Below are 56,625 nucleotides of genomic sequence, written 5' to 3'. Positions count from 1 at the left end.
GTCCTCTGGGCGGTCGCGCAGCGGCGGGAGGTCGATGGGGATGACCGCCAGGCGGTAGTAGAGGTCCTCGCGGAAGCCGCCGGTGAGGATTTTCTCGTGCAGCGATTCGTTGGAGGCGGCCAGTACGCGGACGCTGATGGGGATGTTCTTGGTATCGCCCACGCGGCGGATGGTCCGTTCCTGCAAAACGCGCAGAAGCTTGGTCTGGAGGGTCTGCGCCATGGAGTTGATCTCGTCCAGGAAGATCGTCCCGTGGTGGGCTTCCTCGAAGAGGCCCATTTTGTCCTGCACGGCTCCGGTGAAGGCTCCTTTTTTGTGCCCGAAGAGCTCGCTTTCGAGCAGGTTCTCGGGCAGGGCGGAGCAGTTGATGGCCACAAAGGGGTGGTGCTGGCGGCGGCTGTTGAAGTGGAGCGCCCGGGCGACAAGCTCTTTACCGGTGCCGCTCTCGCCCTGGATCAGGATGGTGCTGTCGGTGTCGGCGACCTTGGCGATGAGGTTGTAGACCTGCTGCATCTTGGAGCTGGTGCCGACGATGTTCTCGAACTTGTAGCGGTCCTTGAGCTCCCGTTTGAGGATCGTGTTCTCCCGGACGGCGCATTGGAAGTCGAGCGCGCGCTGGAGGGTGAGCTGAAATTGGTCAATTTTGAAGGGCTTGGTGACGTAGTCGAACGCGCCGAGCTTCATGGCTTCCACGGCGGTTTCCACCGAGGCGTAGCCGGTGACCATGATGACGGCGGGGCGCTGGGAGAGGTCGTTGCAGGCGCGCAGGACGTCGAAGCCGGTGAGGTGCTGCATCTTGATGTCAGCGACGACCAGTTGGGGCATCGTGCCGGGGAGCGCCTCGATCGCGCGCGCGGCGGAGTTGAAGGGGAACGCTTGGTGCCCCATGTCACGACAGATGGTGGAGATGACTTCTACCATTGCCGGTTCGTCGTCGATAATCAGGATCCGAGCCATTCTTTGGTCACAAGATAAGGTACTCTACAGCGGAATGAAAAGCGGTTTTCTCAAATTTGAGGACTCTACGCGCTTTTCTCGAAAATGCCGCCCCTCCGTCAGAGACAGCTTCGCGAGATTTCGCGCCGCGTCAACGGGTCCGGGGGGAGGAGCGCCGCTTTCTCTGAAATTTCCCTAGTGTCAGTCCGGCCTTCTGTGTTCTAATTTCCGACCCCTTCCATGCTGCTCAAAGAAATCATCGAAGCTCTGGTCTTCGCCTCCAACAAACCGCTCACCGTTAAGGAGATCCTCGCGGCGTTGCGCGGCGCGCTCCAGGATGCCGACGACGAGCCGGTGCGCGAGGCAGCCAAGCTCCGCTCGGGCGAGGTGAAGGGGCTCATCCAGGAGCTGCGGCAGGATTACGACGCGCAGGGCCGCTCGTTTCAGCTCGTGGAGCAGTCCGAAGGCTGGACGTTCGTAACGCGCAAGGAGTACGCGGTGTGGATTCGCCAGCTTTACCCCGAGAGCAAGCCGACGCGCTTGAGTGGTCCCGCGCTGGAGACGCTCGCCATCATCGCCTACCGGCAGCCGCTTACCCGGGCGGATATCGAGGCCGTGCGTGGCGTGGCGGTCGACGGCGTGATGCAGAGCCTCCTTGATCGCGGCCTGGTGCGCATTTCCGGTCGGGCCGAGGTGCCGGGCCGTCCGCTGCTTTACGAAACGACCCAGGTGTTCATGCAGCACTTTGGGTTGAAGTCGCTCGACGAACTGCCGAATGTCGAGGAACTCCGGCGCGTCAAGCTCCCCACTGCCACCCCGCCCGCCACGGGTGAACTCTTCCCGGCTGGAGCTGGCTCCGAAGCGGCGCAAACCGCCCCGGAGGCCCCCTCCGAACCGGCTGAGCCGACCCCGGCCGCTCCGGCGAAGGAGCCAGACCCCGAGCCTGAGCCCAAGCCGGAACCCTTGACGCTCCCCGAGCCTTCGGCGGCCCCCCGGACCATCGTGCTTCCCGAGTTCCCCGGGGCGCCCGAACTCCCTTTCCAAGACCATGCTGACACCGATCCGCAAGAAAATTGACGCCCTCGACGAGCGCCTGCTCGAGTTGCTCAACCAGCGTGCCGACCTTGTCCACGAAGTGGGCGAGGTGAAGCGCCGCAACGGGGGTGCGATCTTTGCCCCGGACCGGGAGGAGACCCTCCTGCGTTCGCTGGAAAAGCGCAATGCGAAGCTCGGCGGACGGCTCCCGGGCTCGGCGGTGCGGGCCATCTACCGCGAGATCATGTCGGCCTCCTACCAGCTCGAAAAAGGGCTCGTTATCGCCTATTTCGGCCCGGCGGGGACGTACACCCACGAGGCGGCGCGCAATAAATTCGGCGCGAGCGTGGAGTACTCCGCGCAAGCGAACATCACGGAAGTCTTCGCGGCGGTGGCGCGCGGCACGGCCGACTACGGCGTGGTGCCGATCGAAAACTCCACCGAGGGGGCCGTGACCCACACGCTGGATGAATTCATGTCGAGCGACCTGAAAATCTGCTCCGAGATCCTGCTCAAAGTGGAGCAGAACCTCCTGGCTCGCTGTCCGCGTTCGGAAATTTGCAAAATCTACTCCCACCCGCAGTCGCTCGGGCAGTGCCGCCGCTGGCTTCAGACGAATTTCCCCACGGCGGAGGTCCTCGTGGCCTCCAGCAACACCCGCGCGGCGCAGCACGCTGCCGAGGAGCCGAATACGGCGGCCATCGCCGGGAAGCTTGCGGCGGAGCTCTACAAGCTGGATATCCTGGAGGCCTCCATCCAGGACAGCGCGTTTAACACCACGCGCTTTCTGGTCATCGGCCCGCAGCTGTGCCCGGCTTCGGGACACGATAAGACGTCGCTGCTCTTTTCCGTACCTGCCGAGAAGAGTGGGACACTATTCTCCGCGCTGGAGCCGTTGCAGCAGTTGGGCATTTCGATGAGCAAGATCGAAAGCCGCCCCTCCAAGCGCAAGGCCTGGGAATATTTCTTCTTCGTCGACATCGAAGGCCATGCGCAAGACACCCGGGTGGCCGAGGCGCTCGCCGAAATGGAGAAGCGCTGCACGTGGCTCAAAATCCTGGGCAGCTACCCCAAAACGACGGCGTAGGGAAGGCCCACGGTCATCCCCAGGCAAAGGGGCTGTTTCGGCGAACCACAGTTGTAGTTGACAGGGTGACTACGCTTGTAGTTTAATAACGCTGTGAGCATTAATATTGCCCCGGCCGAATGGAAGGTCATGGAAGTCATTTGGAAGCAGCACCCCATTAGCGCCGCGGAGGTGCTTGAGGTGCTCTCGGACAAGGAATCCTGGGCCCCCAACACCGTGCGCACGATGCTTGCGCGGCTCGTTCAAAAGGGGGCGCTCCTATACACCCAGGAATCCAACCGCTACCTCTACCGCCCCGCGCTTCCGCGTGAAGAGTGCGTGAGGGAAGAGGTCGATTCGCTGCTGGATCGTCTCTTTGGCGGTGCGGCGGAGGCGCTGCTGGTTCATTTCGTTCAAAACCGCAAACTCACCCGCGAAGAGCTCGATCAACTGCGCAAGGTGCTCGATCAAGAGGAGGGTAAACCATGAACCTGCTTGGTAATATAGAGTATTTTACCCAATGGCTGGCGCACACCTCATGGGAAGCCGCCTGGATTGTTTTGGCGGTCCTGCTGGCGCGTTTTTGTTTTCGCAAATCGCTCCCGGCATCCTGGCGTTATGCGCTTTGGCTGCTGGTCGTCGCGCGATTGCTGCTCCCAGGGTTGCCGCAAATGCCTCTGCGAACTAAAGGGTTTGCCATGGATCGCGGGGTGACGCCGGTTTGGGCAGAACGCTGGGTGGCGTCTGCCTTGGAAACCGACGCGATCACGCCGCCCGCCGCTCTACCTGTGACACCAACGCAGCCTGCGCAACCCGCGCAAGCAAAGCCCTTTTCTCTCTCCAAACAGCAGGGCTTGGCGTTGCTTTGGCTGCTGGGGGCAACGGGGTTTGGCGCGGTCGCATTGCTTCAGGTGCGGCGTTTTGGCCAGGCCGTTCGGCGCGCGCCCGTGTGCGAGGATGCGACGGTGCTGGCTTGTGCGCAAGCGGCGGCGGAGCAGATGGGCATACCGCAAAAAGTGCGCCAACGGATCCGAATCCTCGAAACGCCCCACGTGAGCGCTCCGGCCATGATGGGGTTGTTGCGCCCGGTGGTGCTGTTGCCGGAGGGGCTCCCCCAACGCTTCTCGCCCGAAGAGCTGCGCATGGTGTTTCTGCACGAATTTGCCCACCTGCGGCGAAAGGACCTCTGGCTCAATCCGCTGCTGCTCGGGCTGCAAATCGCGCACTGGTTCAACCCCGTGTTGTGGTTCGCGTTTCGGCAAATGCGCCGGGACCGCGAACTGGCATGCGACGCGCTGGTGCTGGAACAAGATCGAATCGGATTGAAGCGCCTTTACGGCGAGACGCTTCTGCGGTTGCTGGAGGATTTTTCCCCGCGACAAAGCGCAATCCTGCCCTCCGTCAGCATGATGGAAAGCAACCGCCACCTTAAAGAGCGACTCACGCGCATCATGCAAGCCACGACGGGCGCTTCGCATGCGTGGAGACTGGGGTTGGCGCTGTTTTTGGCGCTCGGGATTACAACGCTGACACGCAATGCCATCACTTCAAAAAACACCGGCGAAGAACCCCAACCGGCGCCGCCCGACAATCCCCTTTTCGACCCGCTCCCGAACGTCCAGCTCACCATCAATTCCCAGCAACCCCGGCGTTCGCCAAGATCCACAAGCTTCCTCAACGCCGAGAATCGGCCCATTCCGCCCGCCCAAAAGAATCAAGAGCGGGTCAGGGAACGCTTTGCCAAGGATCGGAAAACCTATACCCCGGAGCAATTCAAAGAACTTGAGTCCCTCTACCAGATGGCCAACAAGGAACTGGGCAGCCCGGGAGCAAAGGATGTCCTCAAACTGGTCATTGAGAAATATCCCCAATCCAATCGTGCCGGTTGCGCGCTGATGTATCTTGCCCAGCGGTCACAGGGGCAGGAACGGGAGAATTATTTAAAAGAGGCTATCGAGAAATACAGCGACAGCTTTTACGGCGACGGGGTTCAAGTGGGGGCCTACGCACGGTTTTATTTGGCGGGCTATTACCTCGAATCCGACAAAACGGACGAGGCGAAGACGCTCCAGGAGCAGATTCGCAGAGACTATCCCGATGCGATCAATCACGGCGGGAAGCCGCTCATGCAGGAAAGCAAATAGCCGACGCGGTGCCGCTATGGCGTATTGGTCGGGCCTTTGGGCGTGGAGCGCTTGAGGAGGTTGAAGAGGTCGGTGTCGGTGGAGAGGACCATGGTGGAGTCTTTGGTAAAGATCTTCCGGTAGGTCTCCATGGTTTTCAGGAAGGTGTAGAATTCCGAGGCCTGCGGGTTCTGGGTGTAGGCGCGGGCGTAGATTTCCATGGCTTTGGCGTCGGCTTCACCCCGGATTTTCTGCACCTGCCAGTAGGCTTTGGACTGGATTTCGTTCAGGTCGCGCTCCCGCTGGCCTGCGATGCGCGCGGATTCCCCCTCGCCTTCGGACCGGAAGCGCTGGGCGATCTGCATGCGCTCGCTGATCATGCGCTGGTAGATTCGGTCGAGCACTTCGGGGTTGTAGTTGACGCGCTTGATGCGGAAGTCGAGCAGCGAGATGCCAAACTCGGCGAGCTTGCCGACGGCCTCGGTCCGGATCTCTTCCTCGACTTTGAGCCGCCCGAACTGGATCGCCGGGAGCATGCCGATGGTGCCGAGGCCTTCCTTGAGGGTCTCGTCGCGCTGGGGCTTGCGGTTTTTGTCGGTGCGGATGATCTCGATGAGGTCGTGCTTGGCGATGGCGTTGCGGGTCTCGCTGCCGAGGATGTCCTCCAGGCGGGATTGCGCGCTGCGTTCGTCGTGCAGGCGCACGAAGTAGGTCTTGGGGTCCTCGATGCGCCAGCGCGCGAAGGTGGCTACCTGGATGTAGGTCTTGTCCCGGGTGGGGATCGCGGCGGAGGCGCCGTCCCATTCCAGGAAGCGTTTGTCGATGCGGTTGACGTCCTGGATGAACGGTTTTTTAAAGTGCAGGCCCGGCTCGGTGATCGGTTCGCCGACGGGTTTGCCGAACTGGGTGACGATGACCTGTTCGGTCTGTTCGACGGTGTAGTAGGCTCCGGAGAGGACGAGGAGCGCGATGAGCGCGGCGGCGCCCACCAGGATGGCGGCGATGGATTTCATGTTACTTGACCTCCCCGGTTTTGGCTCCCATCGGCAGGACCGGCAGGAGTTGTTTGAGCGACTCGTCGAAGATGATTTTCTGCCGAACCTGGGGCATCAGCTCGCCCATGGTTTCGAGGTAAAGCCGGGTGCGGGTGACGGCGGGGGCTTTGGTGTATTCGGCCAGCATGGAGGTGAAGGAGGCGACGTCGCCGTTAGCCTCGTTTTCGCGTTTGAAGCGGTAGCCTTCCGCGGTGCTGATGTCCCGGTCGGCGTCGCCCCGGGCTTTGGGGATGGCTTTGTTGTAGTCGCCGTTGGCCACGTTGATGGCGTTTTCGCGATCCTGCTGGGCTTTGTTGACTTCGTTGAAGGAGCCCTGGACCTGCCGGGGTGGGTTGACGTTTTTCAGCTGCACTTGGTCGACGCGGATGCCCAGGCGGTAGCGCTTGGCCAGGTCCTGCATGCGGGCCAGGGCGGAGACTTCGATCTCCTGGCGGCCGATGGTGATGACTTCGTCCACGGTGCGGTCGCCGATGACCTCGCGCATGGAGGCTTCGGAGAGGTCGCGCAGGGTCTGGCCGGGGTTGCGAACGTCGAAGAGGTAGGCCTTCGGGTCCTCGATGCGGTATTGCACGACCCACTCGACGAGGGCGGCGTTTAGGTCGCCGGTGACGATGTTTTTCTCGGTATCCTGATCCGCGCCGACCTGGTCGGGGTTGGAGGTGGCACCGGGCGAGTAGAAGCCGAACTCTTGTTTGAGCTGCCGCCGGGTGGGGACGACGGTGACGGAGTCGATGCCGAAGGGGATCTTGAAATGCAGGCCCGGCTCGGTGGTGCCGAGGTATTTGCCGAACCGGAGCACGACGCCCTCGGATTCGGCGTTGACGGTGTAGTACGACGTTACTGCCCCGACGAGGATCAGAAGGACCACGGCACCGGCTGCGATCAGGCCCGCCATGGGGGGCCGGGGATTGGCGTCAATGGGTTCCATAGGAGTTCTCATAAAGAGGGGGATAAATAGGAAATCATCAGGAACTCATGAAAAGGATTCCTGCCTTTTTCCCGAGTTCCTCGAGTTCCTGAAAAAAATTTAGGGCATTTTGCCGCCGAAGATGCGCAGGGTGGTCACGAGGTCCACGGCGCGCTGGAGCACGACGTCGCAGGGCGGGACGTCCTCTTCGTCGCTCTTGCCCCGGCGCTGTTCTTCTTCGTCGGCGTCGAGCTCGGGGTTGGTCCCGGCGACGAGCGCCGCTTCGTTGATCCGCGCCCGCTCGGTCTCGTAGACGAGCCCCGCCACGCCTTTATCCAGGCCGGTTTGCAGGGCCTCGCGCTCGTCGCGGGCGGCGACTTGCACGGAGAGGTCGGGCTTGAGCCCGTCGGGGAAAACGGTGACTTGCGCGGGCAGCTTGACCTCGGCCACGGCGACGCGCAGGGTTTTGCCGCCTTTCAACGGCAGTTCGGAGTATTCTGCAGCCTGGCCCGCTGTATGGTGGCCTACCACGAGCGCATTGCCCACGCCCCGCAGGACGGCGGCGATGACTTCCGGGGCTCCGGCGGTGTCGCGCCCGACGAGGGTGACGACGTTGCCTTTAAAGGCCGGGTCGAGGTCGGAGGTGAACATCCGCTCTTGCTTGGCGCTGGGGCGGTGGATGGCGAAGAGCATTTTCCCCTTCGGCGTGAGGCGCTTGATGACGTCGGCGGCGAGGTCGAAGTCGTTGGAGGGCGGCGTGGCCCTCAGGTCGAGGATGAGGGAGCCGACTTTCTTGGCGTTAAAGTTCCCCAGCGCGGCGTCGAACTCGGCCAGGTGCCCTTTGGAGAGGGAGCCGAGGCGGACGTAGCCGATCTGTTCATCGAGGATCTCGGAGCGGAAGGGGCTTTCGGCGGCTGCTTCGCCGCCCGTGGCTCGGATGGCCGCGCCGCCGCCGATGCGTTCCAGGAGGCCCTGGAGTGTGGCGCGGTTGAGGGCGGCTTCGTTGAGCGTGCCGGAGCGGACGTAGGTGGAGCGCAGGAGGTCGAGGGCTTGCTGGGCCTCGGCGTCGGAAAGGGAGTCGACGGCCCGAGCGGGGCTGAGTGCCGCCGGGGTGGGCGTGGGTTCGGGCGTTTTGGCCGGGCTGGGCGTGGCGGTGGCAGATGGGCTCGGGGTGGGCGAGACCGAGGCGGCCGGTTTGGCGGCTTCGGTCTGGCCAAAGACCCGGGGGGCGACCTCAAAGTTGACTCCAAGGAGGAGGCTGGCGGCCGCCGCGATGCGAAAGCTGGGGTTCATAGGCAAGGGTAACAAGCGCGACCCTACAGCCCTTTTGCGCCGATGTCGCGCCGGAATGTGGCTCCCTCGAAATGAATCCGGGAAACTGCTTCGTAGGCTCGGGCCTGGGCTTCGGCCAGGGTGCCCCCCATGGCGGTGACGCCCAGGACGCGGCCGCCCGCGGTGACGAGGGCGCCCTCTTCTTGATGCGTGCCCGCGTGGAAGACGGTGACGTCGCCAAGCGCCTCGGCCTCTTCAATGCCGGTGATGACTTTGCCCTTGGTGTAGGAGCCCGGGTAGCCGCCGGAGGCCATAACGACGCAACAGGCGGGGCGGGGGTCCCAGTCGGCTTCCACCAAGTCGAGGCGGCCCGCGACGGCGGCTTCGATCCAATCGACCAGGTCGCCCTTGAGGCGCGGCAGCAGCACCTGGGTCTCGGGATCGCCGAAGCGGCAGTTGAATTCCAGGACTTTCGGGCCCTCTTCGGTGATCATCAGGCCGGGGAAGAGGAGGCCTTTGTAGTGCAGGCCGTCCTTTTTGATCCCTTCCATGAAGGGGACCATGATTTCCTTGTGAATGCGCTCGATGATCTCTGGGGTGACGAGCTTGTCGGGGGGGGAGAAGGTGCCCATGCCGCCGGTGTTGGGGCCTTTGTCGCCTTCGAAAATCTGTTTATGATCCTGCGCGGCGGGGAAGAGGACGTAGTTTTCGCCATCCACCAAAGCATGCACGGAGCATTCCTGGCCCGAGAGGAATTCCTCAATGACGACCTGGTCGCCCGCGGCCCCGAAGGCGCGTTTTTCCATGATCTCGTTGATGGCCTGGGCGGCTTCCCACGGGGTCTGGGCGATGATGACGCCTTTACCGAGGGCGAGGCCGTCGGCTTTGATGACGAGGGGAAATTTGCTCTTCTGGCAGAAGCGGTGCGCTTCGGCGGGATCGGAGAAATGGCCGCTGGCGGCGGTCGGGATGCCGTGGCGCTGCATGAATTCCTTGGCGAAGACTTTGCTCGATTCCAGCCGAGCGGCGCTCTGCGTAGGGCCAAAGACTCGCAGGCCTGCGTGGCCGAGGTGATCGACGATCCCGGCGGCCAGGGCGTCATCGGGGCCGACGACGATGAGGCCGATGCGCTCGGCGCGGGCAAATTCGATCAAGCCATGGTGATCGCTGATCGGCAAGGGGACGTTGGTGGCGATTTCTGCCGTTCCTGCGTTGCCGGGGGCGCAATAGACCGCCGATACCCGCGGCGATTGCCGGAGTTTCCATACCAGCGCGTGTTCGCGCCCGCCACTGCCGATAACGAGAATTTTCATGCGGGAGACAAGAAAAGCAGGATTGCTCAAAATGCGCCAGCATTACTGCGGCTGGAGCTGGCTTTGGCTGACGCGGGCCGTTTTCGCCGCCCGCTTGCGCTCGATGAGCAGGTGCAGTAACAGAAGCCCGCAGCCGGTGGCCAGGAGCGTGTAGCTGAGCTGGATTTGCACGTATCGCCGGACCTCCAGCGTGTGGCCGACGGCCAGGGTCAGGGTGTTAAAAAAGCCGTATCCCATCAGGTAGAGGAACCACCAGAGGGGGCGGCGGTGTTCCGGGGTCCCGCGTTTCCAGAACAGGGCGACCGCTGCCGCCAGGGCCCCGATGGAGCAGAGCCGGTAGACGAGCGCCAGGAGGCGGTTGAGGCCGAGTAACCAGAGCGGTTGCCGCCAGGTCTGCTTGGAGTGTGTGAGCTGGTGCTCTTTCTCGATGTATTGATCGAAGAGCGGCAGCGGTTGGGCCAGCGAGGGCATGCGTTCGGTGCCGTGGACGGCTTCGTAGCCGATGGCGAGCGGGTCTTTCCGGATGTCGTAGGGGCTCTTCATCCAGTAGAAGGTGTAGAGCTGGTGGGTAACCTTGTGGAGCATTTGCAGCGGGTAGTACCGCCAGGCGGCCCAGTAATAGTGCATGTAGAAGCGGCTCAGATCCCGCCCATCCGGGAAGCGTTCGGTGAGGTAGCGCGCTGCGGAATCGGGGGCGTAAAGGATGGCGTCGGCGTCGAAGCCGAGTTGGCCATAGTGCGGGCTCTTGGTGTTGAGCACGTCGTCCATGCGCCGGGCGACGTTTTGCAGCAGGTCTCGCTCATAAGCGGCGGGCTGGCGGCCTTGGATCTCGTCTTCGATGGCCTTCCGGATGACCCGGCCCTGGAAGGCGAAAAGATGCTGCTGGGCGAATGCGTTGCCGAGCGTGTCATACCGCCTCACAAGTTGGCGCTCGGGGTACCAGAGGCAGCTTAAAACGAGCGCGAGCGGCACGGCCAGGACGGCGACCCGGAAGCGCCACGGGGTCCCGCGCCGGAAACAGGCGGCGAGCACGGGCGCGATGGCTGCGAGCGCGCCGACGCCGAAGGCTCCCTTGATGAACAGGAGCGAAAAGGCCGCCGCTACCAGCCCCGCGCCCCAGAAAAACGCGGGGCGAAGCTTTTGCTCCAGGAAAAAGGTGATGCCAAAGCGGGTGCCGCAAAGGAGCGCCAGAGCGGCTACCAGGGGGAAGACGGCTTCGGGCCGGATGGTGTGCTCCATTTTCAGCGGCCCGAGGGATAGCAGGTAGGAGGCCGAGAGGGCCAGGCCGATCCAGCGATGTGAGTGGCGCAGGGCCGGGGTCGCGGGGAAGAAGCGGAGCGCGCCCTGCCAGGCTTCCCAAAGGAGGAAGGCGGTGAGCACGCCGAGCAGATGCTGCAAGACCGAGAGCGCGTTGAGCGTCCCGAAGAGGGCCAGCACGCGGTCGATAAAGAGCGGGTAGGGGAATTCGCGCCCCTGTACGTGGCAAAAGACGCCGGTGGTTAGGTGGTTGAGGCTTGGGAAGAGGAAGCCCCAGGTGTCCCGGTCGCTAAAAGGGGCGATGGGGAGCTGGGCGCGGATATAGATGCCGTAGGCGGTGATTGCTGCCAGCAGGGCGTAAACCCAGCGAGGCTGTTGGGGAAGTGGGCTAGACATGGTGGGTTCGGTTGATTTTGAAAAGGGAATGGCGCTTTCCGTAACTTGTGAAAACCGGGCGAAGATGTTCTACTATGCGCCCATGAATCGCCTGCAAACCATCCTTGACCAGAAACGCCTTGAGATTGCCCGGATTCTGCCCCGCCTGGAGCATCTGCGTACGGCGGCGCTGCTGCGCAATGATTACCGGGGCTTTGAGGCGGCTCTGGACCGCGGCCCGGAGGCGCTGGGGCTCATCGCGGAGGTGAAAAAGGCGTCGCCTTCCGCTGGGGTCATCGCCGAGTCGTTTGACCCGGTGGCGCAGGCCAGGGCGTATGAGGCGGCCGGGGCGCATGCGATTTCGGTGCTTACGGATGAGAAATTTTTCCAGGGCAGTCTCGGCTACCTGGCTCAGATCCGGGGGGCGGTGGCGCTGCCGCTGCTGCGCAAGGACTTCATTTTGCACGAGGTGCAGATTTACGAGGCGGCGGTGGCGGGGGCCGATGCGGTTCTCCTGATTGTGGCGGCTCTGGAGCAGCCGGAGCTGGAGCGGCTCTACCGGACGGCGGTGGACCTGGGCCTGGATGTGCTCGTGGAGGTGCACACGGTGGAGGAAATGGACCGGGCGGCCGACTGCGGGGCGACGTTGATCGGGGTGAATAATCGGAACTTGACGACGTTCCAGGTCGATCTGCACGCGACGGAACTTTTGAGTGAGCAGGCTCCCGAGGGGGCGCTGCTGGTGAGCGAGAGCGGGATCAAGACCAACGCGGATGTCCGGCGCGTTTTTGCGTGCGGGGTCAATGCGCTGCTCGTGGGCGAGTCGCTGATGCGTTCGGGCGACGTGGCGGCCCAGGTGGCTTCGCTCTTGGATCTGGCGTAAGCCCTGGTCTCCGCGTCTCCGCGTCTCCCGGTTTGTAAGCGTTTTTTTTAAAGCGCGCCCTGGTTTACCCACTGGACGGCAAAGCGTACCATTTCGGGCGCCGTCTTGAGGTTGAGTTTTTCTTTGATGTGGGCGCGGTGGCTTTCGATCGTCTTGACGCTGAGGTTCAAGTCCTCGGCGATCTGGCGTGTGCCGTGGCCCTGGCCGATCAGTTGCAGGACTTCCAGCTCGCGGTCGGAGAGGATGGCCACGGGGGAGGTGTCCTGGAGGGCTTTGCCGTCGATGGCTTTGCGCATCATTTTGTCGGCCAGCTTTTCGGAGACGTAGATCTGCCCGTTGAGGATGCGGCGAAGCGCGCCGGTCAGTTTTTCCGGGGCTTCTTGTTTCATGACGTACCCTTTGGCCCCGGCTCGCAGGGCGCGTTCGGCGTAGAGCGATTCGTCGTGCATGGAGAGCACGAGGACGGGGAAGTCGGGCCACTGCGCCACGATGTTTTTGATGAGCTCAATGCCGTTGGTCCCCTGGAGGGTGATATCAACGATGCCGAGGTCGGGTTTGGTCTCACCGATGGCCGCCATGGCTTTGCGGGCATTCCCGGCTTCCGCGCACACCATGAAATCCGGTTCGCAGTTCAGGAGTTGCACCAGCCCCTGGCGTACGATGGGATGATCGTCAACAATAAGGACCTTTGCTTTCGTTTCTAGTGGTTTCATTTTTGGGGCTGTAGGGGTCTTTGGTTGCGAGGATCGGCTTTCCCAGGCCATCCGGATGGCATTTCGTTGAAAAAAAATCCCTCCGCAAAAAGCGGGGGGATTAGTGCCTGCCCTGGCCCGGTATGGCACGGTAGCCATTCTACCGTCATTTGATTACACAATGCCAGAGAAGTCCTTGGCTCCCCCACTCTTTCGGGAACTCTTATGAAATGAACCTCATTTCGTAGGAATACCCAAAACTCGCTCGATCAAGAGATTATGCTTATGAACTCCAAGGCGCAATCGGCCTGACCCCTAGTCTGATGATCAGGGAATCCCTGAGGTTATTTTGACGTAGGCCTAGGGGTTTACCCCTTGCGGGAAACCAGTGTCGGCCTGATTGCGCGCCGCTTTCAATCGCGTCATGGTGGGAGTCGGTCCGGCAGGGAAACGCCGGAATAGCAAAGGATATTGCGTGTAGCGAGCAAAGGACATTGCGTGTATGAAACAACGACGTAGTAAGGTGGTGGTGAAGGCGGCTCAGCGGGCCGCGGGGGCGGCGGAGGCCGATCTGGCATTAAAATGGCGACTTTTGCGGGCGGCACCCGGTTTTCGCCCCTGGACTTCGATGGACGAATGCCGCCACTGTGTCATATGCGAGCAGACTTTTAGCGGACGCGATGTGCGGCTTGAACGCGACGGGCTGGGGCTTTTCCAGGTCCGTTGTGCGACGCCTGGATGCACCTCGACGCCCGCGCAGTGGGTTCACCCGGGCAATCCGCTTGTCTCGGATGAGGCGTGGAAGGATTGGGTGAAGCTGCTGGATTCGCTTTGCGATGCGGAGTCGCCCCGGACCTGCAATGGCGAGGCCGCAACGGCGTTGTCGAGCGCCGCCGGGTTCTCTCGGCCCCGGTCGCTGTAATACTGCGTCTGGTGCTATGAGCCGCTAGAGGGAGAGGCTCGGCAATTTTCAGGCAGGGTTGGCAGGATTAAAGAGGATTACCCTGACATCCTCTGTGCATTGGATGGGCATTTGGAAAACCCAATCCGAAAAAGCATGCCCCCCCCAAAAAAACTCCTGTTAAGCCCTCCTAACGACCTTGCCGGCCAACCCCGGCTAGTTGAACGTCAGGTTCTTTACCCCGGCGGCTCCGGCGGCGTTGAGGACGTCCATGACGCGCTCGTGCTTGGCTTCGAGCGCGGGGCGGATGATGACGGGGTCTTTGTTGTCGAACTGGACGATGGTGTCTTTAAAGCGGTCGCGCAGTTTATCGAGGTCTTTGTCCGTGGCGGTGCCCATGATGGTGTCGTTGACGAGCACGCGGCCGTCGGCGGTGATGTCGACCATCATCGGGGTGGGCGGCAGTTCGGTGGTCATGCCGCTGGGGGATTTGCTCCCGGGGAGGTTGATGTTGAGCTCGCGCTCGGCCACTTGCGACCCCGCGCTGGCCATGAAAAAGAGCATAAGGACGAAGACCACGTCCACCATGGGTGCGATCTGGAAGCCCGCGTCGCCGTCTTCGTTGCCGATGGATGCCATATGTCTTGCGGTGTGGGGGTGGGGGTTAAAGTTGGGAACCGGCGGCCTGTTGGTCGGCCCCTTTTTTGTCCACGACGGAAAAGGTGACGTTGCTGATGCCCGCGGCGCCGACGGCGCGCAGGATTTCGCGCTCGTAACCCCAGCTCGCGGTGCGGTCCACGCGGACGAGGACGCGGGTCATGGGGTTTTTGCTCAGTTCGTCGACTAGCCGGGGGATGAGTGCTTCGGCGCTTTCGTAGGGCTGGCTGTCGATCTCGATGCGCCCGGAGTTGTTGATGGGGACCCAGAGGACGTTGATGATGACTTGGCCGGGGCTTTTCTTGGGCTGCTTGGCGTCTTTGGCCACGGCCAGCGGGATCTCGCGGTTGCTTTGGAGGACTTCCGTGGAGCTGATCGACATGAAGAAGACGAGCAGGACGAGCAGAATGTCGATCATCGGGGCGATCTGAAATTCTGGGTCCTCTTCCGCGGGGTTGCGGGTGGCCGCCCGCGCGGCTTTCGCTTTGTTATGGCGAGGCATGGGGGACTTTAGGGGGGGGCTAAGGTTGGATGGGGGCCCCCGGGGTTACTGCTGCCATTGCAGCGTGGCACCGCAGTGCGGGCACGGGTTCTGTCCGGCGGTGATGGCGCCGTTGCAGATGGGGCAGTTGGTGGAGAGGTCTACGGAGACTTTGCGCGATTCGTTGGCGTTCGGGGCTTTTTCGTCGCCGGTGCCCGCGCTGAAGGCTTCGCCGATCTGGACGCCGGAGAGGTCCTCGTAGGGAATGTCGCGCACGAGGCTGTTGACGGTGTCGTCGGCGTAGACGATGGCCATCTGGGCTTTGTTGCGGAAGATGTAGTAGAAGACGAAGGCCGGGATGGCGATGAAGAGGCCGCTGGCGGTGGCCAGTAGCACTTCGCCGATCTTCCCGGAGAGGGCGCGCGGATCGGAGATGCCCGAGCCGGCGAGGACGGAGAAGGCCCCGATCATGCCGACGACGGTGCCGAGCAGACCGATCATCGGCGAGACGACTCCGATGACGGAGAGGTAGCTGTTGCGGGTGCGGATGATGGTGGCTTCGCGCAGGCCGTGCTCTGAGATGGCGTCTTCGACGGCTTCTTTGCCGCGGCCGAGGCGGCTCAGGCCTGCCTTGAGGACGTTGGCGATGTAGTTCTGGTTGGCGTTGCAGGTTTCCCAGGCTTCCTGGTAGTTGCCTGCATTAATAATAGAGCGCAGGGTCTCGACCAGGGTGGGGGGGGTGAGCTTGGCCTGGCGGATGGTGGCAAAGTTCTGGATGACCAGCGTGACCATCGTGGCGGAGGTGGCCATGATGACGCACCAGATGATCATGATCAGCGGGCCGCCGTTCTTGATGGTTTCAAAAATGGTTTCCTTATGCGGGCCAGCTTCCTGGGCGAAGCAGCTGGTGGATGCCAGGAGGAGCAGGCTGAGGCCAAGGCCGAAACGGAGACAATGACGGGTTTTCATCTGGGAAGGAATGGGGGAATAGGGGGATGGATGGAGGATATGGGTTCGTCGAGCGGTAAGCTCGCTGAATTTAGCGAAATGGCAAGGCTAGGGAATCGTAAGGGATGGATCTTGTTTGCGCAAAGAGTCGGCTCGTTCCTGTGCCTGCCGCGCGGCGTTGGCGTCGCGGTGAAAGAGGGTCACTGTTTTCAGGTAGTATTCCAGGGCGGGGGCGTTCTGTTGGCGTGCTTCGGCGATTTGTCCCAGCAGGAAAAACGCCTGGCTGTAGGCGATCGCGTCGGGGCCCGTCTCAAAGGGGTTTTTTTGCGCGGCCTCGGCGATGGGCTCCAGCTTGGCGAGGGCTTCGTCGAAGTTTTTGCGCGAAAAGGCGATGCGGGCCATGCCGACATCCACCTGGATGCTGCCGCCCCGGGGATAGGCACGCTGGAAGTCTTTGTAGGCGGCCTCGGCTTCGGTCAGTTTGCCTTGGGCTACGTAGATGTCGCCCACGAGGCTGGCGGTTTCGCGAGCCCAGTCCACCGGCAGGCCCAGGAACTTGCCGTTGACGGCCTTGGCGAAGGTGAGCGCCTTGGCGTAGTCCTTTGCTTCAAAGGCTTTATTGGCCTCGGCGACCTCCGCCGGAGCCTCCTTGGTCACTGAGGTGATGATGGCCAGGGGGACGCCAATGGTGCCCGTACCGACCTGGATTTGCACATTGGCGCCGCTGACGCCAAGAATTTTGACGTCCTGAGTCTGTCCTTTGGAGACAATTTTGTCTTGCGCCAGGGCGGGAAAACCAAGGAAACAAAGGGTGGCGAGACTAAAACTGAATGCAAAAAGACGTTGCCGGAGGGATAAGCTGCATCTTAGCTTCATTTTTTCGAGATAGATGTTATGTAATCTCCTCCCCGAAATCAACAGCAACCCGTACCCATTTTATTTTCATGCTTCACGTATTCCGAAAATACCAGCAACCGCTGATGATCGTTCTCACCATTGTGATCATCATCGCCTTCGGAGTGTTCTTTACCCCTGGCAGCGGAAAGGGGCGGCAAGCCGCTGGACGTGATTTCCGCATCTACAACCGCAGCTACAGCCAGGACGACCTGGAGCGCCGGGCTCGCGGCATGCGCGTGGCGATGTATGGCGGCCTGGGCGACCTCGTGATCGGCCTGACCCTCGGCAACCCTTACTCTGAGCGGGCGGCGGATAACTACGTGATCGACTCGATCGTGCTGGAGCATGAGGCCGCCGTTCTCGGCATTACGGCCACCGACAACGAGGTGGTTGCGGCGGTGGAGAAGCTGCCGGGCTTCCAGACGGCCGGGACCTTTGACCCCGCGAAGTACAATGCCTTTATTGATAACGTGCTCAAGCCGAACGGGTTCACCGCGGACCGGTTCGACGCCCTCGTGCGTAACCAACTGCGCTTAAAGAAGCTCGTCGAGCTGCTCGGCGGCACGGTGGAGGTGACTCCGGCTGAGTACCGGGCCCAGTACATCCAGAGCTACCAGAAGATCCACGCCTCCGTGGCCCGGCTGAGCCTGGAGGACTTCAAGGCGGCGGTGACGCCGACCGACGAGGAGATCAAGAAAGTCTACGAAGGCCATGAAAAGAGCTACACCGCACCGGAAAAGCGCGTTGTGAGCTTCGTTCGCCTCGACCTGACGGACGCCGAGAAGGCCCTCAAGGGTAAGGAACTCCTGGACGCCCGCCAGAACCTGGCCAACCGCGCAAACGACTTCGGCCAGGATCTTCTTAAGGAAGGGGCTGTTTTTGCCGACGTGGCCAAGAAATACGGCCTGAGCGTCCAGACGACGCCGGAATTTTCCGAGAAAGCCGCTCCCGAAGCGCTGCAAACGGTGCCGCAGGCCGCGACTGCCGCCTTTAAACTGACGGAGGCCGAGCCGCTTAGCGACGCCCTCCCGGCGGGCAACGGCTATGCGATCCTGCACCTCGACAAGGTGGTGCCGAGCCGCCAGCTGACCTTTGAGGAAGCCAAGCCGCAGGTGATCGAGCAGATCAAGACCGAGCGGGCCAACTCTGCCCTGGTGGCCAAGGGAGCCGAAGGCCGCGCCAAGCTGGAAGCCTCGCTGAAGGCGGGCAAACCGTTTGATGTCGCCGCCAAGGAAGCCGGGTTCAAGGTGGAGACGCCGGATGCCTTCTCGCCTGCCGAGCCGCCGGAAAAATTGACCAACGCGGAGGAAATTCTGACCAAGGCTGTGGAGCTTTCAGACGGGGCGCTGAGCGAATTCACGCCAGTGGCCGGTGGCGGGCTGATCGTGCATGTTGAAAAGCGCGACCCGGTGGACGAAGCCGAGCTGAAAAAGAACGAGGCCGAGCGCCTTGCCTCCGCCAACGAGCGCAAGGGCATGATCGTCTTTATGCAATGGCTGGAGACCCGCCGCAAGCAGGCCAACATCGCGGCCGGGGCGTAACCGCTCCAGGGGAGCACCTCTTTTTTCCGTTGCAAGAACCGCAAACCATCCAGCGCCTCTTTGGGAGCATCGCCCGGCGTTACGACCTGGCCAATCACCTCCTCAGCGGCGGCTGCGACTTTCTCTGGCGACGCCGCGCGGCGCGGATCGTGCGCGGCTGGGCTCCCGGGCGCGTGCTCGACCTGGCCACGGGCAGCGGCGACGTGGCGTTGACGCTCCGGCGGTATTTGCCGGAGGAGGTGCTCATCGTGGGCGCGGATTTCTGCGTGCCGATGCTGCGCGAGGGGCTCAAAAAAGGGGCCGGGCCCGTGGCGGCCGCCGATGGGCTGGCGCTGCCGTTCGGCGACGGGGCCTTTGACGCGCTGACGGTCGCCTTCGGCCTGCGCAACATGGCCTCCTACCTTGGGGCGCTCAAGGAAATGCACCGGGTGCTGCGGCCCGGCGGGCATGTGCTCATTCTTGATTTTTCGGTGCCGCCGCCTCCGCTTCGCTGGGTTTACCGGCCTTACCTACACCATGTGCTCCCCTCTATCGCCGGGTGGCTTACCGGGGAGCGTTCGGCCTACGAGTATTTGGGCGAGTCGATCGAGGCTTTCCCTTCCGGCGCGGCCATGAGCGCGCTGCTGGAGGAGGCCGGGTTCGCAGAGCCCACGGCCGAGCCGCTCACGGGCGGGATCGTCTCGCTCTATACCGCCAGAGCGTAGCGGCCTGTTAGCAGGCTTGCCTTCCGGTGCGCTTGGGCTCATTCTGAGCGTTCTCCTTATGGCAAAGACGTTTTTCATTACCACCGCCATCGATTATACCAACGCGGCGCCGCACATCGGCCACGCGTATGAGAAGATCCTTTCTGACGTGATCGCGCGCTATCACCGAATGAAGGGTGAGGAGGTCTTTTTCCTCACGGGCGTGGATCAGCACGGGCAGAAGGTGCAGCAGAGCGCGGAAAAACAAGGGCTCGCCCCGGCGGAATTCGCGGCCGGAGTCACCGAGAAATTTATCGCCCTTTGGACTAAGCTCGGCCTGAGCCACGACGCCTGGGCCGCCACCACCGAGCCGCTTCATAAGGATGTCGTGCGGAAAATCCTCCAAAGCCTTTACGACGCGGGCGAAATCTACAAGGCCAGCTACTCCGGCTTCTACAGCGTGCGGCAGGAGCAGTTCCTGACCGACAAGGAGCGCGGTGAGGACGGCGAATTCGGCCCCGAGTGGGGCGAGGTCGTCGAAATCACCGAGGAGAACTACTATTTCCGCCTCGCCAAGCATCGCGACTGGCTGCTCTCCTACATCGACGCCCACCCGGGGTACGTCACGCCCGCCTTCCGCCAGGCCGAGCTGCGCAATGCTGTCGAACGCCTCTCGGGCGATCTCTGCATCTCCCGGCCCAAGGCCCGCCTGGAATGGGGCATCGAGCTGCCGTTCGACCCCGGCTACGTCACCTACGTTTGGTTCGACGCGCTGGTCAACTACATCAGCTTCGGCGGTTACTGGAACGGCGCGGAGCCGCACAACGCCGAGTTTGACAGCCGCTGGCCCGCCCTTCACGTCATCGGCAAGGACATCCTCGTCCCCGCCCACGGCGTCTACTGGCCCATCATTTTGCACGCCGCCGGGTTCACCGACGCGGAAATCCCGCCGCTCCTGGTCCACGGCTATATCAACATCGGCGGTGCCAAGATGAGCAAGAGCCTCGGCAATATTGTCGACCCTGCGATCCTCTCCGAGAAGTACGGACCGGGTGCGCTTCGATACTACCTGATGCGCGAGGCTGCCACGGGGCAGGACATGGAATTTTCCGAGGATCGCTTGGTGATCCGTTACAATACGGACCTCGCCAACGACCTGGGCAATCTGCTCAACCGGACCTTGAACATGGCCAAGCGCTACCGTGCGAGCGTGGTGAAGAAGCCCGCCGATAACGCCGAGTGGCTTGCGGAAATCAAGGCCGTCGTGGAGCTCTACACGGCCAAGATGGACGGGTACCTCACGCACGCCGCGCTCGAAGCCGCCTTTGGCCTTGCCGCGAAGTGCAACGCCTACATCGAGACCCAGGCCCCGTGGAAGCTGGCGAAGGACCCGGCCCAGGCCGATCAGCTCGACGCCGTGCTCTACAACCTGGCCGAAGCGTTGCGGGTTCTCTCGATCCTGATTTCCCCGGTGCTGCCGGAAGCCGCCGCGGGTATGGCGGCTCAGCTCAATATTCCCGCCGGTTTGACGCTTGCTGATGTGGCGACGCCGCTGGCCGACGGACACGTTCTGGGCGCTCCCACGCCGCTCTTTCCCCGCATCGAAATCCCTGCGGCGGAGTAGAGGAGGGAGCCGCGGAGATTTTTTCCCCGTGCCTCTTCAGGACACTACGCAGGACACTTCGAGCGCAAAGGCCGGGAAGCGAGGAGGTCGGAAACCCCGTCTTTGCGCCCCCGGGTGGGCGGGTCAGGCCGCCCAGGCCGGTTTGAAGTAAGCGAGCAGCTCGTTGCCGGGGATTTTGGTCAGGTCCGAGTGCACCCGCAGCAGCGCCCGGTAGCGGAGGTCTTTGGGTAATTCCTTCAGGATCGCTTGGTGGATCTCCGAGGAGGCGGCAAAGCTCCAGGCTTCCGGTTTCTCCTGCTGGAGGACGGTTTCGATTCGGTCGGCCACCAGTTTGATCAAGCGCTTTTGTTGCTCATGCTCGGCGTGCAGGGCCTCGCTTCGCGCCATCGCGGTGACGGGCCCCATGGCGCCCATCCCGGCGTTGGCCTTGAAGCGCCCGGCCGAGTCGGTAAATTTATCATGGACCCGGGTGTGCGCCTCCGGGAACTCCACATCGTCGATTAGTTCCAGCTTGCGCCCTCGGGTGGGTGTTTCCGCCACTCGAAACGCTTTCAAGCAGCCCAGATTCGCGGCAACGACAACGGTATTCATCCTATATGGGAATCGTTTGCCGACCCGGCAAAGATTGCCGGGTTTTTCTCTATGACCCTCTTTTTTTAGGGTGCCCCGTTGCTGGCGTTGGCGCTGCGCCGCCAGGTCAGCACGACGAGCCAGAAGGCGAAGAGCTGCGTGCGCTCGGGGATGGAGGGCAGGCAGTTGATGGAGGCGCGTCGGGCGAGCAGTCCCGAGGGCTGGATGGTCCCCACCTCGCGCTCGCCGTGGTAGATCGAAAAGGCGCGGGTGAAGAGGTTCTGGGCCCGCAGCGTGTAATCCCCCTCCGGCGTCGTCAGCACAAAACGGCGCACGAGCGGGTTGGGCTTGTTGGCCTCGCTGCATGGCTCGCGCTCGGCCTCCAGCGTCCAGCGGCCGCTTAGCCAACCTTGTTTACGGATGTCGAAATGCTCTGGCCCGAGGCCGATGCCGCCCGCTTCGGTGAAGAAATTGATGGATAGCTCCGCGGGCCCCGAACGCGCCCCCTCGATACGATAATCCCAATTGAATACGGACTTGGGGACACAGCTCAGCATCATGCGAACGGGGGGGTGGGGGGTTCTTGGAGATTTGTCGCTCTTCCGGGGAAAAGGCTCAATGCAAAATCCGGGTTGCCGCGCACTTTTTTGTTATTCCGCAGGGGCCCTCGCGCGTAAAGTGGAGCCCGGATATGAACGCGGATTCCACCCTGGGGCCGGAGGGGCCCTCCGGAGATGTGGACGTGACTCGCGAGGCGCGAAGGCGCGCAGTGACCGTCGCGTACAACCCCGAGGTGGTCTCCGGCGAGGCGGCCCGACAGGTGGCCAGCCGCATCGAGCCCGAGGGCGGCGATCATTTTGAAAAATACCTCCTTCGCCTCCATGGCCGCGCCAGCGAGGCCACGGCCATGCGCTTCGAGCGGAAGGCGGAGGCGATCCCCGGTGTGCGGCGCGCGACGGCGACCTTCATCGGCGGGGTGATGAACGTCACCTACAACGAGGCCGTCCTCTCGCCCGAGGAGGTGGTGCGGAAAATCCACGGCATCGGTGCGCCCGTGACGCCGTGGAAGGCCGGTGAGGAGGCGCGCTTTACCCGTGCGGAGCTGGTGGCCGTCGCGTTGACGGCGCTTTGCCTCGGCCTCGCCGTGGGGGGCTGGATGGCGGGGCGCGGGTCGGTGTTATCCAATGTGCTATTCGCCGGGGCGTATGGCTGCGGCGGGTACCCGGGCGTTCGGGCCAGCATCCAGTCGTTGCGGCAGTGGACGATCGATGTGGACCTGCTCATGGTGCTCGCGGCCCTTGGCGCGGCCTACGTCGGCGCGCCGCTGGAGGGGGCCGTGCTGCTCTTTTTGTTTTCGCTCTCCAACGTGCTGCAATCCTTTGCCATCGACCGGACGCGCAAGGCGATCCGCTCGCTCATGAAGCTGCGGCCGGAAAAAGCGCTCGCCCGGCGCGGGGAAAAAAACGTGCTCCTGCCGGTCGGGGAACTCTCCGTGGGGGACATCGTGCTGGTGCGCCCGGGGGAGGCCATCCCGCTCGATAGCGAGATCGTTGAGGGCTCCAGCGCCATCAACGAGGCTTCCGTGACAGGCGAATCGATTCCGGTGCTCAAGCAGGCAGGCGATCCGGTTTTCGCCGGGACGCTCAACCAGAGCGGCGGCTTGGAGATCCGTGTCACCCGGCAGGCGAAGGACTCGACCATCGAGAAGCTGGTGCGCATGGTGGAGGAGGCCCAGAGCGAAAAGGCGCAGACGCAGCGCTTCCTCGACCGGGCTGAGCAATGGTACGCCTGCGGGGTCATCGGCTTTACGCTGCTCTTGATTTTCGGGCCGTCGGTTTTGCCCCACGTTTTTCCGCAATGGCTGGAGGACCGGCCGTTTGCTGATGTTTTTTACCGCGCCATGACCGTCATGGTGGTCGCCTCGCCTTGCGCGCTGATCCTCAGCACCCCCGCCTCCATTCTCTCGGCAATTGGCGGCGCGGCCCGGCGTGGCGTCCTCTTTAAAGGCGGCGCGCATCTGGAACGGACCGCCGGGGTAAAGGTGGTGGCCTTTGACAAGACCGGGACGCTCACCGAAGGCCGTCCGCGCGTGACGGACGCTCTCATTTTCGGAGAACGCCAGGCGCTCGGCGGGGCCCGGCCCGAGGCGCTGGAACTGCTCCGGCTGGCCTCGGCCATCGAGGCAAAAAGCGAGCATCCGCTAGCCCGGGCGCTGGTGGAGGAGGCGCAAGCGCGCGGGCTGGAGCCGCCGCCGTGCGCGGGGTTCCAGTCGGTCTCGGGGCAGGGAGCGAGCGGGCGCGTGGGGGAGCGGTGCATCGGCGTCGGCAGCCCGCGCTACTTCGAGTCGCTCGGGGCGGCGCTGGACCCGGAGACTGCACGCGGGATTGAGGCGCTCCAGGCCGAGGGCAAAACGTGTGTGCTGGTGGGCGAACTGGGGCGGGACAACGCGGCCCCGGCCCGGGTCCTGCGGGTGCTCGGGGTCTTGGCCGTTGCCGACGTGCTGCGCGAGGAGGCGCGGGAGGTGGTGGAGCGGCTCCGGGAGCTGGGCGTGAAAAAAATTGTGATGCTCACCGGGGACAACGCCCGGGTGGCCGCCGCCATCGGCGCGCAGGCGGGCGTGGACGAGGTGCACGCCGAGCTGCTGCCCGAGGGGAAGGTGCGCGTGCTCAAGGGCTTAAAGGAGATCGGTCCCGTGGCGATGGTTGGCGACGGCATCAACGACGCCCCGGCCCTCGCGCTGGCCGATGTCGGTGTGGCCATGGGGGCCGCCGGGACGGATGTGGCCATGGAGACGGCGGATCTGGTGCTCATGAGCGACAACCTGCGCAACGTGGCCTTTGCCATTTCCATCGCGCGCCAGGCCCGGCGGGTCATCTGGCAAAACCTGGCCTTTGCGATGACGGTGATCGTCGCGCTGGTCATCTCCGCGCTCGGGTTCGCGCTGCCGTTGCCTTTCGGCGTCGTGGGGCACGAGGGGAGTACGGTGCTGGTCTGCCTGAACGGGCTGCGGCTGTTGGCGTTCCACGGGAAATGGGGAAAATGATGGATGATCCTGCCTGCCGTAGGAAGCCCGCCACCAGCGCGTCTTCTTTGCGCCTTTGCGGCTTTGCGTGAGAATAGAATCTCCCCTTTTTCCTGACCACTTCCTTACAAATACCGGTTGCGGGCGCAATACGCCTCGCTATGCTCCCCTCCATGCGTTTCCTCCGGTCGCTGACGCGGATTATTATTTTTCCCGTGCTGGTATTTCCTGTCCTGATCTTTGCCTTTCAGGACAAAATGATCTACCACCCCCGGCCCTATCCGCAGGAACAGTTGATCGAGCTTCGGCAGAAATTCCGCGAAGCGAGCCGCGTTTCGCCGCTGGACTACGCCACCCAGCAAGGCCCGCAGCGCTGCTATTACGTCCCGCCCGCGAGCGGCACCGCCCCGGGGCATCTCTGGGTCCTCTTCAACGGCAATGGCAGCCTGGCGCTGGACTGGATGTACCTCCTGGACCGCTACCCCGCTGCCAAGGACGCCTTTTTGCTGGTGGAGTACCCCGGTTATGGCGCGTGCACGGGGCATCCGTCATCGAAGGCCATTCAGGAATCCGCCGACGCCGCGCTGGCGGCCCTGGCCGGGCGGATCGGGGTGGCGCAAGACGTTCTGGAGCCGCGCCTTGCGACGCTGGGGCATTCACTCGGATGTGCGGCCGCGCTCGGGTTCGCCGCCCGGCACCCCGTGGAGCGCGTCGTGCTGCTGGCCCCCTTTACCTCCATGGAGGACATGGCCCGGAGAACCGTCGGCACGCCGCTTTGCTACCTGCTGGCCGATAACTACGACAACCGCGCACGGCTTCGGGAAATCGCCACCCGGCCCACCCCGCCCAAGGTGGAAATCCTTTCCGGCACCCGCGACGGCCTCATCCCCGCCGCCATGGGCCGCGAGCTGGCGGACCTCGCCCCGGGGATCGCCCGCTTCATCCCCGTCGAGGGGGCGGGGCACAACGACATCCTGAGCCACACCGGCCTGATCCTCCCCGCCATGACGGGCGAGAGCGGGCCCCGGTGGTGATTTTGTCCTATTTTGTCCTAAGCGCTCCCCTTCTGGCTGCCCCCGTTTTCGGGCTTGCTCCCGGGTAGGGCTCCCGCGATACTCTGTTATTTATGATCGTCACCACTGCCCAACTCGCCAAACACGCCTACGGCAAATACGCCGTCGGCGCGTACAACATCAACAACCTTGAGCAGACGGCCGGCCTCTTCCGTGGCTGTATCGACAGCCAGGCCCCGTTTATCATCCAGCTTTCCAAGGGTGCCCGTAACTACACCGACAAGCGGTTCCTCGAAGGCATCATCCGTGCCGCCGACGAAATCTACCCGGAAGCCATCTACGCCGTGCATCTCGACCACGGCGACGAGGAGACCTGCTACGACTGCATCGACTCCGGGTTCTACAGCTCCGTCATGATCGACGCCTCCCACCACGCTTTCGATGAGAACGTGGCCATCGTCAAACGCGTCGTTGACCGCGCCCACGCCAAGGGCCTCACCGTCGAGGCCGAACTCGGCCAGCTCGGCGGCGTCGAAGAAGACGTCGTCGTCGACGAAGGCAACGCCTGCCTCACCGACCCGAACCAGGCCGTCGAATTCATCCAGCGCACCGGGTGTGACTCGCTCGCCGCCGCCATCGGCACCAGCCACGGCGCCTTCAAGTTCAAGGGCCAGCAGAGCCTCCACTTCGAGGTCATCAAAGAAATCGCCGAGAAGGTCGCCGCCGCCGGTCTGCCTCCCATCCCGATCGTCATGCACGGCTCCAGCAGCGTTCCTCAGGACGAAGTCCGCCGGATCAACGCCGCGGGCGGCAAAATCCAGGATTCCTGCGGCGTCAACGAAGACGAATACCTCCCGGCCGCCAAGCTCGGCGTCACCAAGATCAACATCGACACCGATGGCCGCCTCGTCTGGACCCGCGTTCACCGCGAATACTTCCGCGATAATCCCGCTCAGTTCGACTTCCGTCCTCCGGGCAAGATTTTCATCGACGAATACGCCAAGTTCATCGCCCACAAGAACGGCAAACTTGGCAGCGCCGGTCAGCTTAGCTCCCTGCGCGCCGCATTGAGCAAATAGTTCCGGTTTCGAGAAACGACGGTAAATTTCTCCAATTTGGGCGCTTTCCGGCATGGAAAGCGCCCTTTTTTTGCCGAACGGGCCATTCTTCTCTTTTTCACCTTGCTCCCGTCCATAAAGTCGCCTACATGCACAGGTTGGCGTGCGATATAATCGTAAGCCAAACCGACAGGCGTCAGCCGCTCGTCCGCCGGGAAGAAGGAGCGGTGAGCATGGGGGGCGAAACCCCAAGCCCATCTAAAACGGCCCCAAGATAAATCAGGTTCCCTCTTCCGCTTCGAGGGGGGCGCCCAAGGAGAATTAGGTTATTCAAATCCAGCAGATCCGAGTCAACGGACGCATCCGCGCGAAAGAAGTGCGGGTGATCGTCGCATCCACTAATGAGCAGCTTGGCGTGATAAAGCTGCAAGACGCGCTTCGGCGCGCGCAACATTTGGGTCTCGACCTTGTGGAAGTCGCACCCAACGCAAATCCCCCCGTCTGTCGCATTGTGGACTTCGGAAAGTTTCGCTACGAACTGGCGAAGCAGGAGAAGGACAAGAAGCAAAGCGCCAGCCGCCTCAAAGAACTGAAATTCCGGGTCAACATCGACGAGCATGACTATGTGACGAAGATTCGCCGGGGCGAGCAGTTCCTTGATAAGGGCAACAAACTCAAAATCCAGCTCCAGTTCCGCGGGCGCGAAATGGCGCACAAAGACTTGGGCGAAGCCGTGATGCGGCGCGTTCGGGAAGACCTGGCCGGAATGGCCGTCGTCGAAATGCCCGCCAAGCAGGTCGGCAAGAGCATCAACATGACGCTCTCCCCGCTGCCCGCCGCCAAGCGCAAGCGCAAGTACTCCGTGGCCGAGCAGGACGTGGAGGACCTGGAGGACGATTCCGAGCTTCCCGACGAGGAATAGATTTCGCCGGTTTTTTGCTTCCCATAGCGCCCCCGGGGTTCCATGAGCCCCCGAGGGACGGACGGGGAGTCGTGGCGAAACGCCGTTTCACAACGAGGCCGCACGCTTTGAATGAGGGCGTGCGCTTTGGTTTGCCGCGGAGCTTGGGGCCGCTTGAGCTAAGCCGAAGGACGCCGGGCGGTGTAGAGAGCCGTGACAAACGGGCGCTCGACGCGGCCGCCGAAGGTGCCGTCGGCGATTTCGGCGAGGCGGCCCAGAAATTCCGCTCTTTGGTCAGCCGCGAGCGACTTGACCGGTGAAAAGGTGCTGTAGAGCGCGACCAGCTCGTGCGTGTCGTAGGCGCGCGTCCAGCGCCAGGAGTCGGCTTGGGCGTCGGCGAACCCGGCCCGGGCCAGATCGGCCATGCGGGCTTCCCGGTCGAGGGCGAAATGCGGGCGGCCCTGCCCGGTCATCGTGGGGCTTTTGGGGATCCCCCGAAAGAGATGCACCGTGGCGCGGTCAAAAGCGTCGCCGGTATTCTCCCCCGCCCCGAAATGGGTGTTCCACCACATGGCCCACCAGCCGCCGGGCTTGAGCAAGTGGCGTACTTTTTCCAGCGAGGCCGCTTGGTCCAGCCAATGGAAGGCTGCGGCTGAGGCGCCAAAATCAAAGTGGGCGCAGGGGAGCACGACTTCCTCAAACGGCGTCTCGTGAAGCTCCAGCGCGCCGGGGGCGACGGTCCGGCGCAGGTAGGCGGCCAGGCGCGCATCGGGCTCGATGGCGTGCAGCGGGGCGCAACCGGCTTCGAGCAATTTGCGCGTGGCCAGGCCGGTGCCGGGACCAACTTCAAAACTGACGGTTCCCGCGTGTAATCCACAGTGTTCCGTGAGCCGGGCGTAGAGCGCCGCCGGGTACTCGGGCCGGGCGGCGGCGTAGGCCTCGGGGTCGTCGCCAAAGGCATACCGACCGGTGGAGAGCGGGAGCTGGGACATAGCGGCGAAGGAAGGCCGGGAAATATTAGTCGAACTTCACCGAGCCCGGCAGATGCGCCAGGCCGTAGGCGAGGAGCTGCTTGCTGTCGAGCCAGATGCCCGGTTTGTCGCTATGCATGACGACCGAGATGACCTCCCGGTGGTTGCGCAGCGCCGAGGAGACGAGCACCTGCTGCGCCTTGACGGTGTAGCCGGTTTTAAGCCCCGTGCAGCCCTCGAATTTCCACGGCGGGCACCAGAGCAGCTTATTATGATTTTTCAGGATCACCGAGATCCCCTGTGCCGTCACCCAGCGGTATTCGACGGTGCCGACAAGCTGCCGAAAGACCGGCTGCCCCATGGCGGCCCGGGCGATCAAGGCCAGGTCGTGCGGGGTCGTCCAGTGGTTCGGGTTGGGGAGGCCGTTGGGGTTGGCAAAGTGGCTGTTCTCCGCGCCGAGGCTGGCGGCGCGCTGGGTCATCTTTTCCGCAAAGGCCTCGACGCTCCCGGCGTTGTCGCGGGCGAGGGCCATGGCGCTGTCGTTGGCGCTCTTGAGCATCAGCGCGTAGAGCAGCTGGCGGCGGGTGTAGCTTTCGCCAGGGCGGAAGCCGATGGCGCTCGGCTCCACGCGGGTGTCCTCGGGCTGGATTACCACGGGCCGGTCGAGGTCGCCCTCCTCAATGACGAGCAGCGCGGTCAGGATCTTGGTGGTGCTGGCCGGGTAGAAGGCAGCATGGGCGTTTTTTTCGTAAAGCGGCTCCCCGGAAAGGGTGTCGATGACGGTGGCTCCCTGGGCGGCCAGGGTCAGGGGGCCTTTGCCGTCGGGTTCACCGAGCTGGCGGGTGCCTGGTGTGTCGTCCTGCTCCTCGGCGGAAAGCGCCGGGGTGAGGGCGGCTGGGGCCTTGTGGACGCGCCGGGCCTGGGCCGTCGGCTGGGCAAGGACCAGCGCGGCGGTAAATAAAACAGTCGTTAAAGAGCGCGGCATTAGAGCACTTCTCCGTTGAGCATCATCCATGGGACTGGGCTCCGGTTTTCGACGATGGCGTCGTAAATTTCGTTGAGGTTGCCGTCAAACGGGAGGGCGATCAGGTCGGCGTGGGCCCCGGGAGTCAGCTCCCCGAGCTTGCCGGCTTGCCGCAAGGCTTTGGCCGGGTTGATCGTGATGGTTTTCAAGAGGGTTTCGCAGCTCAGCTGCGGATTGGCTTTTCGGGCCAGCTGCATCTCGGTGAAGAGATCGAGGCTGCCGTTGCTGGCGAGGCTGTCCGTTCCGAGGCTGATGGTGACGCCCGCGCGTTCGAGGCGCTGCCAGGCGAAGGGCTTGTGGCTGAAGAAGGCGTGGCTGCCGGGGCAGTGGACGACATGCCAGTCGCCGGGTGTGGCGGCGATGAGCTCGAAGTCCTCGTCGCTCAGTTCATTGGCGTGGGCGAGCAGCCAGCCGGGCCCGATCATGCCGCGCGTGACGGCGGTGTAAAAGGAGGAATGTTGCCCGCAGTCGTCCATGGGCCGCCCAAGCTCGCGGAAAAACTCGTACATTTCCCCCTCGCCCCGGTGGAACATCGCCTCTTCGTCGGCGGACTCGGCGATATGGGTCGTCAGCGGCATGCCGAAGTGCGAGGCGCATTCGGCGCAGATCTGGTAGAGATTGGGCGAAGCGGTGTAGGGGGCGTGGGGGTTGAGGCCGAAGCCGCCGAGCCAGCCCTCGTGTTTTTCGAAAAAGGAGAGCGCCCCGGCGAGCAGGTCCTCGGTGGCGGCGCGGCTACGGATGTCGATGAGCTCCAGGAACCACCAGGTGCGGATGGGCGGGGCGGGCAGGCGGGGCAGCAGCTCGGGGAAGGCCTCCAGGTTGAGCACCGTGGTGGTGCCCCACTGCTGCAGTTCGCGGAATCCGTGGGCGATGGCGGCGAGGTAATCGTCATCGGTCATCTGACGCTTGAGGGCGTTGATGCGGGTGATCCAGCGGGTGAACGACTTCTGCGGGTTGATGGCGTCGCGCAAGGTCGTGTAGTCGAGGTGGCAATGGGCATTGATGAGCCCCGGCAGAAGCACTTGGTCGCCCAGATCGACGACCGGTACGCCCGGGTGGGCCGCAGCGACCTCGGCAAAAGGCCCCACCGCCGAGATAAGCCCTGCGTCGTCGACGGCCACGGCACCGTTTTCAAGGGGAGCGGTGCGAATGGGGAGGGCAAATTTGGCGCGAACGATCATCTTTATTATTTAAAAATGCAGGAGACGGGCTGATTTTTCCCGCTCTTTTTGGGTTTTCTCTGAAAAATTCACATAACGTGAACGTGCGTTAACGCTGTTTGCGCTCATCCGTGGGCACAAGGGCGCGAAGCAGGCAGGGCAAAGAACCCTCCCATCATTTTCTCTCTCTGTTCTCCGTGTTCTCTGTGTAAACCCTAGTCCTTAAGACTCGGATCCACGAGGCGTTCGAGGTACTTGGCCAGCATGTCGAACTCCAGGTTCACCCGGTCCCCGGCCTTGAGGGTGTGGAGATTGGTGACTTCCATCGTGTGCGGGATGAGCCAGATGACGATGCTCGATTCCTTGACCTCCGCTGCCGTCAAGCTGATGCCGTTGACCGAGATGGAGCCCTTGTAGGCTACGTAACGGGCAAAATGGCGCGGAAGCTCGAACTCCAGCCGGTGATCCTGCCCTTGGGGCGTTAGCGAGAGGATGTGCGAGGTGGTATCGACGTGCCCCTGGACGAAGTGGCCGCCCAGGCGGTCGTGGGCCTGCATGGCGCGTTCCAGGTTGACGAGCGAGCCCGGCTTTTGGTCGCCGAGGTTGGTTTTATCGAGCGTTTCGGCCAGGAGATCGAACGAAAGGCGGTTGCCCGTGAGGGTCGTGATCGTCAAACAGCAGCCGTTGACGGCGATGGAGTCGCCTGCTTTGGTGCCCGGGATGACGAGGGCGGCTTCAAGGGTCAGTCGGGCTCCGCCGCCGATGGGCTCCACCGATACGACGTGCGCGGTTTCTTCAACAAGTCCGGTAAACATGCGCTCACTCTAGAACAAAGGCCGATGAGAAAAAAAGAGAATCCCCACGATAAAAAGCACCGGCAGTAGTACGGGAAGGGCGTAACGGAGGAGGTAGCCAAAGAAACCAGGCGTTTCCACCCGGGCCCGCTCGGCAATGGCCTTGACCATGAAGTTCGGGCCGTTGCCAATGTAGGTCATGGCCCCGAAGAAGACGGCGCCGACGGAAATGGCCGTTAGCAGCGCGCCATCCTCGGCGATAAACCGGGCCACACCCGCCGTGTCAAACTCGAACCCGAGAAGGCCCAGCGCCGTGGCCAGGAAGGCGAGGTAGGTGGGGGCGTTGTCGAGCACGCCGGAGAGGAGCCCGGTAGCCCAGTAGAAGTGCCAGGGGGTGTGCAGGCCGAGGGTCGGCGCGTGCTCCCGCAGGTATTCCAGGGCAGGGATCATCGTGGCGAAAATGCCCAGAAACAGCCATGCGACTTCTTTGACCGGCTCCAGGTTGAAGTCGTTGGCCTCATGGATCTCCCGCCGTGTGGTTATCCACGAGCCGAGAGCCGCCGCGACCATGATCCCCTCACGCAGGAAGGCCGGGTGCTTGACGAAGACGGAGCCAAGGATGGCGCCAAGAAAAAGGAGATTGTGCAGGCCCCGGATTTTCCAGTGCCCTTCGGCGGTCTCCCGCTCCCGGATGGCGGCCGGGGCGCGGCGGAAATTGATCGTGTCCCAGACGAAAAAGATGGCCAGCAGCAGCCCGACGCCTACCGCCCATGGCTGCCAGCAGTGCTGGAGCGTCCACCAGAAGGGGACCCCCCTCAGGAAGCCGAGAAAGAGGGGCGGATCGCCAATCGGCGTGAGGCAGCCGGAGACGTTGGAGACCAGGAAAATAAAAAAGGCGATGTGAAAGCCGGTGATCCGGTATTTGTTCATCCGAATCCAGGGTCGGATGAAGAGCATCGAGGCCCCGGTCGTGCCGATGAGGTTGGAGACGACGCTGGCGAACGCCAGAAAAAGGACGTTGGCCCACGGCTTGGCCTCGCCCTTGACGGTGATATGGATGCCTCCCGCCACGACAAAAAGCGAGCCGACCATGGCGATAAAGCTCACGTATTCATGCGCTGTGTGAAGCAGCGGCTCGGTTTCCTCGCGAAAAAGCAGGTAATAGGTGACGCTCAGCGAGCCAAGCCCGACCGCCCAGAAGGCGTAAAAGCGCTCCCAGTGGTGCTTGAAGAGAAACGGCATGGCCGCGATGGCCAGCAGCATGGCCGCAAAGGGGAGCAGCGCGTAGGGAGGAACGGCGTCAGTGGGCATGGTGCCCAGGAGGTTAACCCAGGCTAGGGCTTGGAGCCAAGCTTCTGGGAGGCGGTGCTGATTTTTCCAGGGAGTTCCTTGCTGGCTCCCTCAAGCGCGGCCGCTTTTTTCCAGACTTCAAGCGCCCGCGCGAGGTCGCCCTTGGCGGCGTAGGCATCGCCGAGGTGCTCCAGGACCACCGGGTCCGGCTCCGGGATCTTTTCCACGGCTTTCATGAGGTTAACGATGGCGTGGGTAAAGTCGCCGGTCTTGTAAAAATACCAGCCGAGGCTGTCGAGGAAGGCCCCGTTTTCCGGTTCGTCGGCCACGGCGCGCTGAATGAGTTCCCCAGCTTCCTTAAGGCGCTTGCCATGCTCTAACCAGCTGTAGCCAAGGTAATTGCGTGCCTGGGCGGAATCGTTCGGAGCCAGTGAGATGCTTTTTTCCAGCAGCGTGGCGGCGCGGTCGAGGTCGCCCGCCTGCTCCGCTGCCATGCCGTAGGCGAAGTAAAAGCTGGCGTTGGTCAGGGTCGGCTTGGAGGCGGGGGCTTCGTGCAGGGTTTCTTCGAAAACTGGGAGCGCCTGGGTGTAAAGCCCAGCCTGGGCGAGTGTGGCGGCCAGCGAGTAGGTGATGAGCGCCGTGCCGGGGAATTTTTTCCGGGCTTCCTGGAGGGTGGCGACGGCCTCTTCCTTCTGGCCGAGGCGCATCTGGAGATCCGCGATGCGGAGGTAGACCGGGGCAATGGAGGGGTCGAGTTCGAGCACCCGGCGGTAGGCGTTGAGCGCCTGGTCGATGTTGCCTTCCAGGAGGTGGTTGTCGCCGGTCAGCGCAAAGGTTTCCTTCCGTTCAGGCGCGTCGACGGCCATTTTCTCCAGCACTTTGAGCGCTTCGGGGCGACGGTTGAGGCCCATGAGCGCGCGGGCCAGCTTTTCCCCAAGGGCGAGGGCGTCGCCGCTGGCCGGGTCTTCCTCTTCGCCGATCAATTTGCGCAACAGCGGAATGGCGGTCTCAAATTGCTGGGTTTCGTAGTAAAAATCGGCCGCTTTGCCCGCGATTTCGAGGTCCTGAGGGGCGAGCTTGCGCGCTTTTTCAAAGAGGGCGTTAATGCGGGGCAGCTTTTCCTTCGGCACCGGGGAGCCGTCCTGCGGCTGGTCGAGCTTCAGGCAGAGGTCGCCGAGCTGGGCCCAGAAATCGGCGTCGGGGCTCTTGCTTTTAAGCGCCCGGTCGAGAATGGCCACGGCTTTCTGGGTCTGGTTGGCCTGGGTGTAGAGCTCGATGAGCGCCAGATAGGGGCTGATGTTGTCCGGATTGAGGTCGAGCGCGATCGTGGCGTAGCGAATGGCTAGCGCCGGTTTTTTGAGAAACTTCGCGTAGATTTGCGAGAGGCACAGCGGTGGCAACATCTCGCGCGGGGCGGCCTTGGCCGCGTCTTTGAGGAGACTGATCCCCTCGGAAACCTCCCCGCGGCGCGCCATTTCAAAGGCGACTTTTACGGCCAGATCGGGGTTGTTGGGGTCTGCGCTCAGGGAGCGTCGGTAGGATTCAAATGCGCGGTCCGTTTCGCCGTCCTCCTCGGCGATGAATCCGTCGGCGAAATGCGCAAGGGCCTGAGCCTTGCGCTCGCCCTCCTTGCTCAAAGACAAATCGGTAACGTTCGCCAAAGGTTTGTTTGGCGTGGCTTCCGTGTCGGTCTGGGCCGCTTTGCCATCCGGTTTCGGACGGTATTTGGCCCAGCCATGAGAAAGAAGGGGGCCGGCCAGAATGCCGACCCCGATGGCTAAACGGACTAGAGCGGGACGAATCCATACGGACCAAGGGAGCCTCTGACGGGTGAGTGAAAGGGCTCTCTGTGGTCTCATGGATGCAATTATCCCTGCCTAGCTCTTGTAGCGCAAACGCTTCTTGTGGCGGTTTTCTTTCATCCGCTTACGGCGTTTATGCTTCGCGATTTTGGATTTACGGCGTTTCTTTAAGGAACCCATACGTGACTGCTGTTCTACTTGGCTGGTTAAAAACTAGCTTTTACTAGTAAACGACTTTGTTCAGGGGGTATTCGATGATCCCCTCGGCACCGAGTGCCTTCAGCTGGGGAATGATCTCCCGCACAACCTTCTCATCAATCACCGTTTCCACGGCGACCCACCCACCCTGGGCGAGCTGAGAGATGGTCGGATTGCGGAGCGAGGGTAGGGCATCGAGAAGATTCTGCAATGCCTTTTCTTCGATATTCATTTTGAGGCCGACCTTGTCGCGGGCGTTATGGGCGCCGGTCAAGAGCAGCATGATGTTCTCCATCTTGCTGCGCTTCCAGTCGTCGGCCCACGCGGCATTGTTGGCGATGACCTGCGGGGAGGAGGTCATCAAGGTCTCCACGATGCGCAGTTTATTGGCCTTGAGCGAGGAGCCCGTCTCGGTGACGTCCACGATGGCGTCGACCAGGTCGGGCACTTTCACTTCGGTCGCGCCCCAGGAAAATTCCACTTTGGCTTCGACGCCATTGCATTCCAGGAAGCGCTTGGTCATGCCGATCGCCTCCGTGGCGATGGTCTTGCCTTGCAAATCTTTAACGGATTGGATGGGCGAGGCCTCGGGGACCACCAGCACCCAGCGGGTCGGGGCGCTGCTGACCTTGGAGAACATCAATTCCCCGAGCATCTGCACATCCGAGGCGTTTTCAACAATCCAGTCCCGGCCAGTGAGCCCCATGTCGAGGTAGCCGTGCTCCACGTAGCGGCTGATTTCCTGGGCCCGCAGGAGGCGGATCTCCACCTCGGGGTCGTCGACGGAAGGCTTGTAGGAGCGCTTCGGCACGTTAATATGGAAGCCCGCCTTGCCGAAAAGGGCGAGGGTGGGTTCCTGGAGACTTCCCGAGGGAAGCCCGATTCTAAGGATCTTCTGGCTCATTGAAAAAGGGGAGGAGCCTTTTAGGCGGGTTCGGCCGCCGTGGCGAGTAAAATCTTCGCTTTTACGCAAGAAAACTTCCGCGGAGCCGCTTGTGGCGCGGGTCCGCGTCGCAGAGGGGGCGTTTTGAAAAGGCGGAAACTTTTTTGGGGGTGCCAAAGAAAACCTTTTGACAGCCCGCCCGCTTTTGCTACCTTCCCCACTCGCTTTTACGACCAAAGAGTGAAATTCGAACCCGACACCTGAGTCTGCCGAGAGGCGGATCGGTCCGGGGGTTTTTCGCCCCATGGCTCGTTTGGGCGTAGGAGTTGGCCGCCGCGTTGGGTTGGTTTCATACCGGCTTGTCGAGGTTACCTTCTCCTGCAGGGAAAAGACGCCCATGTAGCTCAGTTGGCAGAGCACGTCCTTGGTAAGGACGAGGTCACCGGTTCAAGCCCGGTCATGGGCTCCCCTCCGCATGAGAAACGCGGCAAGGCGAGCCGGACTTCAACAAACACTTTTAACAATAAAACCTAAACTCAAGAGAACGAGGAGATCCTAAAATGGCTAAGGAATCATTCAAGCGCGACAAACCGCACGTGAACATTGGTACGATCGGCCACGTCGACCACGGCAAGACCAGTCTGACCGCCGCCATCACCACTATTCTCGCCAAATCGGGCAAGGCCCAGGCGAAGAAGTATGACGAAATCGACGCGGCTCCCGAAGAAAAAGAGCGCGGCATTACGATCAATACTGCTCACGTCGAATACGAGAGCGACAAGCGTCACTACGCTCACGTTGACTGTCCCGGACACGCCGACTACGTCAAGAACATGATCACCGGCGCGGCCCAGATGGACGGCGCCATCCTCGTTGTGTCCGCGGCTGACGGCCCCATGCCTCAGACCCGTGAGCACATCCTGCTCGCCCGCCAGGTTGGCGTGCCTGCCATGGTCGTTTTCCTCAACAAGTGCGACCTCGTGGACGATCCCGAGCTCCTCGACCTCGTTGAAATGGAAGTTCGCGACCTCCTGACCCAGTACGAATTCCCTGGCGACACTATCCCGATCATCAAGGGATCCGCCGTCAAGGCCCTCGAAGGCGACGCCGAGGCTGAAAAAGCCATCCTCGCTCTCGTTGACGCCGTTGACGAATACATCCCGCAGCCCGAGCGTCCGCTCGACCAACCTTTCCTGATGCCGGTTGAAGACGTGTTCAACATTGAAGGTCGCGGCACTGTCGCCACCGGCCGTGTCGAACGCGGTATCCTCAAGAAGATGGAAGAAGTCGAGATCGTGGGCATCAAGCCGACGGCCAAGACCACCGCCACCGACATCGAAATGTTCCGCAAGCTTCTCGACGAAGCCCGTGCGGGTGACAACGTCGGCGTTCTGCTCCGCGGCGTCAAAAAAGAAGACATCATGCGCGGCCAGGTTATCGCGAAGCCGGGCACGACCACCCCTCACACCAAGTTCAAGGCCGAAGTTTACGTCCTGAGCAAAGATGAAGGTGGCCGTCACACCCCGTTCTTCAGCAACTACCGTCCTCAGTTCTACTTCCGCACCACCGACGTGACCGGAAGCTGCAAACTGCCGGAAGGGGTTGAAATGGTCATGCCTGGTGATAATGTGACTCTCGAGATCGAGCTGCTCACGCCGATCGCCATGGAAAAGACCATGCGCTTCGCTATCCGCGAAGGTGGCCGTACCGTTGGCGCCGGCCGCGTGGCTGAAATCATCGCCTAAGCGTCCCTTAAAAGACGCCCCAAAGCACCGAAGAACTTAAGGTCAGTAACTCAATTGGTAGAGTAGCGGTCTCCAAAACCGCCTGTTGGGGGTTCGAGTCCCTCCTGGCCTGTTCTTCAAATTAAACTTCATGCTCGCACAAACCAAAACGTTCATCTCCGAAGTCCGCGGAGAGCTTGCCAAGGCAAGCTGGCCGTGGGATCCGAAGGAGAGAGGGTTCAAGAAATACAAGGAACTGGTCGATTCTACGCTCGTCGTGGTCGTCGCCATGCTCATTCTGAGCGGCTATATCGCGCTCCTGGATTTCGTACTCCTGAACGTCGTGGGTGTGCTTACCGGCGGAGGTTGGCAAAAGTAATGGCAAACACGGCACGCAGTCAGTGGTTCGCAGTGCACGTTCTGTCCGGACAGGAACAGAAAGTGCATGACAACATCGTCAAGCGCATCAAGACCGAGGAAATGGGCGATCTCATTTTCGAGGTATTGATTCCCACCGAGCGCGTATCCGAGGTCAAACGGGGCAAACGGACCGAAACCGTTCGCAAGCTCCTTCCTGGCTACCTCATTATCAACATGCACCTGCTCGACGAGCAAAATCAGCTCGTCGACCGCACCTGGTATTTCATTCGTGAAACGACAGGGGTGATCGGCTTTGCGGGAACGAAAGACCGCCCGATTCCCATGCGCGACCAGGAAGTGGAGACGATGCTCGCCCAGATGGCCGAACGCGAAGACACCGTCAAACCGAAGGTCAGCTTCGAAGTCGGCGAAACCGTGAAGGTCGCCGATGGGCCATTCCAAAACCAGAGTGGCGTCGTCGAAGAGATCGACCCCGAACGCGGCAAACTCCGCGTTTCCGTCAGCATCTTCGGGCGTTCCACCCCGGTCGAACTCGAATACTGGCAGGTCGAGCGCTCCTAAGCGTCGCGAACCCAAGCCACCAAATTTTCATCAACCAACCCGCACCCACCTTTTCACATGGCTAAAGAAGTCGTAGGACAGATTAAATTGCAGATTCCCGCCGGCCAGGCGAACCCCGCGCCCCCCATCGGGCCCGCGCTCGGTCAGCAAGGCGTCAACATCATGGCGTTCTGCAAGGAATTTAACGCCACCACGCAGAAGCAGGCCGGAGACATTCTCCCGGTCGTCATCACCGTCTACAAAGACAAGAGCTTCAGCTTCATCACCAAGTCGCCGCCCGCCGCCATTCTCCTGAAGAAGGCCGCCGGGATCGCCGCCGGTTCCAAAGAACCGAACAAGACCAAGGTGGCCAAGCTCACCAAGAAGCAAGTCCTGGACATCGTCAAGATCAAAGCCAAGGACCTCAATTCCCGGAATGATGAAGCCGGTTTCCGCGTTATCGCTGGAACGGCCCGCCAGATGGGCATCGAGATCGAAGGTTAATCAAGCGATTCTCTGAATTCTCTTTTGAGCCGCACCGCGACGTCGGTGCGGCTCTTTTTTTAAACGCGGTCAACGGAAAATTTGTGCAATGGCGAAAAAACCGTTGCGTTTTTCCCCTTAGACCGCATACTCCGCCTTCCAACTTTAACAGCAGGAGGTGAATTCTGCTCCCCTATTGGAGTTCCAAAGGGGGTAAAATCACCGTTCGCACTGCACCAATCTATGGCAACACACAGAAGCAAACGCTATCGCGCCGCCGCCGAAAAGGTGGAGGGAGCCAAGGCGTATCCTTTCGCGGAGGCAATCGCTCTTTTAAAGACACTGCCCGCCGCTAAATTCGACCAGACCGTGACCCTTTCGTTCCGTCTCGGCGTCGATCCCAAGCAATCCGACCAAATGGTGCGCGGCACCACCCCGCTCCCTCACGGCAGCGGCAAAACCGTCCGCGTGCTCGTTTTCGCCCAGGGCCAGGCCGCTGACGCCGCCCGCGAAGCCGGGGCCGAATTCGTCGGATTCGAAGACCTTATCAAGAAGATCCAGGAAGGCTTCCAGGACTTTGATGTCGCTGTCGCCACTCCCGGCGCCATGAGCGAAGTTCGTAAACTCGGTAAAGTCCTTGGACCGCGCGGTTTGATGCCGAACCCGAAGACTGGCACCGTGACCGAAGACACCGCCAAGGCTGTCAAGGAAGTCAAAGCGGGCCGCGTTGAGTTCAAGCTCGACAAGAACGGCAATGTCGCCGTTCCCTTCGGCAAATTCTCCTTCTCCGAGGCAGCTCTTGTTGAAAACGGTTCTGCCGTGATCGACGCCATCATCAAATCCCGGCCTTCCTCGGCCAAGGGCACCTTCGTGCACAACGTCACGCTCGCCGCGTCCCAAACGCCGGGCATCAAGGTTGACGCCTCCTCGTTCTCCAAAACCGTATAACACGAGCCGCACATCATGAGACCCGAAAAAGTCACTATCGTTGAAGATTTGCAGGCGAAGCTGAACGCCTCGCCCTTCGTGTTGGTCACGGATTACACCGGCCTGCGCGTTGATCAATTTTCCATCCTTCGGAACCGCCTTGCCGAAATCGGCGCGGAGTACCGGGTGGTCAAAAACACCTTCCTGCGCCGTGCGCTGAGCCAAATCGGCCTCCCGGACATCTCGTCTGATCTCAAAGGCCAGACGGCCATCGTGATCGGCGATAAAGACGTCGCCGCCGCCGCCAAGGTGCTGAAAACTTTCGTTGGCGAAGCCAAAAAGCCCGAGATCAAGATCGGTGTCGTGGATAACCTGGTCGTGAGTGTTGACCAGATTAACTCCATCGCCGACCTCCCGAGCCGCGAAGTCCTCCTGGCCACCCTCCTGGGTGTCCTTCAGGCCCCCGCTGGTCAACTCGTCCGCCTGCTCAACGAACCGGCCTCCGCGCTGGCTCGCGTGCTCAAGGCGAAGAACGAGGGTGCCGAAGCTCCCGCCGCAACCGAGGGAGGCGAAGCCGCCGCGTAAGCGAAGGCCCGCAATTCCTACAAAAGAACCTTTTTTGCGGGAGGAACCCTCCCGCGAGAAAACACCAAGTAAAACAACAAACTGGTTCCTCGTCGGGCGAACGGCCGTTCGCCTTAAACCACCGGAAGCCTCCGGTCAACGACGACACCGAAACATACAATGGCTGATATTAACGCAATCGTCGACCAACTCAGCGGCCTCACCGTCCTGGAAGTTGCTGAACTCGTCAAATCTCTCGAAACCAAGTGGGGCGTTAGCGCCGCGGCTCCCGTTGCCGTCGCCGCTGCTCCCGCAGGTGCCGCCGCGGCGCCCGTGGAAGAAAAGACCTCCTTCGACGTCGTTCTGAAGGAAGTCGGTGGCAACAAGATCGGGGTCATTAAGGAAGTCCGCGCTGCGGTTTCCGGCCTCGGCCTCGCTGATGCCAAAGCCCTCGTCGAGAGCGCCCCTAAGACCATCAAGGAAGGCGTGACGAAGGAAGAAGCCGAAGAGATCAAGAAGAAGATCGAAGCGGCTGGCGCCAAGGTCGAAATTAAGTAATTTCGAAAAAATCGATCCTTTTGTGCGTGCGGCAAGCGAAAAAAGGCTTGCCGCACGCCTGCTTGTCTTTTAGTTTAGACGCCCAATTTTTCCCTGGGGAGCACGCACTTTCTGAACCACTCAGCGTATCACCGATTTCAAGATCAGAGACCGAAAGCCGCGGGTCGTTTGACGACTCGCGCCTTTCGGCCTATTGCTTTTATCCGGCATGGTGCCGGAAAGCCCAAGATGAATCGGTAACTTTACCGCTGCCTCTCAAGTTTCCTTTCCAGCCGGCAGACGGCCCCAACCCAACGCACCACCTATGTCAGAGCGAATCTACTTCGGTAAACTCAAGGAAGTTAGTGAACCGCCTAATCTTATCGAGATTCAGGTTAATTCCTATATCGAGTTTCTTCAGCGGGACGTTACCCCAAGTAAACGAAAAGATATCGGCCTTCAAGCGGTCTTTCGTGAGGTTTTTCCGATCCAGAGCTATGATGAGAAGGTAACGCTCGACTTCGTCAGCTATGAAATCGGCGAGACGAAGATGAGCGCGCTTGAATGTCAGCGCGAGGGGCAGACTTTTAGCGCCCCGCTTCACATCACCTTCCGCCTCATCGACGAGAAGGGGACCAAAGAAGAGAAGGTTTACATGGGCGAAATTCCGCTCATGACCCCGCAGGGCACTTTCGTGATCAACGGCGCCGAGCGCGTCGTGGTCAGCCAGTTGCACCGCTCGCCGGGCATCGCCTTCGAATCTTCCGTTCACCTGAACGGCAAGGTTCTCTACAGCTTCCGCATCATTCCTGACCGCGGGTCCTGGCTCGAAGTTCAGTTCGACACCAACGACCTGCTCTACATTTACCTCGACCGCCGCCGTCGCCGTCGGAAGTTCCTGGCCTCCACCTTCCTGCGCGCCATCGGCTACGGCACGGATGAGGAGATCATCAAGCTTTTCTACCAAGTCGAAGTCCTCAAACTCTCCGAGAAGCTCGAAGAGGAAGAAATTTCCACCAAGGTTCTTATCAGCGACATCCGCGATGGCGAAATCACCGTCGCCCGTGCCTTTGAACCGCTGACCAAGGCCACCATCCGCCAGGTGCTCAACTTGGGCGTGAAGGAAGTGCAAGTCGTCGATACCAAGCTCGACGACACGATCATTAAGGCCCTCAAGAAGGACCCCTCGCACGACGAAGAGGAAGCCCTCAAGGATATTTACCGCCGCCTGCGCCCTGGCGATCCGCCCACCGTGCCGAACGCTCGCGGTCTCCTTAAGCGCCTCTTTTTCGATCCGAAGAAGTACGACTTGGGCCGCGTTGGCCGTTACAAGATCAACCAGAAGCTCGGTCTTCAGATCGAACTCAACGAGCGCGTCATGACCAAGGACGACTTCATCGCCGCGATGAAGTACCTGATTGGCCTGCGCCGTGGCGAAGGTTCCCTGGACGATATCGATCACCTTGGCAGCCGCCGCGTGCGGACCGTGGGTGAACTTTTGGCCAACCAGTGCCGCGTCGGCTTGGCCCGTACGGAGCGCTTGGTCAAAGAGCGCATGACCCTCTTCGACGTCAATATCGAAGGCATGACGCCGCAGAAGCTCATCAACCCGAAGGCCCTTTCCGCCGTTATCCGCGACTTCTTTGGCCGGTCCCAGCTCTCGCAGTTCATGGACCAGACCAACCCGCTCGCCGAGCTCACCCACAAGCGCCGTCTTTCGGCTCTTGGACCGGGCGGCCTCTCCCGCGACCGCGCTGGATTCGAAGTCCGCGACGTTCATCCTTCCCACTACGGCCGTATCTGCCCGATCGAGACGCCTGAAGGTCCTAACATCGGTCTGATCAGCTCCATGTCCACCTACGCCCGGATCAACGATTTCGGGTTTATCGAAACGCCTTACCGGGTGGTGGAAAACCTGCGCGTTACCGACAAGATCGAGTATCTCACCGGCGACCAGGAAGAAAATTACTACGTGGCTCAGGCCAACGTGCCGATCAACAAAGACGGTTCGTTCATCAACCCGAAGATCGCCGTCCGTCACCGGGGCGACTTCCTTGAGGTGGAGCCGACGATGGTCCACTTGATGGACATTTCGCCCAAGCAGCTCGTTTCCGTGGCCGCTGGCTTGATTCCCTTCCTCGAACACGATGACGCCAACCGCGCGTTGATGGGTTCGAACATGCAGCGCCAGGGCGTGCCGCTTCTCGTCTCCGAGTCGCCGCTCGTCGGCACCGGCATGGAAGGCAAGGTCGCCCGCGACTCCAAGGCCGTGATCCTCGCGGAAGCTGACGGCGTCGCCGCCTCCGTGACCGCCGACCAGATCATCGTCACCAAGGACGGATCGCTGCCCGAAGGCAAAAAGCGGATCAAGACCGACGTTGCCGAGGGCGTGTACGTCTATGAACTGCGCAAGTTCATGCGTTCCAACGCTTCCACCTGCGTCAACCAGAAGCCGATCATCAAGAAAGGCCAGCAGATCAAGAAGGGCGACGTCCTTGCCGACGGCCCGAATACGCAGCAGGGCGAACTCGCTCTGGGCCGCAACGTGCTGGTCGCTTTCACCCCGTGGAACGGCTACAACTTCGAGGACGCTATCCTGATTTCCGAGAAGATCGTGAAGGAGGACATCTACACCTCCATCCACATCGACGAATTCGAAATCGGCGCCCGCGACACCAAGCTGGGACCGGAAGAAATCACGCGGGACATCCCGAACGTCTCTGAGGAAGCGCTTCGCAACCTCGGGCCGGACGGCGTCATCCGCATCGGTGCCGAGATCAAGCCGGGCGACATCCTCGTCGGCAAGATCACCCCGAAGAGCGAGACCGAACTCGCCCCTGAAGAGCGCCTCCTGCGCGCCATCTTCGGTGAAAAGGCTGCCGACGTTAAGGACACCTCGCTGACGGTTCCTTCGGGCACCTACGGCATCGTGATGGACGTCAAGGTCTCCTCCCGCAAGGAGCTGGCCAAGTCCAAGCTGACCCCGGCGGAGACCAAGCGCCAGATCAAGGCCGCGACCGAGGATCTGAATCGCCGCAAGGACGAGCTGCACGAGCAGTTGACGGAAGCCCTCTCCAACATCCTGTTGGGTGAGAAGATCCCGCTCGACGTCGTCAACGCCCAGACCGGCGAAATCATCATCCCGGCCAACCGGAAGATCACCAAGACGCTCCTGCGCAAGCTCGCCAGCGTTCACGATCACGTCGAAATCGATCCCTCGCCGATCCGCAACAAGATCCGCGAGATCATCAGCCAGTTCGAACACCGCTTCCATGAGCTCGACCTCGAAACCGAGCGCTCCATGGACCGCATCGAAGCGGGCGACGAGATCGATCCCGGCATCATCAAGCAGGTCAAGGTTTACATCGCCTCCAAGCGGAAGCTCTCCGTGGGTGACAAGATGGCAGGCCGCCACGGTAACAAAGGTGTCGTGGCCCGCATCGTCCCCGAAGAGGACATGCCGTTCCTCGCGGACGGAACTCCGGTGGAAATCGTCCTGAACCCGCTGGGCGTGCCTTCTCGTATGAACGTCGGACAGGTGTTGGAGACCCACTTGGGCGTCGCCGCTAAGGCGCTTGGCTTCAAGGTGGCCACCCCGGTGTTCGACGGTATCGAAGAGAAACAGATTTTCGACTACCTCAAGCAAGCCCAGAAAGTGGACGGCTTCACGTGGGTCGGCGATAACGGCAAATCCACCCTCTACGACGGTCGCACGGGCGATCCGTTCGATCAGCAGGTGGTTGTCGGCTACATTTACATGCTGAAACTGGGCCACTTGGTCGCGGACAAGATCCACGCCCGCGCCGTGGGGCCGTACTCGCTCGTCACGCAGCAGCCGCTGGGTGGTAAAGCGCAATACGGTGGCCAGCGCTTCGGCGAAATGGAGGTCTGGGCGCTCGAAGCCTACGGCGCAGCCTATACGCTCCAGGAACTCTTAACTGTCAAATCGGACGACGTGCAGGGCCGCACACGCATCTACGAGTCGATCGTCAAGGGCGACAACTCGCTTGAGGCGGGTACCCCGGAATCGTTCAACGTCCTTATCAAGGAAATGCAGAGCCTCTGCCTCGACGTTCGCGCCGGGGCCGCCGCACCCGCGCTTCCCGAGGGACTCGCCTAACCGCCGCCTAACGCAACCTATAAGTCTGTAAGAAAATGAGTGATTCCAATTTCCGTGACATTTTTCCCGCTGACAAAGGGGCCGGTTTCGACCAAATCGCCATTGCGGTGGCGGCTCCTGATACCATTCGCCAGTGGAGCAGCGGCGAAGTCAAGAATCCCGAGACCATCAACTACCGGACGTTCAAGCCGGAAAAGGGCGGTCTCTTCTGCGAGCGTATTTTCGGCCCGACCCGGGACTGGGAATGCTCCTGCGGCAAGTACAAGCGCATCAAGCACAAGGGCGTGATCTGCGACCGCTGCGGCGTCGAGGTCACCCTCTCCCGCGTGCGGCGCGAGCGCATGGGCCACATCGAGCTGGCTGTGCCCGTTTCGCACATCTGGTTCTACAAGTGCATGCCTTCGCGCATCGGCTTGATGCTGGATATGTCCAGCCGCCAGCTTGAGCGCGTGATCTATTACGAGGATTACATCGTCATCGACCCGGGCACCACCCCGCTCCAGCGCTGCCAGCTTCTGACTGAAAACGAGTACCGCGAGGCTCTCGACCAATACGGCGACGGCAGCTTCGTGGCCTCCATGGGCGCCGAGGGCATCAAGCTCCTCCTCGCCCAGACCGATCTCGCCCAGCTCAACACCGAGCTGGAAGAGCAGATGGGCACCACCCGCTCCAAGCAGATCCGCAAGAAGGTCGCCAAGCGCCTCAAGCTCGTTCAGGGCTTCATGACCTCCAAGAGCCGTCCCGAGTGGATGATCCTGGACGTCCTGCCCGTCATCCCGCCGGACCTCCGCCCGCTGGTTCCTCTCGAAGGGGGCCGCTTCGCGACGTCTGACTTGAACGACCTCTATCGCCGCGTCATCAACCGCAACAACCGCTTGAAAAATCTCCTCCAGCTCAAGACGCCGGAGGTCATTATCCGCAACGAAAAGCGCATGTTGCAGGAAGCCGTTGACGCCCTCTTTGACAACGGCCGCCATGGCCGCGCCGTCACCGGGGCTGGCAACCGCCCGCTCAAATCGCTCTCCGACATGCTCAAGGGCAAGGGCGGCCGCTTCCGCCAGAACTTGCTCGGCAAGCGCGTCGACTACTCCGGCCGTTCGGTTATCGTCATCGGCCCGGAACTCAAGCTCAACCAGTGCGGTCTGCCCAAGAAGATGGCGCTCGTCCTGTTCGAGCCGTTCATCATCCGGCGCTTGAAGGAACTCGGCTACGTTCACACCGTCCGCTCGGCCAAGAAAATGATCGAGCGCCAGACCCCCGAGGTTTGGGATATTTTGGACGAAGTCACGCGTGGCCATCCCGTGCTCCTCAACCGCGCTCCGACGCTGCATCGCTTGTCGATCCAGGCTTTCGAACCGCAGCTCATCGAAGGCGAGGCCATCCGCGTCCATCCGCTCGTCTGCACGGCTTACAACGCCGACTTCGACGGTGACCAGATGGCCGTTCACGTTCCGCTTTCCATCGAGGCCCAGATGGAGACCCGCATGCTCATGCTGGCCTCCAACAACATCTTCTCGCCTTCGAGCGGCAAGCCGATCACGACCCCGTCGCAGGACATTACCCTCGGGTGCTATTACCTCTCGCAGAATCCGCGCAAGAACGCCCCGGTCCCGGAGCGTCTCCCGCTCTTCAGCGACCAGGGCGAAGTCGAATTCGCCATGACCGAGGGCAAGCTAAAGATTGCCGACCGGATTCGGTTTGTGAATCCCGACCTTGGCAAGAAGACCGTCTACGGCAACAAAGACCTCAAGGTGATCGAAACCACCGCGGGCCGCGTGCTCTTCAACTCCATTTGGCCGGTCAACCTCGGCTTCTTCAACAAAGCCGCTGGCAAGAAGCAGCTCTCCGACATCATCTGGCGTTGCTACCAGGTCGCCGGTCCCCAAAAGACCGTTGAGACCCTCGACCGGATGAAGGAACTCGGCTTCAAGTGGGCCACCAAAGCGGGCATCTCCATCGGCATCGCCGACATGATCATTCCCGCCGAGAAGAAGGTGGAGCTTGAGCGCGCCTATAAGGAAGTCGCCCAGGTCGAGAAGCAGTACCGCAACGGTATCATCACCGACGGCGAACGTTACAACAAGGTCGTCGACATCTGGACCCACGCTGGTGAGCAGATCTCCAACGTCATGTTCCGCACCCTCGAATACAACGAGGGCCGCAAGGACTTGAACCCGGTCTACGTCATGGTCGACTCCGGCGCTCGTGGTAACCGCCAGCAGGTCAAACAGCTCGCCGGTATGCGCGGTTTGATGGCCAAGCCCTCGGGCGAAATCATCGAGCAGCCGATTACCTCGAACTTCCGCGAAGGCCTCACCGTGTTGGAGTACTTCATCTCCACGCACGGCGCCCGTAAGGGTCTGGCCGATACCGCTCTGAAAACGGCCGACTCCGGTTACCTTACCCGTAAGCTCGTCGACTGCGCCCAGGACGTCATCATCACCGAAGAGGACTGCGGCACCGTCAAGGGCATCGTGGTTCGCTCCATTTACGAAGGCGACGAAGAGGTCGTGGACCTCGGCCAACGTATCGTGGGCCGTACTAGCTGCGAGACGGTGATCGACCCGGTCACCAAGGACAAAATCATCGTCCCTGGCCAGATCATCGACGAAGTCACCGCCGACAAGGTGGTCAAGATCGGCTTGGAGCAACTCAAGATCCGCTCCGTGCTCACGTGCGAATCCAAGCGCGGCGTTTGTGCCAAGTGCTATGGCCGCAACCTGGCCACCGGCAAGGCCGTCAAACTCGGCGAGGCGGTCGGCATCATTGCCGCCCAGTCCATCGGCGAGCCCGGCACCCAGCTCACCATGCGTACGTTCCACATCGGCGGAACGGCGTCCCAGACCTTCAAACAGCCGATCATCAAGGCGAAGAACGACGGTATCGTCCACTTCTCCGATGATCTGCGTGCGGTCCAGACCACGGACGGAACGTGGGTCGTTCTTAATAAGAGCGGCACCATTACCATCCACGGCAAGGACGGCAAGGAACTGGAAAACTACACCGTCGTCATCGGTGCCGTCATTGCGGTGGGCGCAGGCCAGGCCGTCAAGAAGGGCCAGACCTTCGTGCAGTGGGATCCGTACAACGTCCCCATCTTGACAGAGATGGCAGGCAAGATCGAATTCCGCGACATGATCAACGGCGTCACCGTCAAGCGTGAGGTGGACGATTCCACCGGCGTTGCCGAGTCCGTCGTTATCGAGCACAAGGAAGACCTCTTCCCTCAGATCGTCATTTTGGACGAGAAGGGCGAAGTCGGGGCCAACTACTCGATCCCCGCCGGGGCGCACATCACGGTGCAGGAAGGGCATATCGCCGAAGCCGGCCAGCTGCTCGCCAAGACGCCGCGTAAGATCGCCAAAACCAAGGACATCACCGGCGGTCTGCCGCGTGTGGCCGAGCTCTTCGAAGCCCGCCGCCCGAAGGACTCCGCCGAGATCGCCAAGATCGACGGTGTTGTGGAAATCGGCGGATCGGTTCGTGGCAAGCGCCGCGTGATCCTCAAAGACCCGGAAACCGGTGTCGAAGAGGAGCACTTGGTCCCGCTCAACAAGCACATCATCGTCTTCAAGGGCGACTTTGTGAAGAAGGGCAGCCAGCTGACCGAAGGTCCGGTAGTGCCGCACGAAATCCTCGACATCTGTGGACCTCACGAACTCCAGGAGCACTTGGTCAACGAAGTGCAGGAAGTTTACCGTCTGCAGGGTGTGGAAATCAGCGACAAGCACATCGAAATCATCGTTCGCCAGATGCTCCGCAAGGTCAAAATCACCGATCCGGGCGACACCACGCTCCTCTGGGGCGACCAGGTGGACAAGCTCGAATTCGAGGCCGAGAACGCGCGAGTCATCGAGAAAGGTGGCAAGCCCGCCGAAGCGAGCCCGGTGCTCCTTGGTATTACCAAGGCTTCGTTGGAGACCGATTCGTTCATCTCTGCGGCTTCCTTCCAGGACACGACCCGTGTGCTGACCGAAGCGGCGACCCTGGGACGCATCGACCACCTGCGCGGCTTCAAGGAAAACGTCATCATGGGCCACCTGATCCCGGCTGGCACGGGCTTCTCCAAGCACCGCTCGGTGAAGCTGGTCTCCCACGGTGAACCGCTTCCAGAGCCGATCATCGAGATCGAGACCGAAGTGGAGCAACCGCTCGCTTAAGCTAAAGAAATCCTTAAACCCCCGGCGGCGCTCACAAGGCGCCGCCGGTTTCATTTATGTCAATTTCAACTCAAACCGGCGACCAGGGCAGCACCAGCCTGCTTTATGGAAGGCGCGTTCCCAAAACCGACCATCGCATCGCCTGCAACGGGGCGGTGGACGAACTCAATGCCCAGCTTGGGATGGCGCGGGCTTTCTTAAAAGGGAGCGTGGGAGATCCGTTCATCACCGAGCCGCTTTTTCGGATCCAGAAGGAACTCATCGTGCTGATGGGCGAGGTGGCCGTGGCTCCGGAAGACCGGGAACGCCATCGCACCAGCACCTACGGCGTGACCACCCCGGAAATGGTCCAGACCCTTACCGACGCCGTGCACGACCTGGAGCAGAATCACCAGATCGAGTTTCACCGCTGGGCGACCCCGGGCGACAGCGTCGCGAGCGCCTCCGTGGAACTGGCCCGTGTTATTTGCCGCCGGGCCGAACGGCTCATCGTCGGTCTGCGCGAGACCGATCCCGGCCTGAGCGTGGAAATCATCCGTTACTTGAACCGCCTTTCCGACCTGCTCTGGCTCTGGGCCCGCTGGGTGGAAACGCAGGAAAACAAGCCCGTGGAGGACAGCACCACCGCTTAGCGCAAACCCGCGGTGCCTTTTCCCTTGCCTTCGAGCGGGGTTTCGGACAAAAATTGAACTTTCGTCGTCAAAAACTGACCAACCGAAAAACCCAATAACCAACCGGACGCGACGGGACCACCGCACGCGTCCAAACCAAAGGGCGGACCTACGCGCCCTTTAGCCGCAGGAAACCTAAAATACATCGTTTATGTCTACAGAACTCATGACGGAACTTCTCGAAGCGGGCGTCCACTTTGGTCACCAGACCAAGCGCTGGAATCCGAAGATGAAGCCGTTTATTTTCGAAAAGCGCAGCTCCATTTACATCATCGACCTGAGCATTACCGTCGAGCAGATCGAGACCGCCACTGAGTACCTGCGCGGTGTTGCCGCCAAGGGGGGCAAGGTTCTCTTCGTCGGCTGCAAGAAGCAGGCCCAGGAAGCCGTGAAGGAAGCCGCCCAGGCTGCCGGTCAATACTACGTCAACCAGCGCTGGCTGGGAGGCACGCTGACCAACCTCACCACGATCCGCAAGAGCATCGCCCGCCTGAAATACATCGAGAATCTCGAAAAGCAGCCCGAGTACACCAAGATGGGCAAGCAGGAAATCGCCGCCGTCAAGCGCGAGGGTGCCAAGCTCTTCAAGAACCTCGAAGGCATCCGCAACATGGACAAAAACCCGGACGTCATGATTGTCATCGACACGCCGCGTGAAGCCATCGCCGTTGCCGAGGCCCGCCGCCTCAAGATCCCGGTCGTCGCCATTGTTGACACGAACGCCGACCCGACGATCATCGACTACCCGATCGCCGGTAACGATGACGCCATCCGTTCGATCCGCATCATCCTTCAGAAGCTGGTCGACGCCTTGGTTTCCGGTGGCAGCCGCCCGGCCGAAGCCGCCCAGGAGAATCTCGCCGCCGTCGGCGAATAGTTCCGTTTTCCCCGCGCCGCTGGGCCCTCAGGGGTCTGGCGGCGCTTCAACCTCTCTCTCTTATATAGAAGCTATCTATGAGCGAAATCACTTCCCAACTCGTTAAAACCCTCCGCGAAAAGACCAACGCGGGGATGATGGATTGTAAACGCGCCCTTGAAGAAGTCGGCGGCGATATCGAAAAAGCCGAGGATCTTCTTCGCAAGAAGGGCATCATGAAGGCCGGTTCGAAAGCCTCCCGCACGACCAAGGAAGGCATCATCGCCTCCTACATTCACATGCAGGGCAAAGTGGGCGTGCTCGTTGAAGTGAATTGCGAAACCGACTTCGTCGCCAAGAACGAGGCCTTCCGCGAATTCGTCAAGGACATCACCCTCCACATCGCCGCCGCCAGCCCGATTTGCGTTTCCCGCGATCAGGTCCCGGCTGACCTCATCGCCCGCGAGCGCGAAATCGCCGCCGACCAGGTCAAAGGCAAGCCCGCGAACATCGTTGAGAAGATCGTCGACGGCAAGATGGACAAATATTTCTCCACCGTTGCGTTGCTCGATCAGGCGTTCATCAAGAACCCCGACCAGACCATCTCCGAATTGCTCAAGAGCAAGATCGCTGAACTGGGCGAAAACATGGTCATCCGTCGCTTCGTTCGCTACATGGTGGGCGAGGAAATCTCCGGCGACCTGAAAGCCGCTGAATAAGGGGAACCCTTCCCAATTGATTTGAAGCCGCGGAGCAATCCGCGGCTTTTTTTGTGCCCGGATGAAACTCCCACGTACCCGATTTGGATTGACTCACGACCAAATTTTCCCCATCAATCAACGCATCCAGATTCGTAAATGTTTTGTTGCTCGCGGTCCTTGCCGCTAGCCTTAACCGAGTCTAGTTTCTAAAAATCAAATCATCACCATGCCTCGAAGCTTCATTTTCTCCTCCGAGTCCGTCGGCGAAGGCCATCCGGACAAAGTTTGCGACACGATTTCCGATGCCGTGCTCGACGCCTGCTATGCGCAGGATCCGCTGAGCCGGGTCGCGTGTGAGACTTACGCCAAAAGCAACGTGGTGGTGGTCGGCGGCGAAATCACCACGAAAGCGAAGGTGAACTACGACGAAATCGTGCGCGGAGCCATTCGCGGCATCGGTTATGTGAACGACGACGACATTTTTCACGCCGACAAGGTGTTCATTATGAACATCATCACCTCCCAGAGCCCGGATATCGCGCAGGGCGTCGACGCCCGCGAGGCCGAGGGCAAAGGGCATGCCGAGCAAGGGGCCGGTGATCAGGGGTTGATGTTCGGGTACGCTTGCGACGAAACGCACGAATTGATGCCCGCGCCGATCATGTTCGCCCATCGCCTGGGCCGCGAAGTCACCCGCCTGCGCAAGTCCGGGGCCGTCGATTGGCTCCGTCCGGATGCCAAAAGCCAGGTTTCGGTGCGTTATGAGGACGGAAAACCGGTCGAAATCACCAACGTCGTGATCTCCACCCAGCACGCTGCGAGCGTCAGCCACGCTGAAATCCGCGAATTTTTGATCTGCGAAGTCATTAAAAAGCAGCTCCCTGTGGAATTGCTCACGGCGAAAACCGAATTTTTGATCAACCCAACCGGCCGTTTTGTCGTCGGCGGGCCTCAGGGAGACACCGGTCTGACCGGCCGCAAGATTATCGTCGACACCTACGGTGGCATGGGACGGCACGGCGGCGGCGCTTTTTCGGGCAAAGATCCGACAAAAGTGGACCGTTCGGCGGCCTACATGGGCCGGTATGTGGCGAAAAACGTGGTCGCCGCGGGCTTCGCGAAGCGCTGCGAAGTGCAGTTTGCCTACGCCATCGGGTATCCCGACCCGGTCAGCGTCCACATCGACACCTTCGGAACCAACACCGTGGCGGAGGAAAAAATCGAAGCGGCGGTGAAAGCCGTCTTCAGCTTCAAGCCCGCCCGGATCATCGAGCAGCTCGATTTGCGCCGCCCGATCTACGCCAAGACCACCAATTACGGACATTTTGGCAAAATTGACGACCTGGAGGCCATCACCTGGGAGCGCACGGACAAGGTCGACGCCCTCAAATCCGCGCTCTAGCCCCTATTTTTAACTGCAAAAAGGCGCAAAGGGCGCAAAAGGAAGCGGCAAAAACCTAAAAAGTTCTGCCTTTTTCCTGAGCTCCTGAGTTCCTGATAAATTTTCTTCATCTTTTCATGAGTAACCAAGACTTCAAAGTAGCTGATCTTTCCCTGGCCGATTGGGGCCGCCTCGAAATCGAGATTGCCGAGCAGGAGATGCCCGGCCTCATCGCCATCCGCGAAAAATACGCTCCCAGCAAACCGCTCGCGGGCGTTCGCGTGATGGGATCGCTTCACATGACGATCCAGACGGCGGTGCTGATCGAGACCCTTGTGGCTCTCGGCGCCGAGGTGCGCTGGTGTTCGTGCAATATTTTCTCCACCCAGGACCACGCCGCCGCGGCCATCGCGAAGGCGGGCGTCTCGGTGTTCGCCTGGAAGGGCGAAACGCTGGAGGAATATTGGGACTGTACCAACCGGGCCCTCAGCTTCCCGGGCGGGCTGGGGCCGCAATTGATCGTTGACGACGGCGGCGACGCCACGCTTTTGATTCACAAAGGATACGAGCTCGAAGCGGGCGAGGACTGGGTCAACACCGCGAGCGGCAACCATGAGGAACAGGTCATCAAAGACCTCCTGAAGAAAATCCACGGCGAAACGCCCTGCCGCTGGCACGAGGTCGTCAAAGAATGGCGCGGCGTTTCGGAAGAAACCACGACCGGCGTTCATCGCCTTTACCAGATGGTCGAAAAAGGCCGTCTCCTGGTTCCCGCCATCAACGTCAACGACACCGCGACGAAGAGCAAATTCGACAACCTTTACGGCTGCCGCCACTCGCTCGTTGACGGCATCAACCGCGCGCTCGACATGATGCTTTCGGGCAAGGTCGCGGTGGTCTGCGGCTATGGCGACGTCGGCAAGGGCTGCGCGCAATCGCTCAAGGGCCAGGGCGCCCGCGTGATCGTCACCGAGATTGATCCGATCAACGCCCTTCAGGCCGCGATGGAAGGCTACGAAGTGACCACCGTCGAGGAGACCCTGGGCATCGGCAACCTCTATGTGACCACCACCGGCAATGTGGATATTATCACACTGGAGCATATCGCAAAAATGAAGACCCAGGCCGTGGTCTGCAACATCGGGCACTTTGACAACGAGATCCAGGTGGACCGCCTCAACAGCGCTCCCGGCGTGGTCCGCACCAACATCAAGCCGCAGGTGGATAAGTACACCTTCCCGGACGGCCACGAGGTCTTCCTGCTTGCCGAGGGCCGCTTGGTCAACCTTGGCTGCGCCACGGGCCATCCGTCGTTCGTGATGAGCAACAGCTTCTCCAACCAGACGCTTGCGCAGCTCGATCTCTGGCAGCACCGCGACTCCTACAAACCGGGCGTGTACATCCTGCCGAAGAAGCTCGACGAGGAGGTCGCGCGGCTCCACTTGGAGAAGATCGGCGTGAAGCTGACGACCTTGAGCCAGAAGCAAGCCGAGTACCTTGGCGTGCCGGTTGAAGGGCCTTACAAGTCTGAGCATTACCGCTACTAGCCACTAAAGGTTAGGTTTAAGTTTACAGGGCTTACCTAGTGAAATCCAGAATGTCTGGAAATGCACTGGGTAAGCCCTGGTGTTATTTAGTGGTAGGGTGCCGGGATCCCTCATCGGGCCTGGGCGGCAATAGATGCCGGGTTTCCAATCGGTGGAAAAATCCGCCCATTCTTGACAAAGCGCCCCCCGAGGGAGCATCAAAGACAAGCTCCCGTAATGGCATGATCACTTTCCCATTGTTTCCTAAAATCCGGCGCTGGCGTGGCGCGCTCTTCGTGCTCGCTCTCGTCGCGGTTTCTTGCTTTTTGTCCGGCTGCGCCTCGCTTCGTTATTATAACGTCACCGACTTCGACACCGTCGTGGTCGATCCCGGGCACGGCGGTCACGATTCCGGCGCTTCCAGCCGGGGACGGCCCCGCCTTCTTGAAAAGGACCTGGCGCTCGATGTCGGGCGGCGGGTGGCCGCAAAACTGCGGGACGCCGGGTTCCGTGTGGTCATGACGCGCAGGGACGACCGCTTCATCCCGCTTGACCAACGGGCCGAGTGCTCCAACAGCTACCGGAAGTCGGTTTTTGTCTCGATCCACTTCAACGACTCGGTTCGCCGGGCGCCCCACGGGGCGGAGGTTTATCACAATCGGCAGGGAACGTGGGAACTGGCCGGGCGCATCGAGGATTTCCTTTCTGCGATGCCCGGCAGCGAACGCCGCGGCGTCAAAACAGCCCGGTACCGCGTGCTTAGGAAATCGGAAGGGCCCGCGCTGCTGGTCGAATGCGCCTTCCTGAGCAATCCCGGCGACGCCAAGCGCGCGGCCAGCGCGGCGTGGCGCGAAGAAGCGGCCAGCCGGATCGCCCGCGCCATTATTCTCCAGCGGCGGCAATAGCTGGGCGGGGGCAAGAGTTGGGAGTTGAGGCAGGGGCCGGGGCGGCGGTATGCTTACCGGCGTTTATTTTCTCAACCTCTATGGATACCCAGCTTGAAATTCCAGGCGTCGCGCGGCTTGCAACGGGCCCCTGCGGCCTGCCACGTTACGAAATCACCACGCCGCTTGCGGAGGCGCACATTTATCTGCACGGCGCCCACGTCTCGCACTTCGTCCCGGCCCGCCAAGCTCCCGTGCTCTTTATGAGCTCGCAAAGCCAGTTCCAGCCGGGCAGGCCCATCCGGGGCGGTGTGCCGGTGATCTTCCCGTGGTTCGGCCCGCGCGAAGGATTCCCCTCGCATGGGTTCGCCCGCATTAGCTCCTGGACCCCCGAGTCCCTCGTGCAGAAGCCGGGCGGAGAAGTGGTGCTGACGCTCCGGCTGGAGCCCGACGACAAAGCGCGCGCGGAATGGCCCGGCTCCTGGGTGCTCCACTTCCGTGTCACCGTTGGCACGGCGTTGACCATGGAGCTGGAAATCGAGAATACCGGTAGCGAACTGCTGCGCGCTCAGGATACGCTGCACACCTATTTCCTGGTCCAGGACGTCCGGAACGTCAGCGTCTCCGGGCTGGAGGGAGCCGAATATTACGATCAGCTCGACCGGATGCAGCTCAAACACCAGCCTGCCGAGCCGATCCGCTTCACCGGCGAAACCGACCGCGACTATATTAATACCACCAGCGCCTGCGTCATCGAGGACCCCGGGCTGCGCCGCCGCATCGTCGTCGAAAAATCCGGATCTCAATCTACCGTGGTGTGGAACCCGTGGATCGCCAAATCCAAGGCCATGCCGGACTTCGGCGACAACGAATGGCCTCACATGGTCTGCGTCGAAAGCGGCAACGTGTTCGACAACACCCTTGAAATCGCCCCCGGCGCGCGGCACATTTCCCGCACCCTGCTTCGGACCGAACCGATCTGATTCATGTCCCGCCCCAATAAAGACAAAATCCCCACCCAGGCCCCGTCCGGCGGTTTCTTCCAGGCCTTCGCGGGCCTGGATATAGGCGGCCTCCCGGCGGGCCCGGCCCCTTCCGAAGAAGCCGCGCAGCCCCGGAACGTCTCTAAAAAAGGGCGCGTCGTCCTGCGGCGCGAAACCGCTCATCGGGGCGGGAAAACTGTGGTCATTGTTGACGGATTCGCCGATTCCATCGATGACGCCGCCATCGCGGCCCTCGGGAAAGAGCTTCGCGCGGCGTGCGGTTGCGGCGGGTCCGTCAAAGACCGGAGGATCGAAATCCAGGGTGAACAGATCGCCCGCTTGCGCGAAATCCTCGCCGCCGAAGGATTCCACGTAGCCGGAGAACGCTAAAAAACAGCGAGAAACCAAGGATTTGTCAGCGTTCCGGGCGGAAATTTTTTCCAGAGTAAATCGGCAAAAAATTCAAAATACCGTTGACCCTGGGGCCGTGTTTGCTAGTTTTCGCCTCCCACCACGAGCGGTATGGAGACCGGCGAAAGGGTAGGGGCAGCCGAAAGTTGCTGGAAATAAAATTCCACAAAAAACGGTTGACGCTGCGGATGAAAACGTTACTGTTCTCACCCCGCAACGGAGAACGCTAAATCGTTCGAAATGAGGATGTTAAAAAAATGAAAATTGATTTGACGTCCGAAACTCAAACGCTAAGGTGTTCACCCCGCGAGATGGAATAAGAAACGGCAAACGCCGGGCGCTGAAAAAAATCGAAAGAAATTGATTGACGCTGCGAAAAACTTCGCTAAATTGTCCACCCCGCAAGAAGGACGGTAGAGGGCTTCGAAAGCGACGAAAGAATTT

General features: G+C 61.4%; 52 protein-coding genes and 2 tRNA genes (1 of these 54 only partly in view). 32 read left to right on the top strand and 22 right to left on the bottom strand.

Features of this window, described 5'->3' with window-relative positions; all coding sequences use genetic code 11:
• Positions 1–957, bottom strand: the 5' portion of a protein-coding gene (locus tag B2828_RS03710) for a sigma-54-dependent transcriptional regulator (protein ID WP_479632343.1). Its footprint begins 405 nt before the window's first position; only the first 957 of its 1,362 coding nucleotides appear in the window; its start codon is at positions 955–957; the stop codon falls past the left edge of the window.
• A gap of 219 nt (positions 958–1,176) precedes the next feature.
• On the opposite strand from B2828_RS03710, the gene scpB reads away from it, so the two are divergent.
• From scpB to B2828_RS03690, 4 genes are all read left to right on the top strand, one after another.
• Positions 1,177–2,013: an SMC-Scp complex subunit ScpB gene (scpB, locus tag B2828_RS03705; RefSeq protein ID WP_479632342.1), complete on the top strand. Its 837-nt coding sequence runs from the start codon at positions 1,177–1,179 to the stop codon at positions 2,011–2,013.
• Positions 1,985–3,058, top strand: coding sequence for a prephenate dehydratase (pheA, locus tag B2828_RS03700; RefSeq protein ID WP_479632341.1), 1,074 nt, complete (start codon positions 1,985–1,987; stop codon positions 3,056–3,058). The genes scpB and pheA overlap by 29 nt, the downstream gene beginning before the upstream one ends.
• Positions 3,059–3,151: 93 nt before the next feature.
• On the top strand, positions 3,152–3,526 hold the full coding sequence (locus tag B2828_RS03695) for a BlaI/MecI/CopY family transcriptional regulator (RefSeq protein WP_479632340.1): 375 nt from the start codon (positions 3,152–3,154) through the stop codon (positions 3,524–3,526).
• Positions 3,523–5,181 (top strand): M56 family metallopeptidase, encoded by a 1,659-nt coding sequence (locus B2828_RS03690; protein ID WP_479632339.1) that lies wholly within the window; start codon positions 3,523–3,525, stop codon positions 5,179–5,181. Before B2828_RS03695 ends, B2828_RS03690 begins: the two co-directional genes overlap by 4 nt.
• A gap of 14 nt (positions 5,182–5,195) precedes the next feature.
• On the opposite strand, the gene hflC is transcribed toward B2828_RS03690, so the two are convergent.
• The 5 genes from hflC to B2828_RS03665 form a co-directional block, all read right to left on the bottom strand.
• On the bottom strand, positions 5,196–6,173 hold the full coding sequence (hflC, locus tag B2828_RS03685) for a protease modulator HflC (protein WP_479632338.1): 978 nt from the start codon (positions 6,171–6,173) through the stop codon (positions 5,196–5,198).
• Between the two features lies 1 nt (position 6,174).
• Positions 6,175–7,143, bottom strand: a complete 969-nt coding sequence (gene hflK, locus B2828_RS03680; protein ID WP_479632337.1) for an FtsH protease activity modulator HflK — start codon at positions 7,141–7,143, stop codon at positions 6,175–6,177.
• A 99-nt stretch (positions 7,144–7,242) separates the two neighbouring features.
• Entirely contained in the window at positions 7,243–8,415 is a 1,173-nt protein-coding gene (locus B2828_RS03675; protein ID WP_479632336.1) for a S41 family peptidase, read from the bottom strand.
• A gap of 23 nt (positions 8,416–8,438) precedes the next feature.
• Positions 8,439–9,707 (bottom strand): phosphoribosylamine--glycine ligase, encoded by a 1,269-nt coding sequence (purD, locus tag B2828_RS03670; RefSeq protein WP_479632335.1) that lies wholly within the window; start codon positions 9,705–9,707, stop codon positions 8,439–8,441.
• 42 nt (positions 9,708–9,749) lie between these two features.
• Positions 9,750–11,360 carry a hypothetical protein gene (locus B2828_RS03665; protein ID WP_479632334.1) on the bottom strand — a complete coding sequence of 537 codons (1,611 nt, stop codon included), beginning with the start codon at positions 11,358–11,360 and terminating at the stop codon, positions 9,750–9,752.
• Positions 11,361–11,442: 82 nt separating this feature from the next.
• On the opposite strand from B2828_RS03665, the gene trpC reads away from it, so the two are divergent.
• The gene (gene trpC / locus B2828_RS03660) at positions 11,443–12,222 is read left to right on the top strand and encodes an indole-3-glycerol phosphate synthase TrpC (RefSeq protein WP_479632333.1); all 780 of its coding nucleotides are present in this window, start codon (positions 11,443–11,445) and stop codon (positions 12,220–12,222) included.
• A gap of 47 nt (positions 12,223–12,269) precedes the next feature.
• Here trpC and B2828_RS03655 read toward each other — a convergent pair whose 3' ends face one another.
• The gene (locus tag B2828_RS03655; protein WP_479632332.1) at positions 12,270–12,935 is read right to left on the bottom strand and encodes a response regulator transcription factor; all 666 of its coding nucleotides are present in this window, start codon (positions 12,933–12,935) and stop codon (positions 12,270–12,272) included.
• Between the two features lie 481 nt (positions 12,936–13,416).
• Here B2828_RS03655 and B2828_RS03650 point away from each other — a divergent pair, with 481 nt between their 5' ends.
• Positions 13,417–13,836, top strand: coding sequence for a hypothetical protein (locus B2828_RS03650; protein WP_479632331.1), 420 nt, complete (start codon positions 13,417–13,419; stop codon positions 13,834–13,836).
• Between the two features lie 195 nt (positions 13,837–14,031).
• On the opposite strand, the gene B2828_RS03645 is transcribed toward B2828_RS03650, so the two are convergent.
• The 4 genes from B2828_RS03645 to B2828_RS03630 all read right to left on the bottom strand — a co-directional run bounded on the left by B2828_RS03645 (position 14,032) and on the right by B2828_RS03630 (position 16,777).
• The gene (locus tag B2828_RS03645) at positions 14,032–14,454 is read right to left on the bottom strand and encodes an ExbD/TolR family protein (protein WP_479632330.1); all 423 of its coding nucleotides are present in this window, start codon (positions 14,452–14,454) and stop codon (positions 14,032–14,034) included.
• A 25-nt stretch (positions 14,455–14,479) separates the two neighbouring features.
• Positions 14,480–14,974 carry an ExbD/TolR family protein gene (locus B2828_RS03640; RefSeq protein ID WP_479632329.1) on the bottom strand — a complete coding sequence of 165 codons (495 nt, stop codon included), beginning with the start codon at positions 14,972–14,974 and terminating at the stop codon, positions 14,480–14,482.
• A gap of 45 nt (positions 14,975–15,019) precedes the next feature.
• Complete coding sequence (locus B2828_RS03635; protein WP_479632328.1) at positions 15,020–15,922, bottom strand: MotA/TolQ/ExbB proton channel family protein; 903 nt, start codon at positions 15,920–15,922, stop codon at positions 15,020–15,022.
• Positions 15,923–16,009: 87 nt separating this feature from the next.
• Positions 16,010–16,777 (bottom strand): tetratricopeptide repeat protein, encoded by a 768-nt coding sequence (locus tag B2828_RS03630; protein WP_479632327.1) that lies wholly within the window; start codon positions 16,775–16,777, stop codon positions 16,010–16,012.
• Between the two features lie 68 nt (positions 16,778–16,845).
• On the opposite strand from B2828_RS03630, the gene B2828_RS03625 reads away from it, so the two are divergent.
• The 3 genes from B2828_RS03625 to metG are packed head-to-tail and all read left to right on the top strand — an operon-like array spanning position 16,846 to position 20,646.
• On the top strand, positions 16,846–18,339 hold the full coding sequence (locus B2828_RS03625; protein WP_479632326.1) for a peptidyl-prolyl cis-trans isomerase: 1,494 nt from the start codon (positions 16,846–16,848) through the stop codon (positions 18,337–18,339).
• A 29-nt stretch (positions 18,340–18,368) separates the two neighbouring features.
• Positions 18,369–19,043: a ubiquinone/menaquinone biosynthesis methyltransferase gene (locus B2828_RS03620; protein ID WP_479632325.1), complete on the top strand. Its 675-nt coding sequence runs from the start codon at positions 18,369–18,371 to the stop codon at positions 19,041–19,043.
• 58 nt (positions 19,044–19,101) lie between these two features.
• The gene (gene metG / locus B2828_RS03615; protein WP_479632324.1) at positions 19,102–20,646 is read left to right on the top strand and encodes a methionine--tRNA ligase; all 1,545 of its coding nucleotides are present in this window, start codon (positions 19,102–19,104) and stop codon (positions 20,644–20,646) included.
• 123 nt (positions 20,647–20,769) lie between these two features.
• On the opposite strand, the gene B2828_RS03610 is transcribed toward metG, so the two are convergent.
• Positions 20,770–21,237 (bottom strand): host attachment protein, encoded by a 468-nt coding sequence (locus B2828_RS03610; protein ID WP_479632323.1) that lies wholly within the window; start codon positions 21,235–21,237, stop codon positions 20,770–20,772.
• Positions 21,238–21,302: 65 nt separating this feature from the next.
• Entirely contained in the window at positions 21,303–21,776 is a 474-nt protein-coding gene (locus tag B2828_RS03605; RefSeq protein WP_479632322.1) for a hypothetical protein, read from the bottom strand.
• 131 nt (positions 21,777–21,907) lie between these two features.
• Here B2828_RS03605 and B2828_RS03600 point away from each other — a divergent pair, with 131 nt between their 5' ends.
• From B2828_RS03600 to infC, 4 genes are all read left to right on the top strand, one after another.
• On the top strand, positions 21,908–24,259 hold the full coding sequence (locus B2828_RS03600; protein WP_479632321.1) for a heavy metal translocating P-type ATPase: 2,352 nt from the start codon (positions 21,908–21,910) through the stop codon (positions 24,257–24,259).
• Positions 24,260–24,411: 152 nt separating this feature from the next.
• Positions 24,412–25,272: an alpha/beta hydrolase gene (locus B2828_RS03595; protein ID WP_479632320.1), complete on the top strand. Its 861-nt coding sequence runs from the start codon at positions 24,412–24,414 to the stop codon at positions 25,270–25,272.
• A gap of 92 nt (positions 25,273–25,364) precedes the next feature.
• Positions 25,365–26,330, top strand: a complete 966-nt coding sequence (locus B2828_RS03590) for a class II fructose-bisphosphate aldolase (protein WP_479632319.1) — start codon at positions 25,365–25,367, stop codon at positions 26,328–26,330.
• 307 nt (positions 26,331–26,637) lie between these two features.
• On the top strand, positions 26,638–27,231 hold the full coding sequence (gene infC / locus B2828_RS03585; protein WP_479632369.1) for a translation initiation factor IF-3: 594 nt from the start codon (positions 26,638–26,640) through the stop codon (positions 27,229–27,231).
• A 158-nt stretch (positions 27,232–27,389) separates the two neighbouring features.
• Here infC and B2828_RS03580 read toward each other — a convergent pair whose 3' ends face one another.
• From B2828_RS03580 to hisG, 8 genes are all read right to left on the bottom strand, one after another.
• Positions 27,390–28,202, bottom strand: a complete 813-nt coding sequence (locus B2828_RS03580) for a class I SAM-dependent methyltransferase (RefSeq protein ID WP_479632318.1) — start codon at positions 28,200–28,202, stop codon at positions 27,390–27,392.
• Between the two features lie 25 nt (positions 28,203–28,227).
• Positions 28,228–29,166 carry a D-alanyl-D-alanine carboxypeptidase family protein gene (locus B2828_RS03575; RefSeq protein WP_479632317.1) on the bottom strand — a complete coding sequence of 313 codons (939 nt, stop codon included), beginning with the start codon at positions 29,164–29,166 and terminating at the stop codon, positions 28,228–28,230.
• Positions 29,166–30,386 carry an amidohydrolase family protein gene (locus tag B2828_RS03570; protein ID WP_479632316.1) on the bottom strand — a complete coding sequence of 407 codons (1,221 nt, stop codon included), beginning with the start codon at positions 30,384–30,386 and terminating at the stop codon, positions 29,166–29,168. Before B2828_RS03570 ends, B2828_RS03575 begins: the two co-directional genes overlap by 1 nt.
• Positions 30,387–30,580: 194 nt before the next feature.
• Positions 30,581–31,180: a riboflavin synthase gene (locus tag B2828_RS03565; protein WP_479632315.1), complete on the bottom strand. Its 600-nt coding sequence runs from the start codon at positions 31,178–31,180 to the stop codon at positions 30,581–30,583.
• Between the two features lie 9 nt (positions 31,181–31,189).
• The gene (locus B2828_RS03560) at positions 31,190–32,470 is read right to left on the bottom strand and encodes a sodium:proton antiporter (RefSeq protein ID WP_479632314.1); all 1,281 of its coding nucleotides are present in this window, start codon (positions 32,468–32,470) and stop codon (positions 31,190–31,192) included.
• A gap of 23 nt (positions 32,471–32,493) precedes the next feature.
• Positions 32,494–34,092 (bottom strand): tetratricopeptide repeat protein, encoded by a 1,599-nt coding sequence (locus B2828_RS03555; protein ID WP_479632313.1) that lies wholly within the window; start codon positions 34,090–34,092, stop codon positions 32,494–32,496.
• Positions 34,093–34,326: 234 nt separating this feature from the next.
• Positions 34,327–34,431, bottom strand: a complete 105-nt coding sequence (locus B2828_RS03550; protein ID WP_479632312.1) for an AURKAIP1/COX24 domain-containing protein — start codon at positions 34,429–34,431, stop codon at positions 34,327–34,329.
• A gap of 43 nt (positions 34,432–34,474) precedes the next feature.
• A complete protein-coding gene (gene hisG, locus B2828_RS03545) occupies positions 34,475–35,353 on the bottom strand; it encodes an ATP phosphoribosyltransferase (RefSeq protein WP_479632311.1) in 879 nt (292 codons plus the stop codon).
• Positions 35,354–35,725: 372 nt separating this feature from the next.
• Here hisG and B2828_RS03540 point away from each other — a divergent pair.
• The 19 genes from B2828_RS03540 to B2828_RS03450 all read left to right on the top strand — a co-directional run bounded on the left by B2828_RS03540 (position 35,726) and on the right by B2828_RS03450 (position 56,160).
• Positions 35,726–35,798, top strand: a tRNA-Thr gene (locus tag B2828_RS03540).
• A gap of 94 nt (positions 35,799–35,892) precedes the next feature.
• The gene (gene tuf / locus B2828_RS03535) at positions 35,893–37,077 is read left to right on the top strand and encodes an elongation factor Tu (RefSeq protein WP_479632310.1); all 1,185 of its coding nucleotides are present in this window, start codon (positions 35,893–35,895) and stop codon (positions 37,075–37,077) included.
• 39 nt (positions 37,078–37,116) lie between these two features.
• Positions 37,117–37,189 (top strand) — tRNA-Trp (locus B2828_RS03530).
• Between the two features lie 18 nt (positions 37,190–37,207).
• Complete coding sequence (secE, locus tag B2828_RS03525) at positions 37,208–37,435, top strand: preprotein translocase subunit SecE (RefSeq protein WP_479632309.1); 228 nt, start codon at positions 37,208–37,210, stop codon at positions 37,433–37,435.
• Entirely contained in the window at positions 37,435–37,998 is a 564-nt protein-coding gene (nusG, locus tag B2828_RS03520; RefSeq protein WP_479632308.1) for a transcription termination/antitermination protein NusG, read from the top strand. Before secE ends, nusG begins: the two co-directional genes overlap by 1 nt.
• 57 nt (positions 37,999–38,055) lie before the next feature.
• The gene (rplK, locus tag B2828_RS03515) at positions 38,056–38,481 is read left to right on the top strand and encodes a 50S ribosomal protein L11 (protein ID WP_479632307.1); all 426 of its coding nucleotides are present in this window, start codon (positions 38,056–38,058) and stop codon (positions 38,479–38,481) included.
• A 222-nt stretch (positions 38,482–38,703) separates the two neighbouring features.
• Positions 38,704–39,408 carry a 50S ribosomal protein L1 gene (gene rplA, locus B2828_RS03510; RefSeq protein WP_479632306.1) on the top strand — a complete coding sequence of 235 codons (705 nt, stop codon included), beginning with the start codon at positions 38,704–38,706 and terminating at the stop codon, positions 39,406–39,408.
• 15 nt (positions 39,409–39,423) lie between these two features.
• Positions 39,424–39,972 carry a 50S ribosomal protein L10 gene (gene rplJ, locus B2828_RS03505; protein WP_479632305.1) on the top strand — a complete coding sequence of 183 codons (549 nt, stop codon included), beginning with the start codon at positions 39,424–39,426 and terminating at the stop codon, positions 39,970–39,972.
• A 159-nt stretch (positions 39,973–40,131) separates the two neighbouring features.
• Positions 40,132–40,509 (top strand): 50S ribosomal protein L7/L12, encoded by a 378-nt coding sequence (gene rplL / locus B2828_RS03500; protein WP_479632304.1) that lies wholly within the window; start codon positions 40,132–40,134, stop codon positions 40,507–40,509.
• A 304-nt stretch (positions 40,510–40,813) separates the two neighbouring features.
• Positions 40,814–44,608, top strand: coding sequence for a DNA-directed RNA polymerase subunit beta (gene rpoB / locus B2828_RS03495; RefSeq protein ID WP_479632303.1), 3,795 nt, complete (start codon positions 40,814–40,816; stop codon positions 44,606–44,608).
• Between the two features lie 35 nt (positions 44,609–44,643).
• Positions 44,644–48,768, top strand: a complete 4,125-nt coding sequence (gene rpoC / locus B2828_RS03490; RefSeq protein WP_479632302.1) for a DNA-directed RNA polymerase subunit beta' — start codon at positions 44,644–44,646, stop codon at positions 48,766–48,768.
• 56 nt (positions 48,769–48,824) lie between these two features.
• The gene (locus tag B2828_RS03485) at positions 48,825–49,400 is read left to right on the top strand and encodes a cob(I)yrinic acid a,c-diamide adenosyltransferase (RefSeq protein ID WP_479632301.1); all 576 of its coding nucleotides are present in this window, start codon (positions 48,825–48,827) and stop codon (positions 49,398–49,400) included.
• 190 nt (positions 49,401–49,590) lie between these two features.
• Positions 49,591–50,316 carry a 30S ribosomal protein S2 gene (gene rpsB, locus B2828_RS03480; protein WP_479632300.1) on the top strand — a complete coding sequence of 242 codons (726 nt, stop codon included), beginning with the start codon at positions 49,591–49,593 and terminating at the stop codon, positions 50,314–50,316.
• A 77-nt stretch (positions 50,317–50,393) separates the two neighbouring features.
• Complete coding sequence (gene tsf / locus B2828_RS03475) at positions 50,394–51,014, top strand: translation elongation factor Ts (RefSeq protein ID WP_479632299.1); 621 nt, start codon at positions 50,394–50,396, stop codon at positions 51,012–51,014.
• 208 nt (positions 51,015–51,222) lie between these two features.
• Positions 51,223–52,398, top strand: a complete 1,176-nt coding sequence (metK, locus tag B2828_RS03470) for a methionine adenosyltransferase (protein ID WP_479632298.1) — start codon at positions 51,223–51,225, stop codon at positions 52,396–52,398.
• A gap of 116 nt (positions 52,399–52,514) precedes the next feature.
• Positions 52,515–53,924, top strand: a complete 1,410-nt coding sequence (ahcY, locus tag B2828_RS03465) for an adenosylhomocysteinase (RefSeq protein WP_479632297.1) — start codon at positions 52,515–52,517, stop codon at positions 53,922–53,924.
• A gap of 221 nt (positions 53,925–54,145) precedes the next feature.
• Positions 54,146–54,808, top strand: a complete 663-nt coding sequence (locus tag B2828_RS03460; RefSeq protein WP_479632296.1) for an N-acetylmuramoyl-L-alanine amidase — start codon at positions 54,146–54,148, stop codon at positions 54,806–54,808.
• An 80-nt stretch (positions 54,809–54,888) separates the two neighbouring features.
• Entirely contained in the window at positions 54,889–55,770 is an 882-nt protein-coding gene (locus tag B2828_RS03455; RefSeq protein WP_479632295.1) for a D-hexose-6-phosphate mutarotase, read from the top strand.
• Between the two features lie 3 nt (positions 55,771–55,773).
• Positions 55,774–56,160: a translation initiation factor gene (locus B2828_RS03450; protein ID WP_479632294.1), complete on the top strand. Its 387-nt coding sequence runs from the start codon at positions 55,774–55,776 to the stop codon at positions 56,158–56,160.
• Positions 56,161–56,430: 270 nt separating this feature from the next.
• Here B2828_RS03450 and B2828_RS03445 read toward each other — a convergent pair.
• A partial coding sequence (locus B2828_RS03445; protein WP_479632293.1) for a hypothetical protein occupies positions 56,431–56,625 on the bottom strand: 195 nt, incomplete at its 5' end.

This window comes from Spartobacteria bacterium UBA695 (genome assembly GCA_002298145.1).
In the GTDB taxonomy this organism is placed as follows: domain Bacteria; phylum Verrucomicrobiota; class Verrucomicrobiia; order Chthoniobacterales; family Chthoniobacteraceae; genus UBA695.
This window is presented reverse-complemented; position numbering and strand designations above follow the sequence as displayed.

Excerpts from the sequence above, each read along its gene's own strand:
- B2828_RS03665 (WP_479632334.1), bottom strand. The coding sequence starts at position 11,360 with ATGTCTAGCCCACTTCCCCAACAGCCTCGCTGGGTTTACGCCCTGCTG.
- rpsB (WP_479632300.1), top strand. The coding sequence starts at position 49,591 with ATGTCTACAGAACTCATGACGGAACTTCTCGAAGCGGGCGTCCACTTT.
- B2828_RS03450 (WP_479632294.1), top strand. The coding sequence starts at position 55,774 with ATGTCCCGCCCCAATAAAGACAAAATCCCCACCCAGGCCCCGTCCGGC.
- metK (WP_479632298.1), top strand. The coding sequence starts at position 51,223 with ATGCCTCGAAGCTTCATTTTCTCCTCCGAGTCCGTCGGCGAAGGCCAT.
- tuf (WP_479632310.1), top strand. The coding sequence starts at position 35,893 with ATGGCTAAGGAATCATTCAAGCGCGACAAACCGCACGTGAACATTGGT.
- rplJ (WP_479632305.1), top strand. The coding sequence starts at position 39,424 with ATGAGACCCGAAAAAGTCACTATCGTTGAAGATTTGCAGGCGAAGCTG.
- B2828_RS03690 (WP_479632339.1), top strand. The coding sequence starts at position 3,523 with ATGAACCTGCTTGGTAATATAGAGTATTTTACCCAATGGCTGGCGCAC.
- nusG (WP_479632308.1), top strand. The coding sequence starts at position 37,435 with ATGGCAAACACGGCACGCAGTCAGTGGTTCGCAGTGCACGTTCTGTCC.
- B2828_RS03565 (WP_479632315.1), bottom strand. The coding sequence starts at position 31,180 with ATGTTTACCGGACTTGTTGAAGAAACCGCGCACGTCGTATCGGTGGAG.
- B2828_RS03655 (WP_479632332.1), bottom strand. The coding sequence starts at position 12,935 with ATGAAACCACTAGAAACGAAAGCAAAGGTCCTTATTGTTGACGATCAT.
- B2828_RS03630 (WP_479632327.1), bottom strand. The coding sequence starts at position 16,777 with ATGAAGCTAAGATGCAGCTTATCCCTCCGGCAACGTCTTTTTGCATTC.
- rpoC (WP_479632302.1), top strand. The coding sequence starts at position 44,644 with ATGAGTGATTCCAATTTCCGTGACATTTTTCCCGCTGACAAAGGGGCC.
- metG (WP_479632324.1), top strand. The coding sequence starts at position 19,102 with ATGGCAAAGACGTTTTTCATTACCACCGCCATCGATTATACCAACGCG.
- trpC (WP_479632333.1), top strand. The coding sequence starts at position 11,443 with ATGAATCGCCTGCAAACCATCCTTGACCAGAAACGCCTTGAGATTGCC.
- hflC (WP_479632338.1), bottom strand. The coding sequence starts at position 6,173 with ATGAAATCCATCGCCGCCATCCTGGTGGGCGCCGCCGCGCTCATCGCG.
- B2828_RS03455 (WP_479632295.1), top strand. The coding sequence starts at position 54,889 with ATGGATACCCAGCTTGAAATTCCAGGCGTCGCGCGGCTTGCAACGGGC.
- B2828_RS03650 (WP_479632331.1), top strand. The coding sequence starts at position 13,417 with ATGAAACAACGACGTAGTAAGGTGGTGGTGAAGGCGGCTCAGCGGGCC.
- hisG (WP_479632311.1), bottom strand. The coding sequence starts at position 35,353 with ATGAGCCAGAAGATCCTTAGAATCGGGCTTCCCTCGGGAAGTCTCCAG.
- B2828_RS03590 (WP_479632319.1), top strand. The coding sequence starts at position 25,365 with ATGATCGTCACCACTGCCCAACTCGCCAAACACGCCTACGGCAAATAC.
- B2828_RS03675 (WP_479632336.1), bottom strand. The coding sequence starts at position 8,415 with ATGAACCCCAGCTTTCGCATCGCGGCGGCCGCCAGCCTCCTCCTTGGA.
- B2828_RS03575 (WP_479632317.1), bottom strand. The coding sequence starts at position 29,166 with ATGCCGCGCTCTTTAACGACTGTTTTATTTACCGCCGCGCTGGTCCTT.
- B2828_RS03635 (WP_479632328.1), bottom strand. The coding sequence starts at position 15,922 with ATGAAAACCCGTCATTGTCTCCGTTTCGGCCTTGGCCTCAGCCTGCTC.
- scpB (WP_479632342.1), top strand. The coding sequence starts at position 1,177 with ATGCTGCTCAAAGAAATCATCGAAGCTCTGGTCTTCGCCTCCAACAAA.
- B2828_RS03485 (WP_479632301.1), top strand. The coding sequence starts at position 48,825 with ATGTCAATTTCAACTCAAACCGGCGACCAGGGCAGCACCAGCCTGCTT.
- B2828_RS03560 (WP_479632314.1), bottom strand. The coding sequence starts at position 32,470 with ATGCCCACTGACGCCGTTCCTCCCTACGCGCTGCTCCCCTTTGCGGCC.
- B2828_RS03595 (WP_479632320.1), top strand. The coding sequence starts at position 24,412 with ATGCGTTTCCTCCGGTCGCTGACGCGGATTATTATTTTTCCCGTGCTG.
- B2828_RS03580 (WP_479632318.1), bottom strand. The coding sequence starts at position 28,202 with ATGTCCCAGCTCCCGCTCTCCACCGGTCGGTATGCCTTTGGCGACGAC.
- rplK (WP_479632307.1), top strand. The coding sequence starts at position 38,056 with ATGGCTAAAGAAGTCGTAGGACAGATTAAATTGCAGATTCCCGCCGGC.
- B2828_RS03600 (WP_479632321.1), top strand. The coding sequence starts at position 21,908 with ATGAACGCGGATTCCACCCTGGGGCCGGAGGGGCCCTCCGGAGATGTG.
- tsf (WP_479632299.1), top strand. The coding sequence starts at position 50,394 with ATGAGCGAAATCACTTCCCAACTCGTTAAAACCCTCCGCGAAAAGACC.
- B2828_RS03625 (WP_479632326.1), top strand. The coding sequence starts at position 16,846 with ATGCTTCACGTATTCCGAAAATACCAGCAACCGCTGATGATCGTTCTC.
- purD (WP_479632335.1), bottom strand. The coding sequence starts at position 9,707 with ATGAAAATTCTCGTTATCGGCAGTGGCGGGCGCGAACACGCGCTGGTA.
- secE (WP_479632309.1), top strand. The coding sequence starts at position 37,208 with ATGCTCGCACAAACCAAAACGTTCATCTCCGAAGTCCGCGGAGAGCTT.
- B2828_RS03605 (WP_479632322.1), bottom strand. The coding sequence starts at position 21,776 with ATGATGCTGAGCTGTGTCCCCAAGTCCGTATTCAATTGGGATTATCGT.
- hflK (WP_479632337.1), bottom strand. The coding sequence starts at position 7,143 with ATGGAACCCATTGACGCCAATCCCCGGCCCCCCATGGCGGGCCTGATC.
- rpoB (WP_479632303.1), top strand. The coding sequence starts at position 40,814 with ATGTCAGAGCGAATCTACTTCGGTAAACTCAAGGAAGTTAGTGAACCG.
- B2828_RS03550 (WP_479632312.1), bottom strand. The coding sequence starts at position 34,431 with ATGGGTTCCTTAAAGAAACGCCGTAAATCCAAAATCGCGAAGCATAAA.
- rplA (WP_479632306.1), top strand. The coding sequence starts at position 38,704 with ATGGCAACACACAGAAGCAAACGCTATCGCGCCGCCGCCGAAAAGGTG.
- B2828_RS03640 (WP_479632329.1), bottom strand. The coding sequence starts at position 14,974 with ATGCCTCGCCATAACAAAGCGAAAGCCGCGCGGGCGGCCACCCGCAAC.
- B2828_RS03460 (WP_479632296.1), top strand. The coding sequence starts at position 54,146 with ATGATCACTTTCCCATTGTTTCCTAAAATCCGGCGCTGGCGTGGCGCG.
- ahcY (WP_479632297.1), top strand. The coding sequence starts at position 52,515 with ATGAGTAACCAAGACTTCAAAGTAGCTGATCTTTCCCTGGCCGATTGG.
- rplL (WP_479632304.1), top strand. The coding sequence starts at position 40,132 with ATGGCTGATATTAACGCAATCGTCGACCAACTCAGCGGCCTCACCGTC.
- pheA (WP_479632341.1), top strand. The coding sequence starts at position 1,985 with ATGCTGACACCGATCCGCAAGAAAATTGACGCCCTCGACGAGCGCCTG.
- B2828_RS03610 (WP_479632323.1), bottom strand. The coding sequence starts at position 21,237 with ATGAATACCGTTGTCGTTGCCGCGAATCTGGGCTGCTTGAAAGCGTTT.
- B2828_RS03570 (WP_479632316.1), bottom strand. The coding sequence starts at position 30,386 with ATGATCGTTCGCGCCAAATTTGCCCTCCCCATTCGCACCGCTCCCCTT.
- B2828_RS03645 (WP_479632330.1), bottom strand. The coding sequence starts at position 14,454 with ATGGCATCCATCGGCAACGAAGACGGCGACGCGGGCTTCCAGATCGCA.